The organism is Yersinia sp. 1652 StPb PI, from assembly GCF_041538345.1.
GTDB classification, from domain to species: domain Bacteria; phylum Pseudomonadota; class Gammaproteobacteria; order Enterobacterales; family Enterobacteriaceae; genus Yersinia; species Yersinia enterocolitica_E.
The window spans coordinates 2,935,137-2,992,807 of sequence record NZ_JAULSM010000001.1 but is presented as its reverse complement, the minus strand read 5'-3'; the positions used below and the strand labels follow the sequence as shown (position 1 = coordinate 2,992,807).

Below are 57,671 nucleotides of genomic sequence, written 5' to 3'. Positions count from 1 at the left end.
ATAGCGGTAATCATCGATACGTTGTTGCAGGCCCGCGGCGATAGTCGTTAGCGCGTATTTTTTTTCTGCCAGATAGGCATTGGTATAGTTGTAGCTATACAGGCCCATCGTGACGAGCAGCAGGACGATAAACAGCCAGAAACAGCGAGTGATATTCGCAGAACTGGTAGATAACGAGTTATTTTGCATAACGATAATGCATATTCCTTGATTAGCGCGTGACGGCTCTGGCGCTGGCAGTGACGGTCAGTAATAGTAACGCCACACAGCCAAAAGCCACCGATAAATTGCTTAATTGTGCGACAAACCCAATTGCCGCAGGCCCGGCTAAAATCCCGGCGTATCCGATGGTGGTAATCGATGCTACCGCCAAATTGGCTGGCATCACGGTTTGGTTACCGGCGGCGGTAAATAAGATAGGCACGACATTGGATGCCCCAAGCCCTACGAGCATAAAGCCCAAAAGAGCGGCAATTGAGCTATCAACGCTTATCGCAATGATAATCCCAAGCGCAGCACACAGACTCCCACCTAATAATACCTTGTATCGGCCCAATCCGTTGACAATCCGATCGCCATTCAAACGCCCGAGTGTCATGGCGATGGCAAATACCGCATACCCCATTCCTGCTTGTGAGGGGTCCATACCGCGCAGTGTAGTCAGGAAAACCGCACTCCAGTCAAGCATCGAGCCTTCGGCCAGAAACATAACAAAGCACAGGAAGCCAATAAACATCACCCAACCGCGCGGCAAAACAAACAGTGGCCCGTCATGGGCTTCTCCGCTACCTCGTAGCAAATTCTTATTGGCAGTGAGCAGGAGAACAATCATTAGCACCACGGTAGCGATAATCGCCGCCAATGGGCTTAGCCCCAACCATAATAAAGCACTCACGCCACCGGCACCGGCAATCCCTCCGACACTAAATAGACCGTGGAAACCGGACATCATGGCCCGGCCACTGGCTTTTTCAACAATAACCGCCTGAATATTCATGGCGACATCTATTATGCCCATAGCAGCACCGAATACGAGCAGAGCGAGAGCCATCGTCACCGGGGTATTCATCAGGACTAACAAGGGAAGAGCGAGGCACAGCACTGCCCCTGCCAGTAAAATCACTGGGCGGCAACCCCATTTTGCCGTTAGTACCCCGGTCAGGGGCATTGCCAGCATCGAACCGATACCAATACACAATAGCAGTAAGCCCAACGACGCATCGTTAAGACCGATACGCGCTTTGGCAAAAGGCACCAGAGGGGCCCAAGCGGCCATACCCAATCCGGCAATAAAGAATGCCAGTCGGGTCGAGACTTGCTGTGCAACACCTGGCTGCAATGTTTGTTGGAGTACTTTGGTGGTCATGAGGTATCAGATCTGCGATTGAAACGAACAAGTGATATTGACAGACGTTTCTATCACAAAGAGAAATGCGGGTCGAAGGGATTTGTCTGGATTAGTAGAATAGTTGCTTTTTATATACGGTTGCTGCGGGTACCCCATGACTCTAAGCCCCATATATGCATGGCATAGCTGGCTTCTCTTTAGCTACTCATTAGGCCAAAATGTGGTTTTTATCATCCTAAATACACCTCAGGATAGCCGTATCACTCAATAAGATTGTGGCTTAAAATCAAAAATGATTAGCCGAGGGTTATTTCTAGTAGAGGGTGAACCGTTCAATTATCGATTGTTGATGAATAATTGAACGGTCATCCATAGGGCATTATAATCACTGTTCGGATATTTTTAAGCTATTTGTGCTTAAATAAAATCATGAAACTATATTATTCGGCTACTATTTCATCTTGTTAATACGCGCTCACTATAAATATACTTAACTATATATTATTGGCAATAAAAAAGCCGGTCAAAGACCGGCCGTAACACTAACTAATTATCTGGCCACATAAGCCATAATGTGAATAAAAGTAAAAATAATGATGATAGCGGATGTATTATAGTCCTCGGTTATTGTATTTTACTTATCAATTTGTGCTGCTGATATATTTTTTCAACTTGTTGTTTTATATGTAAATTGTATTTGTTCTTGATTATAAGTGCTATATTTTTGGTGTTTTTAATATTTGTTAAAGTTCGCCAGTATTTACATTCTGAAATACTTTATTGGACATATGAAACATTATCCGTCACTTAGTAGCATTTTCTGTATAGATTAATCCTAATCTTATTCCCACAATAGAGAAACCCCATTGGGATTAATTGCTCGAAAGAGCAGTGGCATAATCAAATCTAATAATAGAGGATAATAACGATGAAACTTCGAGTTCTTTCTCTGCTGGTTCCGGCTTTATTAGTCGCAGGTAGTGCAGGTGCAGCTGAAATTTACAACAAAGACGGCAACAAACTGGACTTGTTCGGTAAAATTGATGGTCTGCATTATTTCTCTGACAATAAAAGCAACGATGGCGATCAGTCCTACATGCGTTTCGGCCTAAAAGGCGAAACACAAATTAATGACCAACTGACCGGTTATGGCGAGTGGGAATATCAGGCAAACCTGAATAAAGCTGAAAGTCAGGATCAAGGCAACTTCACCCGTGTTGGCTTTGCGGGGCTGAAATTTGCGGATTACGGTTCTCTGGATTACGGCCGTAACTACGGTGTGCTGTACGACGTAACTTCATGGACTGACGTGCTGCCAGAGTTTGGTGGCGATACATATGGTGCGGATAACTTCCTGTCTCAACGTGGTAACGGCATGGCGACTTACCGTAACACCAACTTCTTTGGTCTGGTGGACGGCCTGAACTTTGCGCTGCAATATCAGGGCAAAAATGGTAACGGTACTGAAACCAATAATGGCCGTGATGTACAAGGGCAGAATGGTGATGGTTACGGTATGTCCGTATCTTACGATTTGGGCTGGGGGGTGAGCGCTTCTGCGGCGATGGCCAGTTCTCTGCGTACTACTGATCAAAATAACCTGAAATTTGGTCACGGTGACCGTGCAGATGCATACACCGGTGGTTTGAAATACGATGCCAACAATGTCTATCTGGCGGCTAACTATACTCAGACTTATAACCTGACCCGCTTCGGTGATTTCGGCAATAACAATGCCGATGCAGGTTATGCTAACAAAGCGCAAAACATTGAGTTAGTGGCTCAATATCAATTTGATTTCGGCCTGCGTCCATCCGTGGCTTACCTGCAATCCAAAGGTAAAGACCTTGGCAACGGCTATGGTGACCAGGATCTGTTGAAATACGTTGATGTCGGCGCAACTTATGCCTTCAACAAAAACATGTCCACCTACGTTGATTACAAAATCAACCTGTTGGATGAAAATACCTTTACCAAAAACGCCGGTATCAACACTGATGATATCGTAGCTGTTGGTGTGGTTTACCAGTTCTAATTCTGATTACAGGATAAGTTCTGAGGCAGAACGCGGTCACCTGGCCGCGTTTTTTTTTGTGTCGGTCATCAGGCTGGTATTGTTAGGGCAGGATGTTTATCCGCCGAAGGCAGCTCTTACGTGCATTGAAAACAGCCGATGGTTTATCAAAAGTCGCACTATTTTTAGCCGCACAGACTTTTTTTGACCAATTTTGGTGTGAAGTTTAACCAAACGAATCGAATTTCAATTTTTTCTGAATGAAACACTAGACATATCATCGCGCTATAGATGATAATGCTGCCCATTGGAAGGATGGCCGAGTGGTTTAAGGCAACGGTCTTGAAAACCGTCGACTGTAACAGGTCCTAGAGTTCGAATCTCTATCCTTCCGCCAAATTTAAAGCCCAAGCTTATCGCAAGCTTGGGCTTTTTTGTTTGTGTTTTTTTCGGGTATGTCATATCGCCCCTGTTGCCCGGGATCGTTTTTTATCTGTTTTTGTGTATGTAATTCATCCCTGATGACAGCCCCCCATCGGGAGTAACCCCGTTTTTTTCGTGATTTACTTCACCATGTAGTTTTATATGCCACCATTTTCCCATTAAATCCGAGGAAAATATTGGTGCTTTTATTGGGTAAATTCAGATATTTATTGTAGGACATGATTTATTATCGTGTAGGACGAAGGCCTCGCTGTCTGTCGATTTATGCCATATAAAATGGGTGGTTAAAAATAAATACCTTATATAACAAGGTTCTTATGATTATTTAATAATTATCGATTAATCGATATCTGAGGATATTCCTATGTGTGGTTTTCTTTTGTGAACTTTTTAAAGGAAATAGGTAATAACGTTAATGCCTAGCTTTAAATATTGTTAAATTATATTTTGTGATCTATTGGTCTGTCTGACTCATGGTAAGTAGTGTTTTATTTTGTTAATTGCTACATCATATCAACATAATGGTTTTTTATTTTATGCAATGGGATGTGACGATCAATTATTTTGTTATAAATGAGTTTGCTTGTAGTATCTGTTGTATGCGACATGTGTGGTGAGACGATTATCAAGTGAATATTTTCCTCCGTATTAATGACCACTCTTCTTTATTCTGCGAGTGTATAAGCTCTATATTTTAGGGCGATATTTTCCTATGGCGGGGGTTGTTATTCTCTGGATACAGAGTGTATGAGATGGAATTAATTCATTAGATAATTACATTTAACCTGGCATGTTCATTTTCTACCGCCAGGATAATTTTATTCCAGGGGGAGGGGATGTTTAATTGCGTTATTGATGTGAAAGATAATTACTTTCGGCACGGTCTGTTTATTCTGCTCAGCGAAACACTGGCGGAATATCATACTGAGCAAGGAATAAGTAATGAGGTGAACAACGGTCAAATTACCTTCAGCGGTACCCCGAATACCCAGACGCGGCTGGTATTTATTGATGCAGACAACACCTATTTTTGTCAGGCATTCGAACAGACGATCAGGCTTAATCAACGTTGGTCCCCGAGTGTTTTCATCATTCTCAAGTCAAGACATGTTCGCCAGCCTCGCGAGATGGTGTTGGATGAGGTGGTGCGCATTCTCTATAAAAATGACGAGGCCACTGACATTAAACAAAAAATCAGGGAGGCGCTCATCTCATGGGCCTTGACGAAAAAGCCTGCGACTGCCCTGCCGATTTCGGGGGAACTTGGTGATGGGAATGATGTGCGCCTGGTGAGTCTGACGAGATGCGAGCGTGTTGTTATTTACTTGTTTGGCGAGGGTTTTACCGGAAAAAGTATCTCCCAGATTTTGAGTAAAAGTGAAAAGACCATCAGCGGACAGAAGCGGTCAGCGATGAGGAAGCTGGATGTATGCAGTGATGTGGAGTTGTTCTGTAAAGTCCATCAAGGCCAGGGGGGGTTATTGCATTAAGGGTTGCGTGTTATGCCATTGCATTCGCAGCTGATATTAATTTTATTATCCAGGGTTCGACTCAAATATTGATATTAAATTGTTAAAAATGCCAAACATTATTGTAATGGCATAACTAACTATTACATCAATAAAAATAATTAAATATTATAATAAGGGAAGTGCTAGTTATGCCAATTTTATACCATTTAAAAAATAACTCCTTTATGAATATTGTTAATATAATCAGTGGAGTTAAGCTTACTAAAGTCGCTGTAGGCGTCATTATTGCCTGCAGTGGCGCATTGTATTTTTCAAATGCCGCCAACGCCTCGAGTTGCCAAACGGTAGACGGGACTCAAGGTGGAGTCAGTGTCAGTAATAATGGCAGTTGCACCATTACCAACAAATATTCCCCCACGACAAACGACAATGAGTTTGGTGCAGTTTATGTCAATAATGGTGACAGGATCACACTGACAGGCGATGCATCTACGATTATTCAAGGTGAGTCTGGCTATACCGGCAAACTGTTTGGTGACCTTTATCCAGACGCGAATGGTCAAGAGCATTTAATGTTGGGTGATAAAACCCAGGGCGTGACAACATGGGATGATATTACCGGCTCAAATATCGTGGTTGCAACCTATGATAGTAGTAAAATCACTTCGTCAGACTGGGGAGCCTCTAATTATTGGTTTACGGCCATTCCCCATGATGTTAATGGGCAACAATATATTAACACGCGTTTCGGCACCGTCGAAAATGGCACGCTAGCTATTAATCTGGGTAATTCTGCGTTGCCATCAACCGCGGCTGAAAACAAAATAAGAATTGCTGCGAAACAAAGTTTTTTAACGGTAGCTAAAGGGAATAACAGCACTGTTGAATGGACATCAAAAAATATGGTGGTATTCGAAGCCTGGAGCCCAGAACAGGCTGGAGTAGGGACCACTAATTTCGAATATAGTATACCAAACTATCAGGGCACTTTTATCGGCTTTGATAACAACAGTTATACTGTCAATAATGACGTTGAGTTAAAAGCCTATAATGATGTTCTGATCCAGGCATTAAAACAGGGTCAATTAAAATCCCAGCAAGCCTATGATAATGCCTTAGCACAGGGCGTAACTTTTACAAATAAAACAGGTAGCTTCAACTATACAGTCACCCCTGGAGATGAAGTTACCATGTCTATTGGTGATAACGCGGTGATTGTTGCCGATGGTTATGGTGCAAAAGGGGTTATTAAAGATGGTGGGCAGTTAGATGCCCGAATCAATAATTTAGGCGCTATGCTAGCTAAAAATGGTGCCCACATTGAAGTAGAACAGGGGGGGCAACTTTCCGGTCAGTATTATTTGATGAGAATAATGGAAGATAGTACTGGTTCAAATAACGGTATTATTTCGAGTGGCTACCTCGTAGGTGATAATTGGGATACCACATCACCTAACCCCTATCCTCAAGATTTAGCTTATGTTCAGGGCTTTGCTGTCACCGCTGAGGGGGCAAATGCGCGCTTTATTAATAACGGAATTATGAATCTGGCCGGATGGAGCTATGTGGAGAATGCCAGTTCTGTTCTCGACACCAATTATCTGATTAAGACTGCGGCAGGTGCGATAGCAAGTAATACCGGAATAATGAATATTGGCGTTAATAATAATTTTCTTGATGCCGATCTTGCTGGGGCGATTATTGATGGTACGGGTTCTTCGTTTACCAATGAAGCTGGCGGCCATATCTATATTGGCAGAGCTGCGCAATATGATATTGCTAATCCAGAAAATGTGAGTGATACAGCCAACAAACGCTTACAACAGGGCATCCGCCTGATTGAAGGTAATGCAACCAATAATGGCCGCATTACCATTGGTAGCAAAACCGAAAATGCCATTGGAATGATTGCGACCGGAGACAATGCCGGCACCTCTCTGACGAATAATGGTCAAATCATCATTAATGGTGATGCATCAACTCATCCATTACAAAATGTCGCCATGTGGGCTGAAAACACCGGTGATACTGATATTCATCATAATGGTCTTATCGAACTCAATGGTGTTAATGCCGTTGCTTTAAAGGTGTTATCTACCAATAAAAATGCCTCAGCAACTACCAGCTCGAATAGCAGTATTAATATTGAAGGTGGTGCCAATATTTCTAACGGCACGCGAAACTTTGGTATATGGGTTGAAGGTAGTGATGCTTCCGCAGAGATCGAGGGGCAAGTTAATCTGAAAGGTGAAGGTGCCATCGGTGTACATGCCCGTAATGGTGCCAAGATTGATGTCAAAGGTAACGCCCAAGTTAATTTCGTTGATGGCGATAACCAGATTGGCTACTTCGTTCACGGTCTGGGATCCCAGATTCTCAATAGCACATCTCAGGCGCAAACATTAACCACCAAGGGTTCAACACTATACCGTCTGGATGGCGGGGCTAGTTTTATCGGCTCTGATGTTATTGATTTATCTTCGCAACTAACCGCCCAATCAAAAGATACCACTCTATTTTTAGTGACAGGAATGGATAATGCTACCGGCACTGCCAGTAACTTTACTTCGGGTAAACTAAAAATCGACGTTAACGGTGAAGGTTCTACCGGTATTCGCGTGGAAGGTGGCGCAAGCGGCACAATTACTGAAACAGCCGATATTATCCGGGTAGCAGGTAATGGTGCGACAGCAGGCATTGTTGACGGTAAATATTATGGCATTGATGGCCTGGAAGTACCGGAGAGTTTCAGCACTAACTCTATTTTAACCAGTTATGCCCAATTAGGTTCAGCACATTCTGTTGATGGTGCTTTTGGCTATATTGCCCGTAACAGCGGGACTCTGCTTCATAAAGGTAGCCTTGATTTTTCAACTAGTGGAACAGGTAAAACTGGGGTGCTGGTTGATAATGGAATATTGGATAATCAGGGAGCCATAAAAGTTAAAGGCACTGCCGTTCATATTAAAGGTGAGAACGCCCGAGTAAATAACACCAGCACGATTGAAGCGACGGATGAAACCGCAGCTTATTTAATCGATAACGGTGCTTCACTGACACTGGATGGAACGGGCCAAACAAAAGCCGGAGGCACAGCTCATGGTGTGTTATTACAAGCTGGCGCAAAAGGTTTGGCTATCGAACGTGCAATTATTGATATGCTTGGAAGTGGTAATGGTATAGAGAATACGGCTGAAATTAGTAATATCAAATTGAGCGATGCAGTCATTAATGTCGGTACTGGGGCGGGTATACGCACAGCAACAGCTCTGGCACAGACTGATAATGTGACGATTAATGTTGATGGAACTAACGGCACTGGCTTCTTATTTGAGAAAAATATAGCCGGAAATAAAATAACGGATGTTGAGCTCAACCTGGCGGGAACTGAGGGGCTAACGATTAACGTTAATTCAGCCAGTGGGCAAGGTTTGATAACTAATTCATCTGCCAGTGTTACCAGCGGTGCAAATATTAATGTTAATCAGGCAACCGGTGGTTCAGCCTTAGTCGTTGGTGGTATCAGTAATACAGTGAATCAGCACGGGAAACTTGAATCGAAGTCCACAGTGAGTGGTGTTTCGGTTGTTGATATCAATAATGGTCAAGTAAATACCTTTACTAACTATGGCCAAATCTTAGCGGCAAATGTCACGCAATTAGCCCTGCAAACGCTTTCTGGCCCTGCGGTAGCATTTACCAATGCGGCTAATGCCATTATCAGCGGTCAGGTCAATCTACTCAACGACCAGGATAATAGTATTACGCTGGTCAGTGGTAGCGAAGGCACCGACTTTAAAACCAGTGCTGGTGATGACCGCTTTTTCTTAAAAGATATCACCGCTAGTGAGCAAGATACTTTATTCTATACACTAAACGGTGGTGTTGGCCACGACACCCTGCAACTGGATAATTCTGTTTATCGTGTTCTGAATGAAACTACTATTTTGAACATGGAAGATATTGAACTAAAAAATAACTCGACGCTGACATTAGACAACGCCTTACTCACACTAGGTGATGCTAAAGATGATGCCGCTGATACTGGCTATAGCATTGATGCGACCAGTGAACTTGCCATTGTTAATAATAATGCTGTGGCTTTTAATAGCCATTTATCGGGCACTGGGTTACTGAGCGTCAATACTTCTGGTCAGAGTTTTGATTTCACAACGAATAACTATGCTGACAGTTTTGCCGGTACGGTTGCCTTGGGGCACAGTACTTTCCAATTGAAAGAGGGCAATACGCAAGCGCTAACCGATGCCACATTGAAATTAGGCCAAAATAGTGTGACTTACGTTGGTGATAGCCTACAGAGTATCGGCGGGCTAATTTTTGACGGCGGCACAGTTAATTTCAATACCGGAACACCGGGTCAGCCGGAAAAAAGTCAAATCCAGACCAGTAATGTATTAGACCTGACAGGTACCGGCAAAGTCGGTATTAATATTGAAAGCGTTCAAAACTATCTGCCACCATCAACGCCATCGACCGATGTTACCCCGTTAATGGAGCAAGATGATGCCAATCTATTACTCAAACTGGCGGACTCCCTTGGCGTTGTCACCGGAAGCGGTGGCGCATTACAGCTAATTGATAATCGGACTAATACAGTAATAACCAATAAAACAATGGCGGACATCGAGCAAAATGGTGCGCACGTTGCTAATGGTTCTTACGATTATCGATTAACCACGGGCGCCAATAATAATGATGGTTTGTTTGTGAACTATGGCTTAACCCAAGTGGAGTTATTGAGCGATGGTGCAAATGCTTTAACACTGAGTTCTGGTGGGAAAACAGGTGCGGCCGCCGATCTTAGTGCAAAATTAGTGGGTGGCGGAGATTTATCAATCGATACCGGTGCAGGAAATACTGTTTCGTTATCAAATACACTCAACAGCTATACCGGTGTTACTGATATTCGCTCCGGCACCTTATCGATGGGCGCGAATAACGTTCTGGGTAATACCGAAAAATTGCAGTTAAACAATCAAAGCATATTTGAAATGGCCTCTTTTAGTCAGACCATTGGTCAGCTTGAAAGCGCGTTAGGAACATGGGTTAATTTGAGTGGTGGTCATCTGACTATCAATCAAGGTGGTGTTTCTAATGGTCATTTGACCGGGGCAGGAACGTTGACCGTTGCGGATAATACGCTAACGGTAAATGGTGCCAATGATCAACTTTCTGCCAAAACTGAGATTGCTAATACTGCTCAAGTTAGTCTGAACCATATCAGCGGCTTAGGTACGGGTGATATTGATAATGGCGGTAAACTTAATCTGACGGGTGCTACAGGGCATTTCGTTAATAATCTGAGCAACAGTGGTGATGTTAAACTGAACAACAGTCAGGCGGTATTACAAGGAGATAATGCATCATTCTCCGGACGCTATCAGATTGATAATACATCTGTATTGACCGCATCTCAGGCTCAACATCTAGGCAGTGCTGATGTGGAAGATGATGGAGCGTTGGTATTGAATACCAGTTCTAACTGGACGCTGTTAAATAATGTCAGTGGCGTTGGTGACCTGACTAAATTAGGTCAGGCAGTGCTGACCTTAATGGGCAATGTGACTTACACCGGCCTGACCGATATTAATCAGGGTGGGATTACCTTAGGCAATAGCAATACATCTGTGACTTTAGCCAGTCAGCAAGTCAATATTGCCGATAATAGCTTTATGTCAGGCTATGGTGGTGTTGCCGGTAATATCGATAATCTGGGGTCGTTATATGTAGGCGATAGAGCGCTCACCCGTTCATTATCACCTGCCACGACCTTTAGAGTGGGCGGCAATCTCATTAACAGCGGTTCAACCTATATTGGTTCGGCATCAACTTCCGTCGGTAATCAACTGCATGTCAGTGGCGATTATCTGGGAAATAATGGCAATCTGTATCTTAATACTGTTCTGGGTGATGACAACTCACTGACAGATAAACTCATTGTTGACGGTAACACTCAAGGTAATACTTTAGTGACGGTTGCGAATGTGGGTGGTCAGGGTGCTGAAACGCTCAATGGTATTGAGGTTGTGCATGTTGGCGGTGACTCTGCCGGTACATTTACACAAGATGGCCGTATCGTTGCCGGGGCTTATGAATATAGTTTAGGTCGTGGCAATGGGGTGAATACAGGCAACTGGTATTTGACCAGCCAATTGACCAGTGGCCCGACCGATCCGACCACGCCAACAGATCTGTCAAAACCATCGGTTTTACGGCCTGAGATAAGCAGCTATGCAGCGAATATTGCTGGGGCCAATACCTTATTTATGACCCGACTGCATGATCGTTTAGGTGAAACCCAATATATCGATGCCTTAACGGGCGAAGAGAAAGTGACCAGTATGTGGATGCGCCAGGTTGGTAGCCATAACCGCTCCCGTGATACCTCTGGTCAATTGAAAACCCAGAGTAATAGTTACGTGTTGCAGTTAGGCGGGGATATTGCTCAATGGAGTGATGATAATCTCAATCGCTGGCATTTAGGCGCGATGGCGGGTTATGCCAATCAGCAAAGTAACACGAACTCTGGTGTTACCAGCATCGGGTCCAAAGGTAAGGTTGATGGCTATAGCGCCGGCTTATATGGCACTTGGTATGATAATGATGCTGATAAGAACGGCACTTATGTTGATACCTGGGTTCTGTATAACTGGTTTAACAATACTGTCAGCGGTGAAAGCCTTGCCAGTGAAAGCTATAAGTCCAACGGCTTCACGGCCTCAGCCGAGCTGGGCTATACCTTCAAAATGAGCGAATCGCCGGAAAATAACAGAATATTTTACCTGCAACCGAAAGCTCAGATTGTCTGGATGGGCGTCAAAGCTGATAGTTTCAGCGATGCACGTGGCACCCAGATCAGTAGTGAAGGTGAGGGTAATATCCTGACCCGCTTAGGTCTTCGTTCTTATATCAATGGTTATAGTGATATTGATAAAGGTAAACAGCGAGTATTTGAACCCTTCGTTGAGGCTAACTGGATCCATAACAGTAAGAGCTTTGGCGGCAATATGGGTGGCACGTTAGTTGAGCAAGATGGCACTAGAAATATTGGTGAGCTAAAAGTTGGTGTTGAGGCCCAGTGGAATCCTAAGTTAAATCTCTGGATGAACGTTGGTCAGCAAGTGGGGGGTAAAGGCTACAGTGATACCTCTGCCGTAGTAGGCGTTAAATATAACTTCTAGTTTAGTCATTGTTTACGGGCCACCATCAGAGTGGCCCGTTTCTCAAACTCATCGTAAATCAGATTGTTACTGCTATTCATCCCGCCAGCGGCGCGCTATTCTGACAATCAACGCACCATTTATCTGTAAGTAACACCCAGTGCTATCGTGATATTGCTGCCTGGTTTCGCATTCGCATTCTTTTTAGCAGACCATCCTTGCGCCAAATTTAAAGCCCAAGCTTATTGCAAGCTTGGGCTTTTTGCTTTTTCAGCGGGAACAAACAGAGAGCGGCTATTACTTGGCCTGCGCCTCGAGAGTAAATGTCTCTTGAATCACCGCCATCTCTTTAACCATGATAGTTTCCGTGCGCGCTTTTGCCACGCCACGGCAGCCTTCACCATAGTGTTCACCTTCCCAACGCCCAACCAATGCCGCACCAACTGCGTTACTCATCACATTAGTGGCAGAACGGCCCATATCGAGGAAGGGATCAACCCCCATCAGTAGAATCAACCCTGCTTCCGGGATATTGAACTGGCTCAACGTTGCGGCAATAACCACTAATGAAGCACGTGGAACACCCGCCATGCCCTTAGAAGTCAGCATTAGAATCAATAACATGGTGACTTGCTCACCCATGCTCAAATGGATATTACATGCCTGAGCAATAAATATGACCGCGAACGAGCAATATGCCATGGAGCCTACAAGGTTAAAGGAATAACCAATCGGCAACACAAAACTGGCAATTTTGTTGGATACGCCAAACTCTTCTAATTTCTCTAACGTACCAGGGAAGGCCGCTTCAGAACTTGAGGTGGTAAAAGCTAACAGCGCAGGTTCGCTGATGCCTTTAATTAAGCGCAGCGTGCAGCGGCCAATCAGAAGGATTGAACAACCAATCAAAATAAGCCACAGCAGGCCGAGGGTGAGATAGAACTCGCCCATAAAGATACCGGCACTGACTAATACACTTAAGCCACGCTCAGAAATCATGGCTGAAATGGCAGCGAATACGGTCAGAGGGGCAAACAACATGACGTAACCTGTGAGTTTTAGCATCAGGTGTGCCAACGAATCTAATACCGAAACGATAGGGGTAGCTTTTTCACCGATGGCGGACAGGCTAATCCCCATAAATATAGAGAACACAACAATTTGCAGGATTTCATTACGTGCCATCGCATCCACAATACTGGTTGGGATAGCGTGTGAGATAAACACCTTAGCCGAGAATGGTACCGGTGCGATACCGTCAACAGCGCTGGCAGTTTCCGCCACGAAGTTAATCCCATCCCCGGGTCTTAACAGGTTAACAATCACCAACCCGAGCAGAATGGAAATGAATGCGGCGCAAATGAACAAGAACAGCGTTTTTGAGAAAACGCGCCCTAAGGTTTTGGCATCCCCCATTTTGGCAATCCCAACCACTAATGTTGAGATGATTAATGGCGCAATGATCATTTTGATCAATCGCAGGAAAATATCGGTGAAAATAGATATTTCAGATGAGTATGATTTAGCGAACTCAGGGCTGCTAAAGGAATTAATTAAAAATCCGACAATAATACCTATTATCAGACCCAATATGATCATTGTGGTCAAATTTTTTGATTTCATAAGGATTCCATTTATAAGTAGGGTGGTATCGTTGCTCTAAACTTAATTAATAACAGTGCTGATGTTGTATTTGCCTCTATATTAATCACGGTGCAGGGCGAAGCGAATGACGCAGCACAGTGCACCGGATTATTAGAGTGTTTTTTCTATTGCTACAGTTAATGAAATACTAAATGCTAAACTCGAGTTTCAATAATGGTGCATGTTGCTGAGCACCATAGACGTCAGTATCGCCTACTGCACCCGATACCAGGCTGCGCGGCATGACCACCTTGACAGCATTGGCGGGATCGAACCAAACAATGCGGTGTACAAATTTGGCGTCAATTATATAGAGCTGTGCAATCAGTTCTTTTTTAAATTGCCCTGACGCTTTAATGCTTGAATATATCTCCTTATCCTTAAATAAAATATCCAGCACTAATTCATAAGGACCGGCATTTTTCGATCTGACAACGTGTGCCAAATCTAAAATTGATTTTTTCATGCTACCACTCCTTCGGTTGTTACATTTTCCAGGCGGAATTTAAATGCAACTTCTGGTGTGTATTCCATCAAATGATAAATGGAGAATTCATAAACCAGTCCCGCTCGAATATCTGACGGAGAGAATGGGAAGGCCAAATTACCCGCAGTAGCTATTCGCCCGGCATAACCATAATGAAGCAGAGTAGAGCGGGCGAGTGAACATATGCTATCAGCCATGGCTTGAGTCGGGGCGACAACATCCAGCAAAATACCCAATTCATAAGAAGTGGTATCCGGCTCTGGCTCCATTTTGCCCATGACACCGTTCTTGCCGTACAGATGAAAATTGAGCTTCACCGCATCAGGATCGATTTTGAGGTTTTTTTCGACACTGTTGCGCACTTCGACCAAAATATTATCAATACCGGCAATCATAATGGAATCACGGGTGCCGGCAATACTCAGGGTACGATAGCCCACCGGACGTGCGCCTTCCAACTTCACGGTGTATGGCGTGTTTTCATGCACTGATCCGCTGACACGAACCTGGCCGTTGCCGACATTTTCAAAGCGACAGGCTTTCAGGTTCAACACCCCGCCGGGGCCGGGCAAGAAGTATGGGTCAGATTTTTCATACAAGGTATGTGCCGCGGCCGAGGTTTCGGTAAATTGACGTTTCTCGTTGAAGGTTTTTAAGGTAAAGCCAGTTTCGTCCAGAATACCCATTGCGCAGTCGGAGCCTGATCCCGGTGTTGCTGCAATAGCAGCACATTCCAAAATCTTGCCACAATGCAACGCCAGACCTTCATCGAATCCCCTCATAATCGGTAACGCCGCAAAGCAGGCGGGATCATAAGCACGGCCACCTAACACCACTTGTGCACCCGCTTGCAATGCTTCCTGAAAAGGCTCGATCCCCATTTGAGCAACGATATAGGTTGTGGCATCAATGGCTTCATGAGTCAGTTCAGGGACAAAATCCAGCGACTGAATCTTGCCGGCATCAAGGGCGGCGTGCACCACTTCTTTACTGACGTCGGCAGGGATAACAGCCAGCGTAAAGTTGAGCGATTCTTCTTTGGCAATCTCTAAAATTATCTGGCGACACCACTCCAGGTGCGGTGCAGCCCCTGAACCACCCGCAGTACCGATAACCACAGGAATACCATTTTTCACCCCTGCGGTTATCATATAGCGCAGATCGCGTTTTACTCCAGCGCGGTCAGTAAAAGGTTTACCGGCACCCAAATAGTGAGGGCCGGGATCAGAGGAACCCGCATCTACAGCGATTAAATCAGGTGACTCCTCCATCGCTTTCATAAAGCTCTCTTCCGGGAATCCGTACCCCAAGATGGCCGTTGGTGAGAGAATTTTAAAGGTCTTAGACATATCAGTTAGCCTTTGCATTAAGTTGCGCGATGGTGCGAGACATCTCGTTGAACACCATGTTCATCCCTTCATCAAAACCCATCCCCGGTTTGATTAGCATCCGCATCGGACGGGAGGCGATAGCGACATGCACACAGGTGCGGGCGCTGATATCGGTTTCGTTACAAGTCCCCCCCTGGTACGCTTCCATCCCTTTTTTATTGCAGTAAAGAACCGCGTCCACAATGTTGTGAATACTGCCCAAATCAGGGGTTTTGATCTGCACCATGTGGCAACTACCCGCATCAGTAAAATCGATGATGTCTTGATAGGTGTTACACCATTCATCGGCCACAATTTTGACTTTCGAACCGAGTTTTGCCAGATTGCGGGTAATTTCAGTTAACAGGCGGATTTGGTCTGGTTTATTGCCTGCATCAACCGGCCCTTCGATATACAGACTCAGATCGCCGGCTTGTTCTTGCAGACTGGCGATGTACTCGGCGCACCGCATTGGGTCCATGTCAAAAATCAGGCCAATGGTGCCGTAAACATCAATATGCAGATTCGGTTTGTAGTTAGGATCAACGCGCAGTTCAGCCACGCGTTTGGCTAACCAACTCACATAGTCACGCAGTTTTTCGCCATTGCGCCCCAGTTTTTCATCAACGTTGTTGATAAGACCATGTGGCAGAACATCGACGCCTTTAACGATCATTTTATCCACGGCGATATAACGGTCATCGCCACTTTGACCAAACAGCGGAATAGGTTTGGCAACCAGCGGCAGATGCCATTCGTCACACACTACCTCGGCTTTTAAACGCCCAGTGGCTAACGCAGTGGCATCCAACAATGCCTGAGAAAGGCCGTAACGAATGGCAGTATGTAGCTGTTTGCCATTAATGGTCACGTCGTCAAAGAAACGAGCATTCAGGCGAAACTCACTGATATCGCGCCCTTCCAGTAGGGGTTTGATATGTTTTTCTAAGAAAGGAACAAAATTTGCTGCGATAAACAAAGGATCACGACCACCAGCGCCTGAGTATTGCACTGCGGCACAGTCACCCACTGCTACGGCCCCATTTTCTAAAATTAATTGGATGTTGACGCATTCACCTGCCTGCCGAATGGACGTGAATCCCTCAGTCACCGGCTTGCCTTGATAGATAAACCCATCCAATTTCGCGCCATTTTTGATTGCTTGTTGGTCATCGAAGTAGAAAGATGAGTAACCTGCGGTGAACAGAGCGTGTTTGATTTTCATTATGGTCTTCCTATTAATTTACTGTGGGATACAGCGTTAATGTCATCAATAATCATTTGGAATGAAGGTACACGGCCTTCTTCTTTAGCGCGTTCAGCAACAAAATCATGGTGGAGTGCCAGTACATCTTCAGGCAGGGGTACTGAACCCGGATCGAAGACGCGAATTGCGCCGTGGTTATCGCGGATGGGCATCATCTTGCCAGAGTTACAGGTGGCGGGGGCAAATGGCACATCAAGGACTCCCGCTTCAAAGGCACGTACGGTACCTATCGCAATATCGCCCTGACCCAGCTCCAGCACTTTGTTCATAACGGCGCGAACTTCGCGTTTAATCAGATCAACCTCGCGGTCAACCTCCAGACAAGGTGGGAATTTTTGGTCACGAACCATGTTCAGCATTTGGTTCGAGGCTCTTAATCCTTGACCATTTGCCTCGGCAGTTGGGATCCCGTAGGCCTCATGTGGGCTTTTGGTAATTACCTTGGTAGCACCGGCCATCCCCGCTACTGCGGCCCCCCAAGAGATAACCGCGAATGCACGGGACTCATCTTCCGGGAATCCCCCCATCCATTGATGGAACACGGTACTCAACTCGTAATTGTCGTAGCCATTAGCGTGGAAATACTCATGAGCCAGCTCGCGTAATGATTGGATAGCCGCGATATCTTGCACAATATTACCCACCTGGCCGTAGCCCACGGTGATAGACCGGACACCTTGTTCCAGCGCGAGTAAACCTTCAATAATCGCGACCGCATGGGACACAAACGGCGGGATTAAGGTGCCGGTCAATGGGCCAAATGGCTCGCGGTTAATACGAATACCATGCTCTTCATATACCCCAATCAAGCGATCGCAGTACTGCCAGTCACGAATGGATTTCTCCAGCGTTACGCGTTTTGCATAAGGAATGTTGTAGGAGATCCCGCCGCCTTCGTAGCTGGTAAACCCACTGGCCATTGCTATCTCGGCCAGCAGCCGTGCATCAGGTGTTCCGTGACGGATCTGCAACGGTTTAGACAAACTTTCAGTAATGCTGCGACAAGCTGTTACACCGTGGTTGACGACCGGTAAACCATTGAGTTTTGATGTCCCTGCTTCGATAGATTTTTGGATGCCGATGGCCGCATCTTCGTAACGATTAAGGCGGGTATAGGCATCAATCGTGGTAGGCAGGAGGTCGCAATCTTTTTGCAACGCGGTCAGCAGCGCGATATGTTCTTCGATTAATGCGACCCCGGCACGAGGTTGGCTTAAGGTAATACCTTGGCGGTCAGCTTCAAACAGCGCTTTGGCAAAATTTTTCGACTCAGGAATTGTTTGCTGATACTTGACGCCATCCTCAAATTTCTCAACGTCTTTGCCGGTGTGCCACGTTTGTAAGACGTGAAAACGTTCGGACATAAAGTGATCTAAAGAAATCTTTTTGTTGCGAAGTTCCATCATGACTCCAGTTTTTACTTGTTCAGAATTCGAACGCCAGTTTGGGCGGCAGCTTTAGGAAAGCGACGGGCGACATTGGCGAGCAGGGGAAGTAAACCTTGTGTATCTCTGTAATATTCAAACTTGCCGGGGAGCAGAACCTGCTTGCCCTCATCATCTAAATTGCGATATTTCAGCCAGTTATGAATATCGAATGATTCTGCTCGGGATAGCCACCCGCCAGTGCCAATCACCTTTTTAACCAGGCTTAAGTCGCGACCGACCTGTAGGTCAATATTGCCTGCGCAGGTACAAACCTGTGTTTTTTTGCCCGCATGACGTTCAGTGGCATATCCGACACAAATCCCAGCCAACAATTGGTCAAAAACAACTTCTTCGTCGCTACGGGGTAAATAGCCCGGATGTGCAGTGATATGGGTTAAATATCGATAAAAAGCATCAATTTGGCTTTGTTGGTGTGAGAAGTAATGAGCAATCATTGGCATACCGGTTTCGCCGGCATTCATCGCTGAAACGCGCATCCCCAGGTCACCTTCGACGGTTCGTTTAATCAGCGGTTCTGGGATCCCGTGTATCACGGTGTCGGGCAGCATATGACTGTTATAGGAGGAGTAAACATCGGTGGTGGCGCCCCCCATATCTATCAACATGAATGTTTCCCAATCGGGCACGTATTGGCGAATTTGTTGCACCAGTTCGAAGACTGAATAGGGCGTAGGCAGTGGGTCTTCACCCGTTTGATCAACGATGACGTCTAAACCTTTCCCTCTAATAATCTTCTTAAGGAAAATGTTGCAAATAGCTTTACGCGCATCAAACGGATTAGGGCTGTCGAGATTGGGCAGCACGTTATTAACAATGGTTAAATCTTTATCACCGAGGATCTCCAATACGTCATCTTGCAAGTCGCGATTTCCGGCATAAATAATGGAGCACTTCAATTTAGATTGAGCCAATAGTTTTGCGTTCGACAGGCCATGAGCGTAGTCACCGCCGTCAGTACCACCGGTAAATAACAGGATATCCGGCGGTGATGCTTCTAAAGCCCGTACATCTGATTTATTCAGGTTATAGGCGAAGTGTTGTGACACTTTAGCCCCCGCAGAGTGCGCGGTGACCTTGGCGGATTCGAGGGTAATATTGGGCACCAGCCCAATAGCAGCAACCGCTAATCCGCCTTTGGCCGATGAGGAGTAATCAATATTGACCTGCCCTGACGCTAATAAAGGGCGTGCATCGGCAACATTTAGGATCTTATTCAATACCGAAAAAAATCCTTCAGCCAAATGGTGTGGCGTAGTAGGAGATAATGCATAATTCTTCACATTAATATGGTCATCATCTCCCACCTCGAACACTGCCCCTTTTGTCCAGGTGGAGCCGATATCGATAGAAACGGTGATCATTGCACGCCCCCAGCCGCTGCTTCTGGTTGCATGGCATGTTCAATATCGCCCTTCATTAAAGAACAGACTAATTCCAAATCAGTGTCGGGTGCGAAGACGCGGTTGAATCCCATCTCTTTGAATTTTGACTCAATTTCTGAGAACGCATGTTTACCAATAACCAAATTTCCGCCGACATACAGCAAGATTTCGCCAATTCCGCGTTCAATGCAGTTCTCACGCATACCAATACAATCCACTTCACCGTGCCCATAGATAGAGGAGATGACAATGGCGTGAGCACCGGTTTCAATGGCAGCATCAATATATTCATCCTGACTCACCATCACTCCGAGATTGATGACGTTGAAGTTGTGCACTGTAAACACTCGGTCTAGCACCTTATTACCAACAGCATGGCAATCAGCACCAATGACGCCAATAACAATTGTTGGATTTTGCATGTTAAGTCCTCTATGTAGATTACGATCCGTATATTGGTTTTGTGAGTAGAGAGCTAAATTTATGTTTTTAGCTCTCCACGCGTAAATCAAGATTATTTATTTTATTCTTCAGGTATCGATGGCAATTCACTGGGAATTGGCTGGCTTACAATGTGCTTTTCTAACAAATTAAATACAATTGATTTATTGTCAGGACATCTTGAAAAAAATAAAAAAGTAAAATAAATTATTTTAAACAGGCGGTGAAAATTAAATAAACACTTTAAAATCAATTTGTTGTTTGTGTGATTTGTTTTTTGTTAATGCATGGTTATAAATATAATTAAAAATGAATGTGATTATTTAGAGTGAAAGTGTGATCCATATAAAAGTTATGGGTTAATTCTGTTTGTGTGATGTTTGTCATATTTATATTTCTAGGGTTGAGTTTTGTTTTCTGTTAATTGGCTATATTTAATGGATTAATATGAGATATTTTATAGATGTGAGAGTTATAATGTTAAAAATAATGGTGAGTTATTATCACATTAGCTGAATATTAAAAACAAATGATGTTTGCGAAAATAATATGTTCATCAACGCACGCCACCTGCCACCATTTTGACGATATGAATATGCGGATAGTGCTTAATTATCTGTGGTTGATGTAGTGTGCTGATAAGTCGGTCTAGATCGTGTCGTTGATGATTGAACAGCAAACCAATAACGCTGCCACTGTGGGCGACGTTCAAACCATAAATTCCGCTGCGCTCAACGATATTCAGTAACTGATGAAATTCAGGCTTAGGCAGTATTGACTGACTGGCGATGGCACTTAGCGTGGCGGCTTCGCCCAAACGATAGTGGCACTGGGTATCGTTAGCCTGTTGAAACAGTTGCATAGCATTGGCTAAGTTGGCTGCCTGTTTAAGTAACAAGGGTTGGCGATTTCGTTTATGGAACTCTTCGGTTAACAGCGTTTGTGTACTTTCAAGTAGCAGAATGTCGATGTCGGGTCGCCAGGTAAAGGGATGATGACTTTGCGCGGTCTGGTGATCAAAAAGGGTGAGATCTTTAAATATCGTGCTGTCGGTGGGTTCAACTGCTACGCAGAGTTTGGCCAGTGACTCGTCACTCAGTGATTTGCCCAGTAAGCGGCTGGTCGCGATAGCTGTTGCGGCAATATCGGCAGTGCTACTGGCTAATCCTTTAGCCACGGGAATAGTGGATTCAAACGCAATGCATATATTCTCGCTATATTGGGCAGGCTCGCCAAAATGCGCCAACACTTGCCTGACCATGTGACGCATACGTGGTCGTTCACGCCAGCCCGGTTCCCCTTCGGTAACTGAAACGGTGCTAAACCAGTTAATTGGGCAAGAGATAAGTTTTTCTCCGCCCAAAATCCACCCTTGGATCAGTTCACCACAAGAGGCAGGGCAACGGGCTTCAGCCATGAGAAACAGCCTGTGGCCAAATGTGGTCTGGATGCCTGATATAACTGACGGGTTGAATGCCGCTCTTATGCACGACTGACCCCCTGGAACAAATAACTATTGCTGACAACATACTCAGATTGCCTGCAATAGTGGTTCATGACTGATATCAATTTGGTGGGCAGTAAAAGCCAGAACATCACTAAGATTGACGACATGACCAATCACTAACAGTGCGGGGGCATGTAATTTTTTACGTACAATTTCATCTTTTAGCGTGGTCAGTGTCCCTTTTGCTATCTCTTGCCGTTGCTGACTGGCATACATCACGGCGGCGGCGGGGGTGTCGGGTGATTTACCTCCGTCGATTAGGCGTTGGCAGATCTCCTCTTGTCGCGTCATTCCCATTAATACGATTAACGTCCCATCCAGTTGGGCCAAAATATCCCAGTTTTGTGGTTCATTTCCCTGACACATATGCCCGGTGACCACATGAAAGCTGGAAGCGTAGTGCCGATGGGTCACGGGGATACCGGCATAGGCTAAACCGCCAATAGCTGAGCTGATACCTGGAATTATCTCAAAAGGGATCTCTTCATGGGCAAGTGCCTCGGCTTCTTCTCCACCTCGGCCAAATACATAAGGGTCGCCTCCTTTAAGACGAACAACATTTTTACCCGCCAGGGCATGCTCGACCAAGATTTGATTGATCTGTTCTTGTGGGACTGGATGATGATTTGAGGTTTTCCCCACATTAATAATCTGGCAATGGGGTGGTGCTTGAGAAATTAACTCAAGATTAACCAGACGGTCATGCACAATAACTTGAGCTTCACGAATGGCTAGCAATCCTTTTACAGTGATTAGAGATGCATCCCCCGGTCCCGCCCCAACTAACAATACTTTTCCTTTACTCATTCGAGCAACCTTTATGGCCGATAAGATTTATAATTTTATTAAAAATTAATCACCAGAAATGCGTTATATAAAAACGGCATATGATTATTAAACTCCGCATCATTATTCATAAATATGGGATTATATATTTGACCTTGCTCCCAATATTTAATCATTTTATGGAATGATCTCTTTCAAATATTTCTCATTTGATGTTTTATTTCATAACTATATGATTTTTATATTAAATTATGATTTTATTTTATTTATGTTAACGCTAAAACATCAATATTTAAATGTGCAATGTCCTTAGTTATAGTTTTGGTTTATTCGCTTATTTTTTATCTTTAATATGATATTGCTATTGATAATTATGAAGGCTATCACAAAAATGATGGAGACCCATGTCTATCTAAATAGAAATGTGTATTTTAAAAATCAAAAAAAGAAGCGTCGCTATCAATATTTGAATATTAGTTGTGCCCAGGTGCACACAACTATTTAATCGGTGTTTTATGAAATAATGGGTGAGCTATAATGCGGTGTAAAATTCCTAAAACTGATTTATTAGTGACATTTGAAGCTGTTGCTCAATATGAAAGCTACACGCGAGCGGCAGAAAAGTTAGCGTTAACCCAAAGTGCTGTTTTCCGTCAAATTACAGCATTGGAGGAGCTACTTAATGTGTCATTATTCCACCATGTCCGTAAGCGAATTTTCCTCAATGATGCGGGTCGTTATTATCTTGGTTTAGTCAGAGATACATTGGAGCAACTGGAAAGAGATACGCAAAGCATTATGTCTTACCAGTCAACTCAGCAAGTGTTGGAGCTGGCGGTTACACCAACATTTAGCACACATTGGCTCATTCCAAATCTCAGTGACTTTCATGAGAAGCATCCTGAGATTGTCCTCAATTTAGTGGCGCTGACTACGCCTGCTGATTTTCTAAATTTGAAATACGATGCGGCAATTATGCGTGAGGATTTCTGTAGCCCGTGGGCTGAAAATGAGCACTTGTTTGAAGAAGAGCTAGTGCCTGTCTGCAGCCGGATGTTGTGGCAGGATGATAAAAAAGTGATGCTTGCAGAGCAGTTGATGGATGAACTTACGTTGCTTCATCAAACAACTCGTTTAGATTCGTGGCATGACTGGTTTACATTATCAGGCGTTAATAGCCCTAAAGTACGAATGGGGCCGCGTTTTGATCTTTTATCGATGTTGATTTCTGCTGTGCGCTCCAATCTTGGCATGGCGTTATTGCCCCGATTTGCTATTCACAAGGATTTGGAAAATGGTGATATGGTCATTCCATGTGATTTACCCATGAGTACGGGAAACCATTTTGTACTGACCTACAAAGAAGGTAAAAGAGGGTTGAGAAGCTTGCAAAAATTAAGTCGTTGGCTCCATGATAAATCTAAAGAGGAAGAGCTAAAAAGAGCATGGGTTAATTAATTTTTTAAAGCGACAGATAAAGAATTATTTTTTAAAATAAAATATATGTTTTGAGCGTGGCATTAAATTAATATCGTGTTCTAAATTTACGATGATAATTGAGTTGTCGTATTTTTATGGCATATTACCATAGCGCAGCCATTTTTGGTGTGTGCCTATTTCCAATGGTTTATTATCTTGTTTTTTTTCTTTATTTTTTCGGTTGTAAATATTGTGCTGGAGTTATTCACCAATACGCATTATGTGTTGCAGATAGAACAATTGCTTTTTATTTTACTCTATTAATAATAGCACGATGATACCAGCGACTTACTGAGGTTTTTTTATTCTTTGATTTTTTAAATACAAAGAGTCAGCGATATTTTCTTACTATTTCCCATTCAGCTAATCGAGTGAAAATAATGTATAAAAATGATTTTTTCTACCAAGATCTCTTCCCTCTGTCTGAGGACCACACAGAATATTACTTGTTAACGGATAAGTATGTTTCCACTATTGAGGTTGATGGCAACGAAGTATTAAAAGTTGAACCTGAAGCGCTGACATTAGTCTCCCAGCAAGCGTTCCATGATGCCTCATTCTTCCTGCGCCCAGCACATCAGCAGCAAGTTGCCGCCATTTTGCATGATCCGCAAGCGAGCGAAAATGACAAATATGTCGCATTGCAATTATTGAGAAACTCGGAGATTTCAGCCAAAGGTATTTTGCCGAACTGCCAGGATACGGGCACATCCACCATTGTGGCGAAAAAAGGCCAACGGGTTTGGACTGATACTGATGATGCCGAAGCATTATCACGCGGCATCTATAACACCTTCCGCCAAGATAATCTGCGCTATTCACAAAATGCGGCGTTAGATATGTATAACGAAGTGAATACCGGCACCAATCTTCCTGGGCAAATTGATATTTTTGCTACCTCGGGTATGCAATATTCGTTCTTATTTGTGAATAAGGGCGGCGGTTCCGCCAATAAAGCAGCGCTTTATCAGGAAACAAAAGCGGTGTTGGAACCGGCAAAACTCAAAGCCTTTTTAATTGAGAAAATGAAGAGCCTGGGAACGGCTGCTTGTCCTCCTTATCATATTGCTTTTGTTATAGGAGGTACCTCCGCTGAATTAACCTTGAAGACCGCCAAACTCGCCTCGACAAAATATTACGATAACTTACCTGGCGCGGGTAATGCGTTCGGTCAGGCTTTCCGTGATAAGGCGCTGGAAGAGGATCTGTTACAAGCTTCACGTGAATTTGGCTTGGGTGCTCAGTTTGGTGGCAAATATTTTGCACATGATATTCGGGTTATTCGCTTGCCGCGTCATGGTGGCTCTTGCCCGATAGGGATGGCAATTTCATGTTCTTCTGATCGGAACATTAAAGCCAAAATTAATAAAGAGGGCATATGGCTGGAGAAATTAGAACGCCACCCTGAGCGATATATTCCTGAAGATTTGCGGATTAATAACGAAGGGGCGGTAGTTAACATTGATCTTAACCGCCCGATGGATGAAATTCGTCAACAGCTTTCACTCTACCCGGTATCCACCCGCGTATCACTCAATGGCCCGTTAATTGTCGCCCGCGATATTGTGCATGCCAAGCTGCAACAGCGTTTGGAACAGAACCAGCCATTACCTCAATACATGAAAGATCATCCCGTCTATTATGCTGGACCTGCAAAAAAACCGGATGAATTGGTATCCGGCTCGATGGGGCCAACCACCGGAGGGCGCATGGATCCTTATGTCGATCTGTTTCAATCCCAGGGGGGCAGCTTAATCATGTTGGCAAAAGGCAATCGTAGCCAGCAAGTCACCGAATCATGCCATAAACACGGTGGCTTCTATTTGGGCAGTATCGGCGGTTCTGCGGCCATTCTGGCACAGGAGTATATCGAAAGTCTGGAATGTCTTGAGTATCCCGAGTTGGGAATGGAAGCGGTGTGGAAGATGGAAGTCAGGAATTTTCCGGCGTTCATACTCGTTGATGACAAAGGCAATTCATTCTTTGATCAAATTCAAATCAAGGCCTGTGCCGGTTGTCAGAAATAACGTTGTGCTGAGGAAACCACCATGTACGAAGAACGCTATCAGCAGCGGCAGCAACATCTTAAGCAACAGGTTGAGGAGCGGGTTGCTGCCGCGACAAAAAACGGCGGGATCATTATTGTATTTACCGGTAATGGCAAAGGGAAAAGCACCGCCGCATTTGGAACCGCAGCCAGAGCCGTTGGCCATGATATGCGGGTAGGTGTGCTTCAATTTATCAAGGGGGACTGGGAGTGTGGTGAACGTAACCTGCTGGAGCGTAACGGGGTCGAGTTTCATATCATGGCAACCGGTTTTACCTGGGATACCCAAGATAAAGCGGCGGATATCCAAGCGGCTAGGCTAGTGTGGCAGCAGGGCGTGCGGATGTTATCTGACCCTGGTTACCATCTTGTGGTTTTGGATGAGCTCACTTATATGCTCACTTACGGTTATTTGAGCTTGGATGAGGTGTTGGCGGCGTTAAAAAATCGGCCTGTACATCAAAGTGTGGTCATCACCGGGCGAGCCTGCCACCGGGAAATTATCGCACTGGCAGATACCGTTAGTGAGTTACGACCAGTGAAGCATGCATTTGATCATGGAATTAAGGCGCAGAAAGGTATCGATTGGTGATGGAAATCCGATTATGATCACTGCCACGCTTATTTATTCATCAATCTGTTGTTTTATGAAGCGGGATACAAATAATTTGTTGATAACGCTTGATTGTTTGTTCTGAGTTATACTATATTGCGCGCCAAGGAAACGTACTAACGTTCCAAAAAAATTCGCCGGCATAGCTCAGTTGGTAGAGCAACTGACTTGTAATCAGTAGGTCCCGAGTTCGACTCTTGGTGCCGGCACCAATTAAAAACCCGTTATCTGAATAAGATAGCGGGTTTTTGCCTTTGTACTGCTGCCACTGCTGATTTTCTGCTGTCCCCCTCCTGGGTTATTTCTTTTTGTGATCCCATTCTCTTTTTGTCTGTTCTCTGCTTGTTATCTATATTCAATTATTGTTGGCTGATCACACCACGGGCGTTGAACGCCGAGCAGCAACCCAATGACTAAAAGCTATCAAGGGAGTTGGCGGTATGGAGAATCGGCTAAACGTGCTATATCAGGCAGGGGTTATTGATAAGGACATCTGCGATGGCATGAAAAAGGTTGTCGCACAGTTGGAAACGGTATGGGCACTGCCGGTGCGCACGGAGCAGGGGGAAATGGCGCTCACGCATATGGCAAATGCATTAATGCGTAGTCGCCGTGGTGAGGAAGTTGGGCCGCTTGATGATGAATTGTTGGCTGAAATCAGAGCCTCTAACGCGTTTCCACAAATTTTACAGATCCATTTGGCGCTGCTGTCACGGTTTAATTTGGCCCTGCACCCGAATGAAGAGGGGTATTTATTAGCTAATCTGTTCAGCTTGTGGATGGCGCATAAAGGTTAATGCCAGTGAGTTTTGCCTTCATGTTAAATATTCAAAAAAATGATTATTAGGCTTTTAATCTGATGGAGTCTAGCGGCAAGCTATGTCTCCCGGCTTTGCACCTAAGTCATTCGGTGCAGGTAAGTCAGTTTCCGTACTCAGATTGTCGTCACGCGTAGCGATGTGGCACTGGTTTTCGCTATTGTGTCTGGTCACCCAGTACTCGAAGCGCTGTATGACAGACTCGGCAATGTTATTCAGGGGGCAAGGTGAGTAAATTCGTGGTGGTAGTCATAGACAGCTTTGGTGTAGGAAGCATGGCCGATGTGCCTCAGGTCAGGCCGCAGGACCTCGGTGCGAATACCTGTGGGCATATTCTGGAGCGTTTTCCGCAATTGAGTCTACCGACACTTGAACAATTGGGGCTCATCAACGCTCTGGGGTTCGCGCCGAACGTGATGAAACCTTCGCTAACGGCGGTATACGGCAGGGCAGCGCTGCAACACGAAGGCGGTGACACCTTTATGGGGCATCAGGAAATACTGGGTACCCGCCCGCAGTCACCGCTGCGCATGCCGTTTTCCGAGGTGATCGATAAGGTCGAGCAAAAACTGGTCGCGGCGGGTTGGCGTGTCGAACGTCAGGGAAGCCGCTTGCAGTATCTGTTGGTGAATCAGGCAGCGGCGGTCGGCGATAACCTGGAAGCGGATCTCGGACAGGTGTTTAACATCAGCGCTAACCTGAGTGCGATTTCGTTTGCTGATGTCCGTGCCATTGGTGAGATAGTGCGTAGCTGTGTGAAGGTGGGTCGGGTGATTGCTTTTGGTGGCTTGCTAGCGAGCAGTGAGCAGCTACTCGCTGCCGCAGAGGAGAAACAGGGTCGTTATATCGGGATTAATGCACCACGCTCCGGGGTTTATCAACAAGGATTTCAGGTCGTACATCTGGGCTATGGCGTAGATGCCAGCGTTCAAGTTCCACAGCAGCTCTATGATATTGGTATTCCAACGGTGCTGGTGGGCAAAGTGGCCGATATCGCACTTAATCCGCACGGTACCAACTATCAAAATCTGGTCGATACCCAGACCATCATGGATATCACCTTGGCGGAATTGCAAAAACCAGGAGATGGATTTATCTGCACTAACATTCAGGAAACCGATCTGGCGGGTCACGCACAGGATGTGGCGCGCTACGCCGAAAGGTTGCAGGTAGTGGATCAGAATCTGGCGATCTTGATGGGGCGAATGCAGCAGGATGATTGCCTGGTGGTGATGGCAGATCACGGTAATGACCCGACAATTGGGCATAGTAATCACACTCGCGAGAATGTGCCCTTACTGGTGTGGCGACCAGGAATTGCCGGAGGGGAGATTGGTTACCGCACAACGCTGTCTGATGTAGGGGCCACTGTTTGTGATTTCTTTAACGCGGCCCCGCCACAGAACGGCACGTCCTTTATGGCGCAACTGTGCGCCTTATCTTCCTCACGGCCCGAGAGTTAGCATCATTGAGCGGCAGCATATTGATGCGACGGGCTACATCTATGCGCAGGTATGTTTGCCCATCGCCGATCCGGTGCTACCTACCAGCACCGCGGGTTGTGCTGTGTTGGGGCGGTTTGCGGCAAACTGACATCGAATGCCCGCATATGTCACCTAACAATCTGATACCGAAGGAATACTCACCGAGCTGTGATTCGGTCGATATATCGAAAAATGCTGGGAACTAAAACGGGCCTATGTTCACCGCAATTGAGCTGATGCTAACTATTCTTCGCCAATTGAGCGACTAATCGATTAACGCCATCACTCATATTAGTAAATTTAGTCAGTTGGGTACGGGTCACCACGACGAAAACCCCAATGTTCTTTTCTGGAATCATCGCCATATAGGTAATAAACCCACCGCCACCACCGGTTTTTTGCATAATTCCTGGTAGTTCGGCATTAGGCGCCATGTAGACCCAGCCTAACCCCAGTGCGTCTGCCTGACCGGCAACATCCATACCTTTTAATGACACCAAATCACGACGTTGGAAATAGAGCGCCTGTTCACGTTTGGCTGAGCTTTTGCGCGCGCTGTTATCAGAAGCTAAGAATTGCTGCATCCAACGCTGCATATCTTCCGGTGTTGAGTAAATCCCACCACTTCCCGCCGCCGCCAGGGTGTTTTCACAACGACTACTGCCTACTCCGACCATCAGACGGTTACATTGTTCTGCCGTTGGGGTCAGGGTGGTGTTTTTCATCCCCAACGGAGCGGTGATTTTATCACGCAGCAAACTGCTATAAGGCTTGCCTGATGCCCGTGACAGCGCATCGGCCAGCAAGTCGTAGGCCAAATTGGAGTAGGCGGCTTTAACCCCAGGCGGCACGGTGACCGTGGCCTGCTTCATCCATTGCCAGCGGTTATCTTTAGTCGGCCAGGTAAACACCGGTCTTTTTTGTGGGCCACCGGGTTGCTCGCGCGGCAGGCCACTGGTGTGGCTGGCCAGATTCAGCAAGGTAATCGGCTGTTTTGCGTTATAAGCAGGGACTCGCGCGCCCTTAGGTGCGTATTTTCGCAGGGGATCGGTCAATTTTACCGTGCCGTCATCGGCCAGTTTTACCATCACTTCACTGGTCATTAGCTTGGTAATTGATGCAATGCGAATCAGTGAGTCTGGCCGTGGACGCAGGTTGTTACCGGGTTTGGTTTCCCCAAAACTACGGTTTACCACTTGATTGTTATCAATAACCACCAGAGCCATTCCCATGGCACCACTGTTATAGAAAATATGTTCGGCATATTGATCAACAACTTGTGAGGTCAAAAGCTCTGTCTTGGCATCGCTGTGCAATGGAATAGTGAATAGAGCAGCGGCCAGTAGCGGGGCAGTGAAATGTTTCAACAATCTTTTATCCATGTTCAAAAACAAAGTAAGTGGTCGTGTGCTTATAGTAATCGGATATTGGCATAAAACATGCTGAAATTTTCAGACAGACGAATAATTTACATTACCGGGAAGTACTTGCCGGGTGTTACGCCAAAAACGCGCTGAAATTGATCAATAAAAGCGCTGAGGTTTTCGTAGCCGACATCCAACGCGACATGGGTCACGGGTATTTTCTCTGCCAGCATTTCTAGCGCGCGCATGAAACGTGCGCGTTGCCGCCAGTGGCTAAAACTATAGCCCGTCTCTGCGATGAAACGACGGCCTAGTGTTCGGGGTGACATTCCTGCCCAGTGTGCCCATTGATCCATTCTCTGTTTGTTAGCCAGGTCGCTCAGTAACCCATGTGCGACTTTTATCAGCCGTGGATCTTGTGGCATTGGTAATTCAAATGGTTCGGCAGGTAATGATGCAATTTCGTCTAGCATCACCGCCATAATCCGCTGCTGGTTCTCAAGTAATTCCCCTCGGGGCCATTGCGCTGCGCGATTTACGGTTTCTCGTAATAAGCCACTTAATTGCATCGTTCGCGGCTGTAGCGGTAAAGATGCACAGACATCTTCGCGCAAATATACACTCCAGCCGTGAAAAGGGCCGTGCGAGCGGAAACCGTGCTGTTGATGAGGGGGAAGCCAGACCACATGTGTTACCGGTACCACCCATTGACCCTCGGGTATGACGATAGTTAGCAAGCCATTTATTGCTGCTAATAATTGGCCCGCACTGTGGCGATGCGGCGGCGTCATTCGCGCCAGCTTGTCGTGACGCTGTACCACGGTCAATACTGGCATCGTTGTCAGCATCAGTTGTGAAGGATCAATTAAATGAGCTTGCATGGCGTAAAAACCGTATTGAATGACTCAGGTACGTTATCAAGGCCACAAGGATATTGCTAGTCTGGCATTCTCAGCATTGGCGCTGGATAACCGGAGTCACCATGATGAATTCGCAACAGGCAAAACAATTTCTTCAACAGGTATTTACTGCTTTGGCTGACTCGAGCTATAGCACTCAAGATGTTGCTGCATTTTTTTCGACCGATTATCAACAGCAAGCTGATGGTAATCAATTAGATTATGAGGCGTTTATTCGCCATGTGCAGGTGTTGAAAAGCACACTTGCGAGTGGAACCATCACGCTGGAAAAAGTGATTGCGGATGGTGATCAGATTGCCAGTGTGCACTTGGTTGATGTGGTCAAAAAGAGCGGGCAAAGGGTCTTGATGAAAGTTATCGCTTTTTACCGCATCGAACATGGGCTGATTCAATGTGTTGAAGAACTGACACATCTGATCCACGGCGAAACCCAGGATCGTGATTTAGGCTCGCGAGTTGCTCACTAGCGGGATATCGTCAAACGAATGAAATTCTGCAGTTAATTTAGTAGAATCATAAGGTTATTCCACATAATAAAAAACGCACCGGTGTTGGCCGATGCGTTTTGTGGTTAAAACCGAAAATCAATTAGCTTTCAGTCACAGGCTTTGGAGCCACATTGGATGATTCTTTCATGCCAAGGTGGTTGTTGCCCCAGCACTGTTCATATTTCCAGCCGGTCAGTTCTTCAGCAACCGCTCTGGCATGGGCCGGAATATCTGCCATGGCACCGCCACCTTTAATCCGCTCAATCTCTTCTAGCAGGATTTTGTGATTATTACGGTCCAGTTTCATTTGGGTGGTGTAGTAGATAGCCACCAGTGCCAGAGCGATAACGCCGATGGCAAATACCCCTACAATGGCTTGCACGGCAACTTCCGGTTGGCTCGATTGCCCAGAGACAAAACCAAAGCGACTTAATGTCCAGCCCATGGCGAAAACAATAATCGAACGTACCATTTTACCTGCAAAGGTCATGGCTCCGGCGTAGATCCCTTCACGGCGACGGCCGGTCAATACTTCGTCCACATCCGCCAGGAAGGTATAAACCGTCCACGGAATATAATAAATACCCCCGGTGCTTAAACCGAAAACTGCGGTAATACAGAACAGTACAATCACCGTTGTTGTTTGCGACCAGCCAGTGAAATAGAGCGCGGCATAGGCAATCACACTGACAATAACCACTTGCAGAGCGATGCGGAACGGGCGAGCAAAGCCCATTTTGACGCAGATACCGATAAAGACGGCGGTGGAAATCAACTGCATTATTGAACTGAAACTATTGAGCTGAGAAACCAGTGCGGCATCTTGACCTAAACCAAAAATAATAAAGTAGGTAAATGCCGATGCGAATAACCACTCCGCGCCAAAGCCGAACAGATACATACCCAGATGCTTGCGGAAAATGCGCAGATGGAAAGTAGACGCCATATCAACACACAGCTTTTTCAGCGCCTGGCCGAAACTGCTAGTGGTTTCACGGACCACTTCGCTCGCAGGGCGTTCCCATGATGAGCTATAAAGCCAGATCATCGCGCAGCACATAATCAGACCGTAGGCGATACCGGTATAAAGGAAGGGGGTTGCAGAATCTTTACCGTAAATGGCAATAAACTGACCGGGAATGAAAGCGGCCAAAAAGTTTGCTACTTTACCGAAAATGGCTTTAGAACCAGTTAATTTGGAGCGTTTGGCAAAATCGGTGGTCATCTCGGTCGCCAATGTTTCATATGGCACCATGATGGAGGTATAAATCAGTTCAAACAGCGCGTAGGTCAGTAGGTAATACCAAAAGCCAAAACCGCTCATCCATAACATTGGATAGACAAGTACCAGCGGGATCCCCAGTAAGATAAAGAAGCGACGACGACCAAAGATGCGGCCCAGTCTGGTGTTATAGAAGTTATCGGTGATATAACCCATTACTGGATTACTAATCGCATCAAGAATACTGGCGATTGAGAAAATAGTCGCAGCCTCTACGACTGATAGCCCGCAAAAGGTGGTGTAGAAATACATCAGCCAGGCTCCGCTGATTGCCAGTGCCCCACTTCCCAGTAAGTTGGCACTCCCGTACGCCAGCGTATGCCTTGTTGAAATCTGTTTACTCATTTTTACTGCCACCTCAAATTAAAACAATGTTTCATTAATAATGGATAATCGTTTTCTTTATAAAGGTATGGCGTTTATAAAAATGAGTGTTCGATCACGAAAAAGGGTTTTTCGGCCAGAAAAGGCGCCTATTACAGTAAAAATTGATATGAATCAAATTAGTAGCCAGGGTGGTATTCAGCAAAAAACAGAATATCCATGATAATGCGAATAATTGATAATGCCATTTTGTGACAATAATGACCGTGACACGTGTGGCAAGATTTTAACCAGCAAAATGAAAGACTATTACTAGAATTAGCGCTATTGCTTACAGTGTGAAAATATCACTTTTGTGAAAGGGCGAATTATTACGGGCATAGCCCATGAATAAATGTTGGTTGCAATCGCGGCTGACAGTGAAGGACGTAGAATGGCAAAGAAAAACCCCTATTATGATGCCAGTAAGCCACACCACACTGAGTTTGGATTTCAGAACCTGGAGCCGGTTGTTCATCATCCACAAGATTTGAAGCGCTGGCGTGAAGAGCGAAAACGCCAGTCGCTACCAAAACCGCCGCAGCAAGGATATGCGCAGTTTGTCACTGACTGGTGGCAAGCGGCTGATTTTAGCGGGCAGCAGGATGCGTTGTGGTGGCTAGGCCATGCGTCGCTGTTATTGCGGGTCAGTGGGAAAACGGTTTTGTTTGATCCGGTACTCTCCGGGCGTGCCTCGCCGCTCAATTTTTACGGGCCAGCACGGAGAACACCGGTACCTGCCAGTGTAAAAGAGTTACCCCATATAGATGTGGTAGTGATTTCTCACAACCATTACGACCATTTGGATGTGACAACGATTAGCCAATTATTGCGCCGCTTCCCCAAGCTGATTTTTCTGGCACCGTTAGGGTTAAAAAGTTGGTTACTACAGCAGGGTGCTCGCCATGTTCATGAACTGGATTGGTGGGATAAACACCTTGCAGCTGAATTTGAGTTTCATTGTGTACCGGCACGGCATTGGAGCATGCGTACACCCTGGGATCGTAACCAAAGTTTGTGGTCTGGTTGGGTGGTCAAGCGTGATGATATTAACTTTTACTTTACCGGTGATACAGGTTATTGCCAGCAACTGTTAACCATTGGCGAAAGGTTAGGGCCATTCAATTATGCCGCCTTGCCCATTGGTGCTTATGCTCCGCGGTGGTTTATGCAGGCCCAACATATGGATCCACAGCAGTCGGTGCAGTTATTTAAACAATTACAGCAGCCGATGACAGTACCGATTCATTGGGGGGTGTTTGAACTGGCTGACGAACCACTGGATGAACCACCACAACAACTCAAGCAGGCATTAACTGAAGCGGGTATGAAACACGAAAATTTTGCACCGATTAAAATTGGTGCACGAATATTGCTGGGGTAGGGGGTTTCAGTGGGTGATTTTCAACCCACTGAAACCAATCGGTATTTTATCTATGTATACCGATGCTGAACTAGATCCTAAATTGATTCACTGCACTGGTTAAATCAGCAGCCTGAGCTTGTAACGCCGCAGATGCTGCGGTGGATTCCTGCACCAATGCGGCATTTTGTTGCACCATGGTATCCAATTGCGCGACCGCACTATTTATTTCGTGAATGCCGCGCATTTGTTCATCGGCTGCGTTGGTTATTTCAGACATAATGGTGGTGACATCCGACACGCTGCTGACGATTTCGGTCATGGTATTACTGGCTTGACGTACCTGGCCGGAGCCAGATGCCACACTGCTGACGGTCGATTCGATCAGCGTTTTAATCTCTTTCGCAGCCTGTGCACTGCGCTGTGCCAATGTACGAACTTCCCCTGCGACCACAGCAAAACCGCGTCCTTGCTCACCCGCGCGTGCCGCTTCTACCGCCGCGTTAAGTGCCAGAATATTGGTTTGGAAAGCGATACCGTCGATCACACTGGTGATATCGCCGATCTTGCCAGATGCCGCTTCAATCGATTCCATTGTGGTGATGACTTTAGCTATCACCTCGCCACCACGTGAAGCATCGTTAGCCGCCGAAAGTACCGCAGTATTGGCCTGCCGCGCTGCGCTGGCGGAGTGGGCCACGGTTGCCGAGATTTGTTCCAACGCCGCCGAGGTTTGCTGCAAACTGGCGGCGGCAGACTCTGTGCGGCCCGACAGATCCTGATTGCCTGCCGCTATCTCATTGGCTGCAATCCGTACTGATTCGCTGGTATCACGGATTTGCGCCATGACTACACTCAGTTTGTCGGCAAAATTGTTGAACGAAAGGGCTATTTTTGCCACTTCATCACGGCCTTCTACCGGCAATCGCTGAGTTAAGTCTTCTGAGCCGGAGCTGATAGCATCCATGGCTTTATGCACATGGGTCAGCGGTGCCAGAGCACGTTTGGTAATGAGGCTAATAATGACAACAGCGATTAAAATAATAATCACCAGTGTCACCAGTGATGTGGTCAGTAACGACCGCATGCCGGTGGTAGCTTGAGCTTTGTCCAGGGCGACAACAGTAAACCATTGAGTCCCTGGTACTGCTTGGGCCAACAGCAATTTACTGTTATCGCCAATATTGGCAGCGACAGGCTCAGTTGCTGTTAACAGTGTTTTAAGGTCCAGCGTCGGCGCAATATCGCTCAGTGGCTTAAGGGCTAGTTTCGCATCTTGATGAGCGATAATGGTGCCATCGGCATCGATTAACATACCAAAACTGTCTTCAGTCGGGTGTATGGATTTCACGTTTGCAATCACGCTGTCCATGGTGACATCAGCGGCCAATACCCCTTTAACGCTGCCGTCCTGAATAATCGGCAATGCGAACGTTACCACTAACTGATTGGTTCCAGCATCAACATAGGGTGGGGTGACCACGGGTTTGCCCGCTTTTACCGCTTGTAGATACCATGGCCGCCCAGTGGGGTCGTAGCCGGCTGGAATACCATCGGGATTAGAAAAAATCGCGGTTTTGTTCGCGTAACCGATATACACGTTGATGAAGTTACCTGCGGCTGCAACTTGTCGCAGTGCCGCTGTCGGGTCTGCCGTCAGTGCGCTGTCTTTTAGTGACACAATCATTTGTGTTTTGGAGGCAACCCAATCGGCGATCCCGACACCATGACTGGCGGTAACGGCGGTCAGGGTATTATCTATGGCGCTATTGTTATATTTACTGGCAACCGAGTAGTTAAAATAGGTGTTAATGGCCAGAGAGCCTGCCACGATGATGATACAGGCAGCCAAGATACGTGAACGAATGGAATCAAGCATAGAGCGTCCTAAATAAGAGGGAAGGCATGATTCAAGTAACGGCTTGGCAGAGATAAACTTGAGCTGTGTCACAGTAACAAACTGTAATTAATACGCCATTGTTAATACTTCTTTATGTAACGGTGACAAAGTAGGTGGATTTTATTGACATCTATATTCAATAAAAACATAAGCTTGATTATTCCTTTCTGCTTCATTTGAAGGTAAAAATTCAAATAAAGTTGAAAAAAATAGTGACATCAAAAGGGTAAAATTAGCATCAATGCAGCTAAAACAGTGGTTTTCAGGTTGCATTGATGCTGAGGGATGGCAGTAATAAGAGGGGGGTTAGATTAAAATTTATACTGCAAACCTATAGTGATAGTTTGATTTTGTTGAGCAATGCCGGCGCTATTAGCTACATTTGCAGAAACACCTGCACCAGTGTCGATGATTTGTGTATCTCCTTTTCCTTCGGCATGCCTGTTCCAGGACGCTTCAACAAATAATTTAGTGTTATCGGTGACGTAGTAGCCCGCATCAATCACGACTGCGTAATAGCGAGAGCCTTTGCTGCTGTCTTTAAATGAAAGTTGACGTAAATAGTGTTCATCATCACCATAGGCATTTACCCAACTGCTGTATTTCAGCAAGGTATTAAACTCAAATTTTTGATAATGATAGCTCCCGGCTAAGCCAAGATAGGGCATTTCAAACTTTTGCTTATAACCAATGTTGGTAACACTATCGGAACCTGTAAATAGGTTATTACCACTATTGTAATTATAGTTTCCACCATAAGATGTCCAGCTATTATTATTGCGCTGATAACCGGCCATCATACCAATACGGTAATTTTCTTGCTTTAAAAGCCAAAATTTTGCATTAAGATCGATTTCATTCGCATAATTTAAATTGGTTTTTTCGTGATGAGACCAATCAGTCCACTTAGATTGCCCTAATGTTTTCCAATCATAATCATCCATGACCCCCTTAGCGGGTGATAATGTGGACCATCCGCGCGCGGTTAATGTTAACCGTGATAACAGATCCCATGATATATCCATTTTTACAATAGGCGTGTTTTCCGCTTTCCAATCTATCTGGCTTAGCTTGCGACCATTATATTGGGGCTGATAAACAAACTCTTGTGATTCTGCATTCAATAATCCCAATGAGGAGCTAATCGTTAGACCATCGTTTATATCTGAGTGATAGCTGGCTACTGCTGTATGGCAGGTGATAATCAGCGGTAATACAGCAACACCTCTCTTTACCCATCTATTCTTTTCCATCATTAACCTTTAATCCCTTTAAAAATCGAAGGCAAAAGTTAACATTGACGGGAGATTAATTTTTTAAAATAAAGATTAAAAGAAAATTAAAAGTATTAAACTATTAATTAATAATAGAGCAACATAATGCATTAATATGAGCCGGGCCTGATTACCCGGCTAAATGGTTTTCAAAACTCATTAACCAGCCATTCGTCGGCTTCATCAAACATTTCTTCAACCAACCGGTTCAGTACTGATTTTTCTTGTTTATTAGCATCAGTATTGATGCCATTGGCTTGCATTGGTTTAACCTTAACTTCAGCATCAGGAAACACCCGATGCACCCGCTTGGTTAACTCTGCCTTAATCATTTCAGCGGCGTTGGGTAGGCCGGCGACATTCCGTTTGTCATAAATCAATTCAACACGCATGGCTTTTTCCTGAATGAGTAAATACTGTATTAATATACAGCACTGGCGAGTGGCAGACAACGCTGTTTTACACGGATTGAAGCGAGAAAACGACTATTACTGATTTTTTAACGTCAATAAAATAACCGCAGGTGATTAAGGTTGGGAATCACTGGCGGTTATTTTATGTGTGGTGCTTATCTGATTGTTTATACAAGTGATTTATTTTTTCCAACTACAACTGAGCATCGGTGTTTATCGAGATGGGGGCTAGTTTATTTCCAGCCAGCGGGCATCAACCACCACACCCAGTATCTTACAGTTGCCATTGAGTTCGATTAATCGATAGGAGGGGTTCAATGGTTTCAAATACTTAACACCAGCATCAACAATGAGTTTCTTAAATGTTGCTTCGTTATCATCAGTCAGTTTGGCAATAACAAAATTACCGGGTAGCGGCTCTTTTTCCGGGTCAACCAGAATAATCATTCCTTCAGGAAAACTGATCCCCGAAGGCGATGTCATGGAGTCTCCTTTAACGCTGAGCCAAAAAGCGTTGTCATGGGCATTTTTGGTCGATTCAGGCCAGATTTCAATATCACGCAGCGTATAAGGCTCTATTGCCTCATACCAGTTACCTGCACTTATCCAACTGATTAACGGATAGCTGTTAGCAACTGATCCGGCCGGTTTATCATTTAGCCCATTACGCGCCGAGATCGATAAACTTTCGGCCATTTTGGCCAATTCTTTCGCCAGAGAAGGGCTAAAGCTACTGATTGGTTCATTGAGTATTTTGGCAAAAGCGGCGGCGTTGGTCACATTGAGCGGATTTATGCCGTTAAGGAATTGGTTTACGGCACTTTGCCCAACCCCTAATTCGTGCGCGACAGACTCTTGGGATATACCCAGCTCTTTTTTCTTGGCATTAAACAGCTCTTTCAGCCGCTTAGCGTCGTCTAACTGTTCTGGCGTCAATGGCTTCTTTTTCATCAGTCAATTTTATTACCGTTAGCAATAATATCCAATCATCTGCGGTGTTGACTATAAAATCACTTGCGGTAATAATCAATCAAAATATATAAGGGAAACGTATGAAATCGTACTGGCATGCATCACTGCTATCCAGATATGTAGCATGGGTTGTTCCTGTTTATCACAAGAAGACGGCGGCCAGACTTACGGTGGTTTCCGTTGTTGAGCAATCGATAGGCTGAGGTGTCACCACGGTGCCCTGCCTTTTGTGGAGTAATTATTTATGAGTTCAATAAACGGTACACAAACCGGAAGCCACAGTCAGCAGAACCAAAACATGAGAGATATTCAATTAGTCCTGGCGCGCTGGGGAGTATGGGCAAGATACAGTTCCGGGCTGGATTATTCATCTATCGCTGCGGGCTTTAAGGGGTTATTGCCTGATACGTCTAAGAGTAAAGCCTCCTGTTGTGATGATGACGGCCTGGTTGTCGATGGCTGCGTTGCTCGATTAAAACAATACCGGCCAGATGAATATGAATTGATCATCCGTCACTATGTGCTTAATCAATCCAAGCGAGCAATTGCTCGTCAGCAGAAAAGAGATGAAAGACTAGTGCGAATTAATATGCAAATGGCGGAAGGCTTTGTTGATGGCTGCCTGGCAATGTTGAATGTGAAATTAACTATGGATCCTTTAATAGAGAATTTACATATTTATGAAAAAACACTAACGCGGTCCGCAAAAAGTGTATTAGTCTGACATTACTGGTTAGTTTGTTACGCAATTATCATAATTTAAAATCTCGCTTTGGTGAGATTTTTTGTTTTTTAGTTGATATGTATTTAATTAAAAATAAATCTATTTTTTATAAAAAAACACTAACGCGGTCCGCAAAAAGTATATTAGTCTGATATCACTGGTTCGTTACATACTGATTAAGAAAGAGGAAAGCCCCGCATGGTTGGGGCTTTCCTCTTTCTGTTAGTCATACGCGCAAGTGTATCGGCTTGGGAGGTATTAAATGAGTGAACAAAATCCACTGCCGTATTGGTGGGCAGGATCGCTTGCTCTATTTTCAGCGCTTAGTTTACAGGATTACATCTTTATTCTGGGTACTATTATTAGCGTAATATTTACCATCAAAACTTATTACGTCAATTTACGGGAAAAGGACGCAATAATTAAAGAAGAGCAGAGACGAACAGAAATTCTACGAGATTTTTTGCGTAATAAAACAGTGGCCGATATTCCAGCCGCAATTGCGGTATGTAATGACGCGCTACACAAAATGGAGAGCTGACATGACGCCTTCACTGCGTAAGAAAGTTTTGGGTGCCGCAGCCGGTGGAGCAGTTGCCATTGCCGGAACATTGCTGGGTGGGCACGATGGTTTTGAAGGACGTAAATACATCGCCTACAACGACGTAGTGGGCGTCATGACGCTGTGTGATGGTCACACTGGTAACGACATTATCCAGGGAAAACTGTATAGCGATCAACAGTGTGATGCGTTATTACAGCAGGATTTACGGGTGGTGAAAAAGTCAGTCGATGATGCGATACAAGTACCTGTGGGAGATTACACCCGCGCAGCGCTCTATTCATTTACCTATAACGTCGGTAAAACCGCATTTATCCACTCAACCTTATTAAAAAAACTCAATAGCGGAAATATAACCGGTGCATGCGGGGAGTTGCGCCGCTGGATTATGGCGGGTGGCAAGCGCTGGCAAGGTTTGGTTAATCGGCGTGAGATTGAACATGAACTTTGTCTGACACCGAACCTGACGGCAATGAAAGCCAGGGAGGGCAAATGAACAGGCGTGCCATCACCACGGTGTTGCTCGCGATATTACTCATGGGGCTGATGGCCAATACCTATCGCTTGAGTGCCAAACAGGTGCAGGAGCATGCGGAGTTACAGGCTGAACGAGTTGTTAATCAAACATTGGATAACACCATCGCTGCCTATCAGTTAAACGATGCGGCTAATCGGGCTGCCGTCGCACGGCAGTTGGAAAATGAAAGGGTACTGCGACATGAAACTGAGGATCGTCTCAAGCGTTTTGTGGCGGCAACCGCAACTGACAACTGCGCTGTCAGCCGTATGCCTGAGCCTGGCATTAGTATCTTGCGTGAATAAGCCAGCCCTTCAGGTGGTGAAATCCCCCTTGTTACTGCCACCTGAATCGGCGATGACCCAGTGTGAAATCCCGGAGTTTGTTGGTTCCACATGGGGTGACAGTAGTTTATATGCGTTGGCACTCAAGCGAGAGTTACGCCTCTGTAAAGGACGGCTTGATGAGGTCATTCGTTGGCGTAATAACCAAATTGATAATCCACTCTCGCCGTGAGACGACAGGTTTATCCCCGAACGGGGCAACCATTTACCAGGAGAATAACTATGACCGGTAATAAGGTCGGATATCTCATTTTTTATCAGGTGAGCCTATGAATGCTGCACAAATCAGGCAACTGGCCGCTGCCGCATTATTGGGCAAAACAGATGCGGAAGGTCGTATCTATTCAACTGATGCATGGCCGGTAACCACTTATCCGGCCATTTTGTTACAGACACCACTTGAAATAAAAGAGTCTATTGGCCGCAATGTACCGCAGTTTAATACCATGACCACCTTACGCATTAGCGGGCATATCCAACTAAGTGAGGCGGTAAATCGAGTCACGGAAGCGGCAGAGGCACTTGAGCGTTTGTGTGAACAGATTCAACGGGCAGTGATTAACAGTTATGAACTGACTCGCCAGATTCAGCAATTTGCCAAAGTGCGTACCACGATGGGTATCGATACTAGCAGCGAGCAACATTTTGCTGAAGTGAAAGTAGAACTCGATCTCGAGTATTACCAAGGGCCGGAAGACTTCTTCCCAGTAGAGACCACGCCACTGACAGGTATCGACATTGCGATTGATATGCCTGATGGCACCACAGACCCGCTGATCGCCATCACCCTTTCGGAGTAACCCTATGTTTGTAAAACCGATGACTGGCCGCGCAGTGCGTGACCCGGTCAAGGGCACCTTTTTGCCTGAATCTGGCGCAGAGGTTCCTGATAACCCATTTTGGCACCGTCGTATTCAAGACGGTGATGTGGTGCAGGTTACGGTAAAAACAGCGAAACCTGCATTTTAAGTGTTAACAACGGAGAGTAAAAAATTATGACAATTCCTTTCACTAATATCCCGAGTAATCTGCGTACGCCACTGTTCTTTGCTGAGTTTGATAATTCCCAAGCTAACACAGCGAGCACCCCTCAACGGACTTTGATTATCGGGCAAACCCTGACGGAAAGCACTTTGCCCGTCAATGTGCCGCTGCTGGTTTCATCTGTCGCCACCGTTGCCGGTTTGTGTGGTGCAGGTTCAATGCTACATGGGCAAATGGCAGCGTATCTGGCCAATGACAGCGCTGGTGAAATCTATCTTCTACCATTGCGCGACTCTGAAGCTATGGTTGCTGCCATCGGTAAAATTACCGTGACGACTCCGGCATCAGCAACCGGTGTTATCTCACTGTATATCGCCGGTATTCGTGTACAAACCACGGTAGTGCCGACTGATGATGCCAATACCATCGCTCTGGCGCTGGCGGCGGCAATCGAGAGTAAACCTGAATTACCGGTAACTGTTGCCCATACTGGTGATGGTGTATCGGAAGGCGCTGTTGTAGTACTAACGGCCAAAAACAAAGGAGCACATGGTAACAATATCGATCTGCGTTTGAACTATCTGGGGAGTGCCGGTGGAGAGACCACACCGGAGAGTCTGGTGTTGTCGATCACTCCGATGGCTGGAGGTGCAGGCGCGCCTGAACTGGCAAGTGGCCTGGCAAACTTACAGGATCGTACCTTCGATTTCATTATCAACCCTTACACAGATACCGCGTCATTGGATGCCATCAAGGCATTCCTTTCTGATAGCACCGGGCGCTGGAGCTATAGTCAGCAACTGTATGGTCACAGCTTTGCGGCTCACTCCGGCACCTATGGTCAACTGACCGCGGCCGGTGAACTGCGTAATGACCAACATGCCTCATTGCTCGGGATCCATAACTCGCCGACACCGGCTTACCTGTGGTCAGCCGCGTATGTTGGTGCTATTGCGCAAAGCTTGCGTAATGATCCCGGCCGCCCACTGCAAACGTTGGCAGTAAGTGGTGTATTGGCAGCGCCCCTTTCTAGCCGTTTTACCCTGACTGAGCGGAATAACTTGCTGCATAGCGGTATTTCAACCGTGACGGTGGCGGACGACGGGACAGTTCAAATCGAAAATATCATTACGACTTATCAGACCAACAAATACGGTGCTGCGGATGATAGTTATTTGCAAATTGAGACCTTGTTCTTATTGATGTTTGTCACGCGCTACCTACGAACTCAGGTGACCTCGAAGTTTGCTCGCATGAAGTTGGCTGCCGATGGTACCCGTTTTGCACCAGGCTCGGCCATCATCACGCCAAATACCATCCGTGCCGAGCTGATTGCTCAGTATCAGACCCTGGAATTTAATGGCTATGTTCAGGATGCCAAAGGTTTCGCCCGTGGCCTGATAGTTGAGAAAAATGCCAGTAATCCAAATCGTGTTGATGTGTTGTGGACCGGCGTGCTGATTAATCAGTTGCGTATCTTTGCGGTTCTCAATCAATTCCGTCTGCAAGCGGCTGTTTAACCCTTAGCCATTTAATGCACTAACAAAAAAGGAAATAAATTATGAGTGATACTTCAAACCGCCTGGCAGGTACGGCTTATGTCACCGTTGATGGCATTACTATTATGGTGGCCGGTCAGTTCAAATACAGCCCTTCAAAGGTAAAACGTGAAACTGTCATGGGCATGGATGGGGTGCATGGCTATAAAGAAACCGTGGTGGCACCGTCCATTTCCTGCACTATCCGTGACAGTGGCGGGGTCTCTATCAGTGATTTTAACGACCAGACCAATGTCAATATTGTCTGTGAATTGGCGAACGGCAAAACCATTATTGGTAGTGGCATGTGGTCGGTGAGCACGTTGGTGGTTGACAGCACTGAAGGCACGGTTGATGTGAGCTGGGAAGGCGGTTCGGTGACGGAGAATTGATATGACTGTACTGGAGCGCAGTAAAACTATTTCACTGGTGAAAGCCATTCAACACGACGCAACCAAGACCACCTACGAGGTGGTCGAGCTGAGTGAACCGACACTGTTGCAAGTACAGCAATTCTACGATGAGCAAACCAAGTCAGGTTCGCTCAGCGGTATGGGATTGCTGATTGCCTTGGTCTCAGGGGTGCCGCGTGAGGCTATCAAGAAAATGGCTTTTACCGACTATAAGGCCTGTGAGGTTTATATGATGGGTTTTTTAGCCTACTCCCCAACAGGGGGCGATGGCGCGAAATAATCGCTGACGTCACTTACTATTATAGCTGGGGGCCGGGCGATGCCTGGTCCCTGACTTACAGTAGCTTAATGTGGTGGTGCCAGCAGGCCGGGCGGATTAATAAAATTAAGGCTGGCAAAAATGGCTAATAAATACAATATGAATACGGTTTCTCCATTATCTAAAGTACCGCCTCAAATATTCAGTAACTATAAATTAGCTGGTGGTGGAAACACAATTATTGCTGTTGGAACTGCGGGAGTGGAATGGCTTAATAACGGTGCTGATGAGGCCCGTAAAATAAATACAGCAGCGAGGAACGTTAACGCACCTATTGATCAATTTAGTCAAATAAGTGGCGCTATGCGTATTCGAGGTGTTGAACAAATGGCTGCGATAAAATCAACTGAGCAGCTCTACAGCAATTTGAATAATATGCTATGGGGCCATAATGATCAGGGGCTGGCGCAGCTACATGAGTATGGGTTTGACATTATCAGTAATGAAAATGGCACAGTGGATGCTACTGCAACAATAGCTAAAATTGCCGAGGATTTTCCACAAATGGCACCCCAAGTACAAAGTAAACTGACGGATGCTCTGAAAATAGACGGTAATACTATTGAGTTGCTGCGAGAGGGGGCGCAACTAAAAGATTTGCTGGCTAAATCTACTTTATTTGGCCTAACTATTGATCCTGAGCTTAATATACAATTGACAGAGTTAGACCAGAATACTGATGAGTTAAGTGCTGCTTGGGATGTTTTGAAAGATAAGCTATCTAACATCGGATACGAAATTCTTGTCTCTGATGGCTCTGTGGCTGATGGCATTGGTGGTGTAACTGACACGCTAACTTATGGTCCAGATAATTTTGCCATAATGCGTACTTTAGGGATAATCAGTGGTAATGACTCGGCGAAAATGCGATGGGCATATAATAATACAGATTTTAAAAAACAGCTTAATTGGTATGAAATAACCATGCTTAATAGCGGTCTTATGACTGATGGATTTCGTAAGAAATATCAGGATCATATTAAGCCCAATGATGCAGAGAAAATAAATTATCAGACTGAAAATGCGGGTGTTATTTCTGGGCTTCGGCCAATTAAAATTGAGTCTACTCCATTAACTGATCTTTTTAATCTGGGATCTGGGGCTGAAGTTGAAACTCAAACACAAACGCAGAACACCTGGAGCAACAACCGCATAACTGAATTCGGTGCTGAAGATCCCTATTCCCTTAGCCCCTCATCTTCTCTTGCGCCAGATAATAATATAGGCAGCATCCCTACAACTGAATCACCTATTTACACTGACTCAGCGGGGGGCTTTAACGCTAATGCTATTGCTGATGTTATCGCTACCGCGATGCAGAACAATCGGGTGCAGATTGAATTGACGTTAATCGACAGTCGAAGCGGTGAAAGCTTAGTGATCCCAACTCAGGGAGGCAGCAGAATAGCTCACGCCATGCAGATGTAATTCCCTATTAGTATCCGTAAAAATTAACCAATCAACATATCGATATAACCCGCTCCGGCGGGTTTTTTATTTCCTAACGTCTACTACTGGACAGGAGAACGAAATGTCACTTATCAATAACGCACTATCAGCGCTCTTGGGAGGAAGCGACGACAGTTGGCAATGGTCGGAACACCTCCATCAAGCCTCCTTTCGGGGAGTGCCCTTCGTGGTCCTGAATAGCAAGGGCAGTTTTGGTCGTCGTCAGGCAGTGCACACTTACCCTTATCGCGATACCAGCTATATCGAGGATTTGGGGCGCAGTACACGGAACATTGTTTTAACTGGATTTTTGGTACAAAACAGCCAGATCTACGCCGCACCTGATGTAATGACTCAGCGCGATTCATTGATCGCAGCTTGTGAAATGGCCGGGCCAGGGACATTGGTTCACCCAACGTTGGGTGAGATGACTGTCAGCATCGCTGACACGGGGTTGAAAATTGATGAAGGTGTTGGCAGCGAGCGGGTATTCGCGTTCAGCTTAACCGTTATCGAATCCGGCTTACGTGCCTTTGCCATCACCGGTATGGCTGAAATGAGTGCGTCTGTCCACTCCTCTTGGCTGGGATTGAGCGCCAAAGCAGTCGCTGGTTTTATCTCAACGGTAAAAGGAGAGATGCGCTCCGCCACTCAGGTAATAAAAACCTTGCAAAGTACGGCGGAATTTTGGAGCCGCATGGTAACGAATACTGCCAATGAGGCCAGTAATCTGGGTAACGCACTGCGCTCAACCTTTGGCCGAAACCGTTATGGCCGCTTTAACCACGGTACTGTCGGTGGCAGCAGTTCGGGCGTGACGGAAGCGGTGAACCAGCAAAGTGATACCACCAACTTACCCATGTTAGTGGCGCAACGGCTGGCGTTTATCGTCGAAGGGCGAGCGGCAATCAGTGCTGCCGTGAATGAGTTACTTGCGACTAACAGTGTTGAGGGGCATGCCGACAAGTTACTCACTCTGGTTAACACGCTACTAAATGGCGGTTTTAGCACACTGGATGTTATCCGCATGATGGAAAACCTGACAGCGGCTCACGACGACGCCTTCCGAGCCAATAGCAGTGATATCGCAATTGCTGACGCCAGCCATCATTTAATGATGACTTTATGCGCCGGAGGGATGGTCATCGCGGTGGCGCAGTATCAACCGGAAAGTTATGACGATGCTGTCGCTGTACTTGGCAGGGTCAGTGAGGTGATTGATAGCTCAACACTGGCCGCCGCCGATCGCGGTAATGATGAAACCTACCGTGCGCTGATGCAAATGCGCGAATCTATCGTGGCGCTATTGCAACAGTCCGGGGCGAATTTATCTCGCATCAACGAGGTTAGTTTTAACCGCTCACTACCCGCGCTGATGCTGGCGAATCGGTTATATCAGGATGCGCTACGTGGTGATGCACTGGTGAAAATGGCGAATCCGATTCATCCGGCATTTATGCCAATTCGGTTTAGGGCATTGAATCTATGAATAATAAAATGCCAAGTGATGACTTAACACTGGAGATAGACGGCAGAGCGATCACCGGTTGGAGCAAAGTTCAGGTCACGCGGAGTATTGAAAAATTACCCAGTAGCTTTGAGTTATCGCTGATGGATCGTTATCCCGCCAGTGGAGGGCAACAGTGGATTATCCCCGGAGCTCCCTGCGTGGTTAAGTTGGGTAATGATGCTGTGTTAAATGGCTATATTGACAGTTGGGATTGCGCTATTGCGGCCACAACACATCAAGTCAGTGCCTCGGGGCGCAGTAAGTGCCAGGATCTGGTGGATTGCTCCGCTGAGTGGACCAACAGCGTGATTAGCCAATCCACGGTGTTGCAGATTGCGCAAAAACTGGCCGAACCTTACGGCATCAAAGTGACCTCTGATATTACCGATATGACCATTGTGCCGAAATTCACTCTGAATTGGGGAGAAACGGCGCAAGCGGTGATTGATCACGTCACGCGCTCTGCTGCATTGCTCTATTACGACCAGCCGGATGGCAACTTATATCTGACCCGCGCTGGAACGCATAAAGCTGCCAGCGGTGTGGCACAGGGCATCAATATTCTTAGTGCCAATCTTCATACCGATATCAATCAACGCTTTGTTGATTACACCGGCGTGGTGCTCTCTTCCAATGCCGCAGCCAGGCATTCTGCCTCGGGTGGGGATAACACCTCGGTGCGAGCTACCACGCGAGACACACTATTGGCCGAACAATTTCCGGCCCGCCATCGTAACCGGGTCATTATCGTCGAAAGTACAGTGAACTCGCCACATTTGCTGAAAGATTGCATCGAATGGGAAATGAACCGCCGCTCTGGTCGCGCTAACGTCTTGACAGTGCAAGTTGACAGTTGGCGCGATCGCCATGGCCGGCTATGGGAAGTTAATACATTGATTCCCATTACTATTCCAGCATTTGGGCTTAATGATGAGCTGTGGCTACTCTCGGAAGTGGTTTATGCCAAAGATGAGAAAGGGACGACGAGCAAAATGACCCTGATGCCACCTGCTGCCTTCACATTCCAGCCTTACAACATTAAGTGACATAGGGGGGAACTATGAATGACCTAACCGGGCAAATTTCGACCCTGTACCGGCAGATAAAAATGCTGTTGGGACTTGGGCGAGTGAGTGCCGTTGACGACAGTGACGGGATACAAACCGTGCAGTATCAAACTCAACTGGAAGTCCACTCTGATACCCCAAGGCTGGCTGAGTTTGGTTTTTCATCGGGATTGCCAGTTGGCAGTGACGTGGTTATCGGTTTTCTGGGCGGGGACCGATCCAACGGCCTGATCATCGCCTCCAACCATCCGGCTTATCGCCATTCAGGACTAACAGCCGGAGAAACGGTGATTTATTCCCAGTGGGGGCAATTTATCAAACTGACGGAAAGTGGGGTAATCATTGAGGCTAACAATCAGCCGGTGACAATCAATAATGCTACCGCGGTGACGGTAAACGCATCGGTAAAAGTACGGCTGAATACGCCGTTACTCGAGGTTAGCGGCGATATTGTTGATAACGCAGACGGTAATAGCATCACGCTGAAAACCTTACGTGATGCCTATAACAGCCACAACCATCAACTCAAAAATGTACAGTCGGGCAGCTCGACCCTTACCAGTGAGACGCCCGCTAAGGTGGTGCGATGACAACAGATATTAAAACGGTTTGGGATGTCGATGCCTCATTGGGAGATTGGCAGACAGGTCGCGGGGGAGTGCTGGATGGCGATGATTTGCATACCGCTATTTTACTGAGTTTGTTTACTGACCGTCTGGCGCGAATTGATGATGCTATTGATGGCGATGATCGCCGCGGCTGGTGGGGGGACAGCGGGGCGCTATCAGCTATTGGTTCGCGGTTGTGGTTATTGCGACGGGAAAAACTTACCACTCAGGTTGCGATCAAAGCCGAGGACTACGCGGCAGAAGCATTGGCGTGGCTGACCGAGGATCGTGTTGTGGCGGCCATAAACACCCGGGCACAAATAATTTACCCCAATACATTGCTGTTGATTATTGCTTACCAACAACCGGGTAAAGCCCAATCTTCAGTGAAATTTTCATGGGTATGGGAGGAGTAATTCATGCCATTTAATCGACCCACGTTAAGTGAATTGCGACAACGCAATCAGTCTTATATTCAATCGGAACTGAAAACCGGCGGCAACTTACTGCGTTTCTCCAATATTGGCGTTATCAGTGACGCAGATGCGGGGATGGCACACCTGCACTATGGCTATCTGGATTATATCGCCCAGCAAGCCACGCCATACCATGCCACCGACGAGTACCTTGCGGCTTGGGCGGCACTGAAAGACGTGTTTCGTAAAGCAGCAAATCCGGCTACTGCGACTGACGTTCGCTTTAGTGGGATAGCTGGACGAATTATTCCTGCTGGCCGCTTGCTTAATCGGGCCGACGGCTATCAGTATCGGCTTGATAATGAAGTGAAGATTTCTCCCGATGGTCACGTTCTGGCAGCTATTACCGCCATTTTACCCCGTCCATTGGAGGATGCGACTGGCGGCGGTAGCCGGGGTAACAGTGCGGCTGGCACCCTGCTGACGCTAGATATTGCTATTGATGGTGTTCAGGCCACCGCCACAGCACTGAGTAAAATTTCCGGCGGTGCGGATATTGAATCTGAGGATGCATTTCGTTCCCGTATGCTATTGGCTTACCAGAATATCCCGCAAGGTGGTAATGATACCGACTATCAATCTTGGGCATTAAGGGTACCGGGAGTGACCCGTTGTTGGGTAAAACGGCGGCTGATGGGGGCAGGGACTGTCGGGGTTTATATTATGTGCGATGACAACGACCACGGCGGTTTTCCGCAAGGTAGCGACGGTATTTCATCGCTGGAATCATGGGGGGCGGTAAAAGCCACTGGTGATCAACAACGGGTAGCAGATAATATTTATCCACAGCAACCTATCATTGCGTTGGTTTATGTTTGTGCGCCAGTTGCACAACCCATTGATTTTGTTATTAGTGGGATTTCACATGCTGATAGTGCTACCACGACCGCCATCAATGCCGCTATCGACGAGGTGTTTTTCAGCGAAGGTGAACCTGGTGGCAAAATCTTGTGGTCATCACTATTACTGGCAATTGGTGAGGTCACGGGGACCGGGGGCTTTATTATGCAATCTCCGGCGGCCAATATTGAGTTACAAACTGGCAAACTCCCCATTAGGGGTACGGTGAGCTATCTATGAGTCGCTACTCTGTCAGTGAATATACTACCGCTTTGCAAGCATTAATGCCGATGGGTTTAGTCTGGCCACGGCGACCGGATGGCGTGCAGACTGAGGTACTGCGGGCGTTGGCAAATGCGTATCAGCGTAGCGATGAAGATGCGCAAGATTTGTTGTCTGCGGCATTCCCGGCAACGGCGACGGCTATGTTACCTGAGTGGGAAGCCACTGTGGGGCTACCGGATCTATGTGCCATTGGTGAAGTAGACAGCATGATCCAGCGCCAGCGGGCCGTGGTGTCGAAATTGTTTGGCATCGGCGGCCAGTCTGCATCCTATTTTATCCGTGTGGCCAAGGCATTGGGTTACTCCATTGCTATCACCCAATACCGGCAAGCCTGTGCAGGTATGTCGGTATGCCGTGATGCATTGAACGGTGACGAGTGGCCATTCACGTGGTTGATTACCGCACCCGAAACCACGCTTCATTATGCTCAATGTGGCCTAACTTATTGCAGTGATCCGTTGCGTTCATGGGGCAATAAACAACTTGAATGCCGGTTTGCGGTGTTAAATCCGTCTCATAGCATTCTGAAGTTTGGCTACGTTAGCTAACTAATCAATTTCTATTAATTTAAAACGCCTTAATTGGTGAGGTATTACTATGCAAAAAATTGGAGATATTCCTAATTCACGCGCCGACAGTAATGGCGAATTTACCGACGGCAATGTCGCCGGCGGCGTTCCCCCAACGATATTACCGGCGGAATGGTTTAACACCTTACAGCGGGAATTAATGAGTGTTCTTTCTGCCGCTAATATTGATGCTGACAGTGAGAAGTTTGATCAGGTGGCGACTGCTGTCTCTAAATTAATTACTGATGGTGGATTTTTAAAAACAGCCAATAACCTTGTGGAAATTAAAAATGCCGGCCCCGCCGCTGTCGCTGAGACTCTCGTAAACCTTGGTTTGGGCGATGCAGCTAAAAGGAACGTGGGAACGGGCGTTAATCAAATACCTGATATGGCAAGTTTTGCTGCTTCACCAACTCCAAACGGATATCAAAAATTGCCAGGCGGGATCATTATTCAGTTTGGTTCTGCATCAGGGAGTCAAGTCGTTAATTTACCTATTGTTTTTCCTAGCAATGCACTTGTTGCTTTTGCATCATCTGGCACACCATCAGCTTATGCGACGACAGGAATATTCACAAAAACAACATTGCAGGTAGTGTCAGCGACAGGCGGTGCTATTGCCTGGATTGCGATCGGATGTTAATAAATAAGGATACAAAATGAGTTCTTACTTTTATAGCCAAACAGATAATAGTTTTTATCCGGTTGATTTAATTGAAGCCTATCAGCAGGCAAGCTCTTGGCCGGAGGATGGAATAGAGGTGTCTGAGGATGTTTTTATTACCTATTCGGGCATGCCCCCAGAGGGGAAAATGAGGGGGACAGTAGAGGGGATGCCTGCATGGTTAAATATTCCACCGTCGCCAGCCCTTACAGCGGATGAACTGGCAGCAAAGGCTCGCAGTTATCGCGATGCTTTTATTATTGCGACTGACCCGATGATGGTCAGTGATTATTGTATCGACGATACCCCACTAACCCAAGCCCAACGTACCGAGCTAACAGCAATCCGCTCTGATTATCGTGCATGGCCAACAAGGGAAAACTGGCCGTTGATTGATTTACCAGAACTGCCACAATGGCTTTTAATTGAAGCTGTCAATCAAGGTTATCGAGTACCTGATTGGCCGGTCGTAAAATAGTGCCAGTGCTCGAAGCCGGGCTTAATAGCCCGGTCTATTCATATTGACTCTACTGAGTAACAGCTATGAGTTCAGTTCTCAGCCACAACTGGCTCGTTAGCGACCCCATTTCATGTTAAATTCGCTATCTTGGGCCATTGCGTTGCATAAGTGCCTTGATTACAGGCGAATCACGGGAATCTAGGTATCAGTATGTTTACATATAAAGAAATATCAGCGCTGAACGAACTGGAATTGATCGTTTATAATTACATCATAAAAAACACTGATAAAGTGATGTATATGACCATCAGAGAACTGGCTGACGCAGCGGGTGTTTCTACCACTACAGTTTTACGATTTTGTAAAAAAATGAATTGTGATGGTTATTCTGAATTCCGGGTGCGGTTTAAATTATATGTAGAGCATGATGAAAAACCACCAGTTAGCTTTGGTATTAGTGAAATAATTAGCTATTTTAAAAGTATTAATAATAGTGAGTTTGACGAGTTACTGGATACGGCCGCAGCACAAATAGCCGCCACGCGCCGAATTATTTTTGTGGGTATAGGAACCTCTGGGGCGTTAGGGAAATACAGCGCTCGTTTCTTCTCGAATATTGGCAAGTTTAGTACTTATATTGACGATCCCTATTATCCTATCAACAGCGATATGTATCAGGATGCTATTGCTATCATATTTTCCGTTTCGGGTGAAACCGAAGAGATTATCCGTATTGCCAATCAGTTCAGTTTACATAATTGTAAAATAATCAGCCTGACAAATAGTGATAACTCAACGCTGGCCAAAATGGCCGACCTTAATATCTCCTATCATATGCCACCTATTGTATTGGAAGGGCATTATAATATTACCACTCAAATCCCAGTATTATATATAATAGAAACTATTGGTAAAAAACTCCCGCAATTAATTAATAAAAAAGCACCATAAAACACCGTGTTTTTTGAGTGTGACATATTCCAATTCACGATTTTTGTTATATCGTGACTTCGCTTTTCTTTTTGCTAGAATCCAATCTCAATCGGCTACGAATATTAATAATAAGCCAATAACGCTCTGGTTATCTTACGCTCAGTACCCGCGACAGGAGATTAATAATGGCAATAGATTACGCACTGACCGCTCAGGAAATTATCCAATATATTGGCGGTGATAATAATGTGATTAATGTCACACATTGTGCGACCCGTTTACGGTTTATATTGAAAGATAATAAAATTGTCGACAAAGAACGTTTAAATCGTGTTAAAGGGGTTATCACCGTTATTGAAGCGGGTGGGCAAATGCAAGTGGTGATCGGTAATCATGTCGGCGATGCTTATAAACATGTCATCAGCTTGATTAATGTCGATGAAAGTGCCCCGGTTGCTGCACCCAAGGTCGGTATTGTTAGCCGTTTGATGGATATTATCTCCAGCATTTTCGCCCCATTCCTTTATCCGTTAGCCGCCTGCGGTATTTTACAGGGGATTATTTCATTTCTTGCCGCCATTGGCTGGATGGATGCGACGAGCGGCACCTACCGTATTCTGAATTTTGTTTCCTGGACCGGTTTTACCTTCCTGCCCGTGCTGGTTGCCTTTACCGCGGCCAAGAAATTTAATGTTAATCCTTTCACCGCAGTTATTACCGCTTGTGCCCTGATCAGCCCTGATTATATGAATATGCTGACGGCCAATAAAATTACTATGCTGAATTCGGCCGATCCAGCCGTTCAGCAACTGATGCAAGAAGCACTGAATAATCCGCAAGTTGCCCATATTTTAAACACTATTGCGGGTATTCCCTTATCATCGCCAACCTTGGATTTCTTCGGTATTCCCGTGCAATACCTGAGCTATACCGCCTCGGTTATTCCGATTATTTTGATGGTATGGGCCATGTCTTACGTGCAGCGCTTCTTTGAGCGGATCCTGCCAATGGTGGTGCGCAATCTATTCACCCCAATGTTCTGTATTGCCATCATGGTGCCACTAACGCTATTGGTGTTCGGCCCGGTGGGTAATCTGATCGGCGGTGCGATTGGTGGTGTTTATAACTCGCTTTATAACCTTAGCCCGGCAGCGGCTGGGTTTATGGTCGGCGCTTTCTGGCAGCCACTGGTCACACTGGGTGTGCATTGGGGGATCACGCCTGTTACCGTTGGTAACTACGCGACTCTGGGTTATGACACCTTTACTGGCCTGCAAGCTTCCGCTGTCTTTGCCATGGCGGGCACCATGTTTGGTGTTTACTTAAAAACCCGCAATAGTGAGATGAAGGGTATTTCACTGTCGGCCGGTATTACCGCGTTGTTCGGTATTACCGAACCGGCAATTTATGGTGTGGCACTACGCCTAAAAAAACCGTTCTTATGCAGTTGTGCTGCTGGCGGAATTGGTGGTGCTATCGCAGGGGCATTTAATGCGGTGTCATGGAGTTACTGCTTACCGGGTATTGCGGTATTACCGGTCTTTTTCAAAGAGGGCCATATGGCGCAGTTCCTTGGTTTCTTGCTGTCGATCACGGTAGCGTTCGTGTTGGGCGCACTTTTCACTTGGTTGGTTGGATTTACTGATGAGCCTGAAAGTGTGCAACAGCAAAACAGCGCTAAAGCATCTGGCGCGCCGATTACTCAGGCGCAAATGAATCGGGGCTAACTGTTTAAATATTCAGGCGGGCCATCCCGCCATTGATTTTCATTTCAAGGGCGTACAGTTGCCCACAGTATTAAGGGAGAAAATAATGAGCCACAAACAATTACCGAAAGATTTCTTATGGGGCGGCGCAGTTGCAGCACACCAGGTTGAAGGCGGCTGGAATAAAGGCGGCAAGGGTGTGAGTATCGCCGATGTACTGTCTGGTGGTGCGCATGGAGTTGACCGGGTGATGACTGATGGCGTACAGGACGGCTACCGTTATCCTAACCATGAAGCGGTTGATTTTTATGGCCATTACAAACAAGACATTGCGCTGTTTGCTGAGATGGGCTTCAAATGCTTCCGTACTTCTATTGCCTGGACGCGTATCTTCCCGAATGGCGATGAGCAGCAGCCCAATGAGGCCGGGTTACAATTTTACGACGATATGTTTGATGAGTTACTGAAATACGGTATCGAGCCGGTCATTACTTTATCTCACTTCGAAATGCCTTGGCATCTGGTGAAAGAATACGGTGGCTGGAAAAACCGTCAGGTGGTCGATTTCTTCGTGAAATTCAGTGAAGTGGTGATGGCGCGTTATAAAAGTAAAGTTAAATACTGGATGACCTTTAACGAGATCAATAACCAGCGCAACTGGAAGTATCCATTATTTGGTTATTGCTGTTCGGGGGTGGTATTTACTGAGCAAGAAAATCCAGAAGAGACGCTGTACCAAGTGCTGCATCATCAGTTTGTCGCCAGCGCCAAAGTCGTCAAGCTTGGTCATGCCATTAATCCTGAGTTCAAAATTGGTTGTATGGTGGCGATGGTGCCGTTGTATCCATTCTCCTGCCATCCTGATGACATGATGTATTCAGTAGAGGCTATGCGTGAGCGTTATCTGTTTGGTGACGTTCATATGCGCGGTTACTACCCTTCCTATATTCTGAACGAGTGGGAGCGTCGCGGATTCACCATCAAAATGGAAGAGGGTGATCTTGATACTCTGCGTGATGGCTGTGCTGATTATATGGGGTTGAGTTATTACATGAGTAATGCAGTTTCTGCCACTAACCCTGGCAGCGGTAATTCACTTTCTGGCTTTGAAGGCAGCGTGCCAAATCCACATGTTAAAGCGTCAGACTGGGGATGGCAGATTGACCCTGTTGGCTTACGTTATTCACTGAGCGTATTGTACGAACGCTATCAAAAGCCGCTGTTTATTGTTGAAAATGGTTTTGGCGCTATCGACAAAGTGGCTGCCGACGGTATGGTTCACGATGATTACCGCATTGCTTACCTCAAAGCTCACATTGAGCAAATGAAAAAAGCGGTATTTGAAGATGGTGTTGATTTAATGGGTTATACCCCATGGGGCTGTATTGATTGTGTATCATTCACTACAGGTGAATATAGCAAACGTTACGGTTTTATTTATGTGGATAAAAACGACGACGGTACCGGTACCATGGCACGTTCACGCAAATTAAGTTTTGACTGGTATAAGCAGGTTATTACCAGCAATGGTGAAGTGCTCTAAGTCCCCAATAAATAAGTGATTTTGGAAAGGCTGATTATGGTTTCGGCCTTTCCATTAATTTCCCCTCGCCCCATTTTACCCATCACTTCAGGTGAACAAACGCAGTTTGTTACATTTCTGGCTGATTAAAAAATATATTTAAATTCAATTAATTAGAACTTATTCCTCCTGTCTGTAGGATGTGGCTGACATATCCTTAAAAAAAGCTGGGTTATTCTCTTACCCTAAGCGATAACATCATGCTTTGCATGGGATATTCGTCAGGGTTAATTCAGTTTTTTTGTGTAAAAAGGATTAGAAATGAAAGGGCAGTTATTAATTGCAGCGCTGTTGGCCGCCAGTTTTTCAGTCTGTGCGGCGGAACATGCTCATTGGGGATATGAAGGTCAGGAAGATCCTGCCCATTGGGGAAAACTCTCACCGGATTTTTCACTGTGCGAAACAGGTAAAAATCAGTCGCCGGTTAATATTCACGGCGCATTGAAAACCCATCACAGTCAACTCGAGTTGGCTTTCCAACCAGGTAAACAGCAAATCGTGAATAACGGCCATACGATTCAGGTGAATGTCAGCACTGGCAATACCCTGA

The 57,671-nt window shown here is 45.9% G+C and carries 51 protein-coding genes and 2 tRNA genes (2 of these 53 cut by a window edge); 35 read left to right on the top strand and 18 right to left on the bottom strand.

The window, feature by feature from the left end; translation table 11 throughout:
• On the bottom strand, window positions 1-189 hold the 5' portion of the coding sequence (gene rcsD / locus Q2T71_RS13715) for a phosphotransferase RcsD (RefSeq protein ID WP_372559442.1). The gene continues 2,505 nt to the left of window position 1, outside the view; the window shows 189 of its 2,694 coding nt (coding positions 1-189); its start codon is at window positions 187-189; the stop codon falls past the left edge of the window.
• A 22-nt stretch (window positions 190-211) separates the two neighbouring features.
• The gene (locus Q2T71_RS13710) at window positions 212-1,366 is read right to left on the bottom strand and encodes an MFS transporter (protein ID WP_372559441.1); all 1,155 of its coding nucleotides are present in this window, start codon (window positions 1,364-1,366) and stop codon (window positions 212-214) included.
• A gap of 910 nt (window positions 1,367-2,276) precedes the next feature.
• Between Q2T71_RS13710 and ompC the strand changes: the two genes are divergently transcribed.
• The 4 genes from ompC (at window position 2,277) to Q2T71_RS13690 (ending at window position 12,480) form a co-directional block, all read left to right on the top strand.
• Window positions 2,277-3,383 carry a porin OmpC gene (ompC, locus tag Q2T71_RS13705; protein WP_083158305.1) on the top strand — a complete coding sequence of 369 codons (1,107 nt, stop codon included), beginning with the start codon at window positions 2,277-2,279 and terminating at the stop codon, window positions 3,381-3,383.
• Between the two features lie 288 nt (window positions 3,384-3,671).
• Window positions 3,672-3,759, top strand: a tRNA-Ser gene (locus tag Q2T71_RS13700).
• A gap of 883 nt (window positions 3,760-4,642) precedes the next feature.
• Complete coding sequence (locus tag Q2T71_RS13695; protein ID WP_372559440.1) at window positions 4,643-5,296, top strand: LuxR C-terminal-related transcriptional regulator; 654 nt, start codon at window positions 4,643-4,645, stop codon at window positions 5,294-5,296.
• Between the two features lie 170 nt (window positions 5,297-5,466).
• On the top strand, window positions 5,467-12,480 hold the full coding sequence (locus tag Q2T71_RS13690) for an autotransporter outer membrane beta-barrel domain-containing protein (RefSeq protein WP_372559439.1): 7,014 nt from the start codon (window positions 5,467-5,469) through the stop codon (window positions 12,478-12,480).
• Between the two features lie 276 nt (window positions 12,481-12,756).
• Here Q2T71_RS13690 and Q2T71_RS13685 read toward each other — a convergent pair whose 3' ends face one another.
• From Q2T71_RS13685 to cobA, 9 genes are all read right to left on the bottom strand, one after another.
• Window positions 12,757-14,082, bottom strand: coding sequence for a dicarboxylate/amino acid:cation symporter (locus Q2T71_RS13685; protein ID WP_083158306.1), 1,326 nt, complete (start codon window positions 14,080-14,082; stop codon window positions 12,757-12,759).
• Between the two features lie 169 nt (window positions 14,083-14,251).
• A complete protein-coding gene (locus Q2T71_RS13680) occupies window positions 14,252-14,569 on the bottom strand; it encodes a DUF4387 domain-containing protein (protein WP_372559438.1) in 318 nt (105 codons plus the stop codon).
• On the bottom strand, window positions 14,566-15,939 hold the full coding sequence (locus tag Q2T71_RS13675; RefSeq protein WP_083158308.1) for an acyclic terpene utilization AtuA family protein: 1,374 nt from the start codon (window positions 15,937-15,939) through the stop codon (window positions 14,566-14,568). The genes Q2T71_RS13680 and Q2T71_RS13675 overlap by 4 nt, the downstream gene beginning before the upstream one ends.
• 1 nt (window position 15,940) lies before the next feature.
• Entirely contained in the window at window positions 15,941-17,185 is a 1,245-nt protein-coding gene (locus tag Q2T71_RS13670; RefSeq protein ID WP_372559437.1) for a methylaspartate ammonia-lyase, read from the bottom strand.
• On the bottom strand, window positions 17,185-18,630 hold the full coding sequence (locus tag Q2T71_RS13665; protein WP_372559925.1) for a methylaspartate mutase subunit E: 1,446 nt from the start codon (window positions 18,628-18,630) through the stop codon (window positions 17,185-17,187). Before Q2T71_RS13665 ends, Q2T71_RS13670 begins: the two co-directional genes overlap by 1 nt.
• A gap of 14 nt (window positions 18,631-18,644) precedes the next feature.
• On the bottom strand, window positions 18,645-20,036 hold the full coding sequence (gene glmL / locus Q2T71_RS13660) for a methylaspartate mutase accessory protein GlmL (RefSeq protein ID WP_372559436.1): 1,392 nt from the start codon (window positions 20,034-20,036) through the stop codon (window positions 18,645-18,647).
• On the bottom strand, window positions 20,033-20,479 hold the full coding sequence (glmS, locus tag Q2T71_RS13655) for a methylaspartate mutase subunit S (protein ID WP_372559435.1): 447 nt from the start codon (window positions 20,477-20,479) through the stop codon (window positions 20,033-20,035). The genes glmL and glmS overlap by 4 nt, the downstream gene beginning before the upstream one ends.
• A gap of 575 nt (window positions 20,480-21,054) precedes the next feature.
• Window positions 21,055-21,915: a GHMP kinase gene (locus tag Q2T71_RS13650; protein ID WP_372559434.1), complete on the bottom strand. Its 861-nt coding sequence runs from the start codon at window positions 21,913-21,915 to the stop codon at window positions 21,055-21,057.
• 114 nt (window positions 21,916-22,029) lie between these two features.
• Complete coding sequence (cobA, locus tag Q2T71_RS13645) at window positions 22,030-22,812, bottom strand: uroporphyrinogen-III C-methyltransferase (protein ID WP_372559433.1); 783 nt, start codon at window positions 22,810-22,812, stop codon at window positions 22,030-22,032.
• A gap of 516 nt (window positions 22,813-23,328) precedes the next feature.
• On the opposite strand from cobA, the gene Q2T71_RS13640 reads away from it, so the two are divergent.
• The 6 genes from Q2T71_RS13640 to Q2T71_RS13615 all read left to right on the top strand — a co-directional run bounded on the left by Q2T71_RS13640 (window position 23,329) and on the right by Q2T71_RS13615 (window position 29,211).
• Entirely contained in the window at window positions 23,329-24,249 is a 921-nt protein-coding gene (locus Q2T71_RS13640) for a LysR family transcriptional regulator (protein WP_372559432.1), read from the top strand.
• A gap of 401 nt (window positions 24,250-24,650) precedes the next feature.
• Window positions 24,651-26,297, top strand: a complete 1,647-nt coding sequence (locus tag Q2T71_RS13635) for a fumarate hydratase (RefSeq protein WP_372559431.1) — start codon at window positions 24,651-24,653, stop codon at window positions 26,295-26,297.
• A gap of 21 nt (window positions 26,298-26,318) precedes the next feature.
• Window positions 26,319-26,909, top strand: coding sequence for a cob(I)yrinic acid a,c-diamide adenosyltransferase (gene cobO / locus Q2T71_RS13630; RefSeq protein ID WP_372559430.1), 591 nt, complete (start codon window positions 26,319-26,321; stop codon window positions 26,907-26,909).
• Window positions 26,910-27,066: 157 nt separating this feature from the next.
• Window positions 27,067-27,142 (top strand) — tRNA-Thr (locus Q2T71_RS13625).
• A 228-nt stretch (window positions 27,143-27,370) separates the two neighbouring features.
• Window positions 27,371-27,727, top strand: coding sequence for a PRD domain-containing protein (locus tag Q2T71_RS13620; protein WP_372559429.1), 357 nt, complete (start codon window positions 27,371-27,373; stop codon window positions 27,725-27,727).
• 248 nt (window positions 27,728-27,975) lie between these two features.
• Complete coding sequence (locus Q2T71_RS13615; RefSeq protein WP_372559428.1) at window positions 27,976-29,211, top strand: phosphopentomutase; 1,236 nt, start codon at window positions 27,976-27,978, stop codon at window positions 29,209-29,211.
• A gap of 260 nt (window positions 29,212-29,471) precedes the next feature.
• On the opposite strand, the gene ampH is transcribed toward Q2T71_RS13615, so the two are convergent.
• Both ampH and Q2T71_RS13605 read right to left on the bottom strand, forming a co-directional pair.
• Window positions 29,472-30,614 (bottom strand): D-alanyl-D-alanine-carboxypeptidase/endopeptidase AmpH, encoded by a 1,143-nt coding sequence (gene ampH, locus Q2T71_RS13610; RefSeq protein ID WP_372559427.1) that lies wholly within the window; start codon window positions 30,612-30,614, stop codon window positions 29,472-29,474.
• 86 nt (window positions 30,615-30,700) lie between these two features.
• Window positions 30,701-31,477, bottom strand: a complete 777-nt coding sequence (locus tag Q2T71_RS13605) for a helix-turn-helix transcriptional regulator (RefSeq protein ID WP_372559426.1) — start codon at window positions 31,475-31,477, stop codon at window positions 30,701-30,703.
• 101 nt (window positions 31,478-31,578) lie between these two features.
• Here Q2T71_RS13605 and Q2T71_RS13600 point away from each other — a divergent pair, with 101 nt between their 5' ends.
• Window positions 31,579-31,983: a nuclear transport factor 2 family protein gene (locus Q2T71_RS13600; RefSeq protein WP_372559425.1), complete on the top strand. Its 405-nt coding sequence runs from the start codon at window positions 31,579-31,581 to the stop codon at window positions 31,981-31,983.
• 121 nt (window positions 31,984-32,104) lie between these two features.
• Here the strand turns inward: Q2T71_RS13600 and Q2T71_RS13595 are convergent, their stop codons facing one another.
• The gene (locus tag Q2T71_RS13595) at window positions 32,105-33,631 is read right to left on the bottom strand and encodes an MFS transporter (protein WP_083158321.1); all 1,527 of its coding nucleotides are present in this window, start codon (window positions 33,629-33,631) and stop codon (window positions 32,105-32,107) included.
• A 373-nt stretch (window positions 33,632-34,004) separates the two neighbouring features.
• Between Q2T71_RS13595 and Q2T71_RS13590 the strand changes: the two genes are divergently transcribed.
• A complete protein-coding gene (locus Q2T71_RS13590; RefSeq protein WP_372559424.1) occupies window positions 34,005-35,033 on the top strand; it encodes an MBL fold metallo-hydrolase in 1,029 nt (342 codons plus the stop codon).
• A 70-nt stretch (window positions 35,034-35,103) separates the two neighbouring features.
• On the opposite strand, the gene Q2T71_RS13585 is transcribed toward Q2T71_RS13590, so the two are convergent.
• From Q2T71_RS13585 to Q2T71_RS13570, 4 genes are all read right to left on the bottom strand, one after another.
• Window positions 35,104-36,891 (bottom strand): methyl-accepting chemotaxis protein, encoded by a 1,788-nt coding sequence (locus tag Q2T71_RS13585; protein ID WP_372559423.1) that lies wholly within the window; start codon window positions 36,889-36,891, stop codon window positions 35,104-35,106.
• Window positions 36,892-37,223: 332 nt separating this feature from the next.
• Window positions 37,224-38,168: an omptin family outer membrane protease gene (locus tag Q2T71_RS13580; protein WP_372559422.1), complete on the bottom strand. Its 945-nt coding sequence runs from the start codon at window positions 38,166-38,168 to the stop codon at window positions 37,224-37,226.
• Between the two features lie 167 nt (window positions 38,169-38,335).
• Window positions 38,336-38,578, bottom strand: coding sequence for a DinI family protein (locus Q2T71_RS13575; RefSeq protein ID WP_005190119.1), 243 nt, complete (start codon window positions 38,576-38,578; stop codon window positions 38,336-38,338).
• 249 nt (window positions 38,579-38,827) lie between these two features.
• Window positions 38,828-39,550 carry a LexA family protein gene (locus Q2T71_RS13570; RefSeq protein WP_372559421.1) on the bottom strand — a complete coding sequence of 241 codons (723 nt, stop codon included), beginning with the start codon at window positions 39,548-39,550 and terminating at the stop codon, window positions 38,828-38,830.
• 319 nt (window positions 39,551-39,869) lie between these two features.
• Between Q2T71_RS13570 and Q2T71_RS13565 the strand changes: the two genes are divergently transcribed.
• The 23 genes from Q2T71_RS13565 to Q2T71_RS13455 all read left to right on the top strand — a co-directional run.
• Window positions 39,870-40,295 (top strand): antiterminator Q family protein, encoded by a 426-nt coding sequence (locus tag Q2T71_RS13565; protein ID WP_372559924.1) that lies wholly within the window; start codon window positions 39,870-39,872, stop codon window positions 40,293-40,295.
• Between the two features lie 262 nt (window positions 40,296-40,557).
• The gene (locus Q2T71_RS13560) at window positions 40,558-40,836 is read left to right on the top strand and encodes a hypothetical protein (protein ID WP_083158327.1); all 279 of its coding nucleotides are present in this window, start codon (window positions 40,558-40,560) and stop codon (window positions 40,834-40,836) included.
• A 1-nt stretch (window position 40,837) separates the two neighbouring features.
• Complete coding sequence (locus tag Q2T71_RS13555) at window positions 40,838-41,353, top strand: lysozyme (RefSeq protein ID WP_372559420.1); 516 nt, start codon at window positions 40,838-40,840, stop codon at window positions 41,351-41,353.
• On the top strand, window positions 41,350-41,679 hold the full coding sequence (locus tag Q2T71_RS13550; protein WP_083158329.1) for a DUF2570 domain-containing protein: 330 nt from the start codon (window positions 41,350-41,352) through the stop codon (window positions 41,677-41,679). Before Q2T71_RS13555 ends, Q2T71_RS13550 begins: the two co-directional genes overlap by 4 nt.
• Window positions 41,672-41,890 (top strand): hypothetical protein, encoded by a 219-nt coding sequence (locus Q2T71_RS13545; protein ID WP_372559419.1) that lies wholly within the window; start codon window positions 41,672-41,674, stop codon window positions 41,888-41,890. Before Q2T71_RS13550 ends, Q2T71_RS13545 begins: the two co-directional genes overlap by 8 nt.
• Window positions 41,891-41,987: 97 nt before the next feature.
• Entirely contained in the window at window positions 41,988-42,518 is a 531-nt protein-coding gene (locus Q2T71_RS13540; protein WP_372559418.1) for an ATP-binding protein, read from the top strand.
• A 4-nt stretch (window positions 42,519-42,522) separates the two neighbouring features.
• A complete protein-coding gene (locus Q2T71_RS13535) occupies window positions 42,523-42,687 on the top strand; it encodes a DUF2635 domain-containing protein (protein WP_071843434.1) in 165 nt (54 codons plus the stop codon).
• Window positions 42,688-42,713: 26 nt separating this feature from the next.
• Window positions 42,714-44,222 carry a phage tail sheath subtilisin-like domain-containing protein gene (locus Q2T71_RS13530; RefSeq protein ID WP_372559417.1) on the top strand — a complete coding sequence of 503 codons (1,509 nt, stop codon included), beginning with the start codon at window positions 42,714-42,716 and terminating at the stop codon, window positions 44,220-44,222.
• Window positions 44,223-44,263: 41 nt separating this feature from the next.
• Window positions 44,264-44,632 (top strand): phage tail tube protein, encoded by a 369-nt coding sequence (locus Q2T71_RS13525; RefSeq protein ID WP_042568284.1) that lies wholly within the window; start codon window positions 44,264-44,266, stop codon window positions 44,630-44,632.
• A 1-nt stretch (window position 44,633) separates the two neighbouring features.
• Window positions 44,634-44,933 (top strand): phage tail assembly protein, encoded by a 300-nt coding sequence (locus Q2T71_RS13520; RefSeq protein WP_042568283.1) that lies wholly within the window; start codon window positions 44,634-44,636, stop codon window positions 44,931-44,933.
• Window positions 44,934-45,053: 120 nt separating this feature from the next.
• The gene (locus tag Q2T71_RS13515; RefSeq protein ID WP_372559416.1) at window positions 45,054-46,400 is read left to right on the top strand and encodes a chemotaxis protein; all 1,347 of its coding nucleotides are present in this window, start codon (window positions 45,054-45,056) and stop codon (window positions 46,398-46,400) included.
• 103 nt (window positions 46,401-46,503) lie between these two features.
• Window positions 46,504-47,910 (top strand): DNA circularization protein, encoded by a 1,407-nt coding sequence (locus Q2T71_RS13510; protein ID WP_372559415.1) that lies wholly within the window; start codon window positions 46,504-46,506, stop codon window positions 47,908-47,910.
• Entirely contained in the window at window positions 47,907-48,977 is a 1,071-nt protein-coding gene (locus tag Q2T71_RS13505; RefSeq protein ID WP_372559414.1) for a phage baseplate assembly protein, read from the top strand. Before Q2T71_RS13510 ends, Q2T71_RS13505 begins: the two co-directional genes overlap by 4 nt.
• A 14-nt stretch (window positions 48,978-48,991) precedes the next feature.
• On the top strand, window positions 48,992-49,588 hold the full coding sequence (locus tag Q2T71_RS13500) for a phage baseplate assembly protein (RefSeq protein ID WP_372559413.1): 597 nt from the start codon (window positions 48,992-48,994) through the stop codon (window positions 49,586-49,588).
• Window positions 49,585-50,022: a phage GP46 family protein gene (locus Q2T71_RS13495; protein WP_372559412.1), complete on the top strand. Its 438-nt coding sequence runs from the start codon at window positions 49,585-49,587 to the stop codon at window positions 50,020-50,022. The genes Q2T71_RS13500 and Q2T71_RS13495 overlap by 4 nt, the downstream gene beginning before the upstream one ends.
• A 3-nt stretch (window positions 50,023-50,025) precedes the next feature.
• Entirely contained in the window at window positions 50,026-51,162 is a 1,137-nt protein-coding gene (locus tag Q2T71_RS13490; RefSeq protein ID WP_372559411.1) for a baseplate J/gp47 family protein, read from the top strand.
• Window positions 51,159-51,755, top strand: coding sequence for a YmfQ family protein (locus Q2T71_RS13485; RefSeq protein WP_372559410.1), 597 nt, complete (start codon window positions 51,159-51,161; stop codon window positions 51,753-51,755). Before Q2T71_RS13490 ends, Q2T71_RS13485 begins: the two co-directional genes overlap by 4 nt.
• Window positions 51,756-51,804: 49 nt before the next feature.
• On the top strand, window positions 51,805-52,419 hold the full coding sequence (locus tag Q2T71_RS13480; RefSeq protein ID WP_372559409.1) for a phage tail protein: 615 nt from the start codon (window positions 51,805-51,807) through the stop codon (window positions 52,417-52,419).
• Between the two features lie 16 nt (window positions 52,420-52,435).
• On the top strand, window positions 52,436-52,918 hold the full coding sequence (locus Q2T71_RS13475; protein ID WP_372559408.1) for a phage tail protein: 483 nt from the start codon (window positions 52,436-52,438) through the stop codon (window positions 52,916-52,918).
• A 192-nt stretch (window positions 52,919-53,110) separates the two neighbouring features.
• Window positions 53,111-53,851: a MurR/RpiR family transcriptional regulator gene (locus tag Q2T71_RS13470; RefSeq protein WP_372559407.1), complete on the top strand. Its 741-nt coding sequence runs from the start codon at window positions 53,111-53,113 to the stop codon at window positions 53,849-53,851.
• A 167-nt stretch (window positions 53,852-54,018) separates the two neighbouring features.
• On the top strand, window positions 54,019-55,560 hold the full coding sequence (locus tag Q2T71_RS13465) for a PTS transporter subunit EIIC (RefSeq protein WP_372559406.1): 1,542 nt from the start codon (window positions 54,019-54,021) through the stop codon (window positions 55,558-55,560).
• Window positions 55,561-55,645: 85 nt separating this feature from the next.
• Window positions 55,646-57,082, top strand: a complete 1,437-nt coding sequence (locus Q2T71_RS13460) for a 6-phospho-beta-glucosidase (RefSeq protein ID WP_372559405.1) — start codon at window positions 55,646-55,648, stop codon at window positions 57,080-57,082.
• Between the two features lie 300 nt (window positions 57,083-57,382).
• Window positions 57,383-57,671, top strand: the 5' end (the start) of a protein-coding gene (locus Q2T71_RS13455) for a carbonic anhydrase (protein ID WP_372559404.1). It continues 446 nt past the right edge of the window; the window shows 289 of its 735 coding nt (coding positions 1-289); the start codon lies at window positions 57,383-57,385; its stop codon lies off the right edge, out of view.

Bases quoted from the DNA above. Each gene is read 5' to 3' on its own strand.
- Q2T71_RS13635 (WP_372559431.1), top strand. From the start codon at position 24,651: ATGTATAAAAATGATTTTTTCTACCAAGATCTCTTCCCTCTGTCTGAG.
- Q2T71_RS13665 (WP_372559925.1), bottom strand. From the start codon at position 18,630: ATGGAACTTCGCAACAAAAAGATTTCTTTAGATCACTTTATGTCCGAA.
- Q2T71_RS13680 (WP_372559438.1), bottom strand. From the start codon at position 14,569: ATGAAAAAATCAATTTTAGATTTGGCACACGTTGTCAGATCGAAAAAT.
- Q2T71_RS13485 (WP_372559410.1), top strand. From the start codon at position 51,159: ATGAGTCGCTACTCTGTCAGTGAATATACTACCGCTTTGCAAGCATTA.
- Q2T71_RS13590 (WP_372559424.1), top strand. From the start codon at position 34,005: ATGTTGGTTGCAATCGCGGCTGACAGTGAAGGACGTAGAATGGCAAAG.
- Q2T71_RS13650 (WP_372559434.1), bottom strand. From the start codon at position 21,915: ATGGCTGAAGCCCGTTGCCCTGCCTCTTGTGGTGAACTGATCCAAGGG.
- Q2T71_RS13465 (WP_372559406.1), top strand. From the start codon at position 54,019: ATGGCAATAGATTACGCACTGACCGCTCAGGAAATTATCCAATATATT.
- Q2T71_RS13710 (WP_372559441.1), bottom strand. From the start codon at position 1,366: ATGACCACCAAAGTACTCCAACAAACATTGCAGCCAGGTGTTGCACAG.
- Q2T71_RS13500 (WP_372559413.1), top strand. From the start codon at position 48,992: ATGAATGACCTAACCGGGCAAATTTCGACCCTGTACCGGCAGATAAAA.
- Q2T71_RS13510 (WP_372559415.1), top strand. From the start codon at position 46,504: ATGTCACTTATCAATAACGCACTATCAGCGCTCTTGGGAGGAAGCGAC.
- cobA (WP_372559433.1), bottom strand. From the start codon at position 22,812: ATGAGTAAAGGAAAAGTATTGTTAGTTGGGGCGGGACCGGGGGATGCA.
- Q2T71_RS13540 (WP_372559418.1), top strand. From the start codon at position 41,988: ATGAATGCTGCACAAATCAGGCAACTGGCCGCTGCCGCATTATTGGGC.
- Q2T71_RS13495 (WP_372559412.1), top strand. From the start codon at position 49,585: ATGACAACAGATATTAAAACGGTTTGGGATGTCGATGCCTCATTGGGA.
- Q2T71_RS13580 (WP_372559422.1), bottom strand. From the start codon at position 38,168: ATGATGGAAAAGAATAGATGGGTAAAGAGAGGTGTTGCTGTATTACCG.
- Q2T71_RS13675 (WP_083158308.1), bottom strand. From the start codon at position 15,939: ATGTCTAAGACCTTTAAAATTCTCTCACCAACGGCCATCTTGGGGTAC.
- Q2T71_RS13460 (WP_372559405.1), top strand. From the start codon at position 55,646: ATGAGCCACAAACAATTACCGAAAGATTTCTTATGGGGCGGCGCAGTT.
- Q2T71_RS13480 (WP_372559409.1), top strand. From the start codon at position 51,805: ATGCAAAAAATTGGAGATATTCCTAATTCACGCGCCGACAGTAATGGC.
- Q2T71_RS13515 (WP_372559416.1), top strand. From the start codon at position 45,054: ATGGCTAATAAATACAATATGAATACGGTTTCTCCATTATCTAAAGTA.
- Q2T71_RS13695 (WP_372559440.1), top strand. From the start codon at position 4,643: ATGTTTAATTGCGTTATTGATGTGAAAGATAATTACTTTCGGCACGGT.
- Q2T71_RS13475 (WP_372559408.1), top strand. From the start codon at position 52,436: ATGAGTTCTTACTTTTATAGCCAAACAGATAATAGTTTTTATCCGGTT.
- Q2T71_RS13535 (WP_071843434.1), top strand. From the start codon at position 42,523: ATGTTTGTAAAACCGATGACTGGCCGCGCAGTGCGTGACCCGGTCAAG.
- glmL (WP_372559436.1), bottom strand. From the start codon at position 20,036: ATGATCACCGTTTCTATCGATATCGGCTCCACCTGGACAAAAGGGGCA.
- Q2T71_RS13555 (WP_372559420.1), top strand. From the start codon at position 40,838: ATGACGCCTTCACTGCGTAAGAAAGTTTTGGGTGCCGCAGCCGGTGGA.
- Q2T71_RS13670 (WP_372559437.1), bottom strand. From the start codon at position 17,185: ATGAAAATCAAACACGCTCTGTTCACCGCAGGTTACTCATCTTTCTAC.
- Q2T71_RS13620 (WP_372559429.1), top strand. From the start codon at position 27,371: ATGGAGAATCGGCTAAACGTGCTATATCAGGCAGGGGTTATTGATAAG.
- Q2T71_RS13595 (WP_083158321.1), bottom strand. From the start codon at position 33,631: ATGAGTAAACAGATTTCAACAAGGCATACGCTGGCGTACGGGAGTGCC.
- Q2T71_RS13575 (WP_005190119.1), bottom strand. From the start codon at position 38,578: ATGCGTGTTGAATTGATTTATGACAAACGGAATGTCGCCGGCCTACCC.
- Q2T71_RS13505 (WP_372559414.1), top strand. From the start codon at position 47,907: ATGAATAATAAAATGCCAAGTGATGACTTAACACTGGAGATAGACGGC.
- Q2T71_RS13470 (WP_372559407.1), top strand. From the start codon at position 53,111: ATGTTTACATATAAAGAAATATCAGCGCTGAACGAACTGGAATTGATC.
- Q2T71_RS13585 (WP_372559423.1), bottom strand. From the start codon at position 36,891: ATGCTTGATTCCATTCGTTCACGTATCTTGGCTGCCTGTATCATCATC.
- Q2T71_RS13565 (WP_372559924.1), top strand. From the start codon at position 39,870: ATGAGAGATATTCAATTAGTCCTGGCGCGCTGGGGAGTATGGGCAAGA.
- Q2T71_RS13685 (WP_083158306.1), bottom strand. From the start codon at position 14,082: ATGAAATCAAAAAATTTGACCACAATGATCATATTGGGTCTGATAATA.
- Q2T71_RS13570 (WP_372559421.1), bottom strand. From the start codon at position 39,550: ATGAAAAAGAAGCCATTGACGCCAGAACAGTTAGACGACGCTAAGCGG.
- Q2T71_RS13690 (WP_372559439.1), top strand. From the start codon at position 5,467: ATGCCAATTTTATACCATTTAAAAAATAACTCCTTTATGAATATTGTT.
- Q2T71_RS13560 (WP_083158327.1), top strand. From the start codon at position 40,558: ATGAGTGAACAAAATCCACTGCCGTATTGGTGGGCAGGATCGCTTGCT.
- Q2T71_RS13530 (WP_372559417.1), top strand. From the start codon at position 42,714: ATGACAATTCCTTTCACTAATATCCCGAGTAATCTGCGTACGCCACTG.
- Q2T71_RS13600 (WP_372559425.1), top strand. From the start codon at position 31,579: ATGATGAATTCGCAACAGGCAAAACAATTTCTTCAACAGGTATTTACT.
- Q2T71_RS13550 (WP_083158329.1), top strand. From the start codon at position 41,350: ATGAACAGGCGTGCCATCACCACGGTGTTGCTCGCGATATTACTCATG.
- ampH (WP_372559427.1), bottom strand. From the start codon at position 30,614: ATGGATAAAAGATTGTTGAAACATTTCACTGCCCCGCTACTGGCCGCT.
- cobO (WP_372559430.1), top strand. From the start codon at position 26,319: ATGTACGAAGAACGCTATCAGCAGCGGCAGCAACATCTTAAGCAACAG.
- glmS (WP_372559435.1), bottom strand. From the start codon at position 20,479: ATGCAAAATCCAACAATTGTTATTGGCGTCATTGGTGCTGATTGCCAT.
- Q2T71_RS13525 (WP_042568284.1), top strand. From the start codon at position 44,264: ATGAGTGATACTTCAAACCGCCTGGCAGGTACGGCTTATGTCACCGTT.
- ompC (WP_083158305.1), top strand. From the start codon at position 2,277: ATGAAACTTCGAGTTCTTTCTCTGCTGGTTCCGGCTTTATTAGTCGCA.
- Q2T71_RS13640 (WP_372559432.1), top strand. From the start codon at position 23,329: ATGCGGTGTAAAATTCCTAAAACTGATTTATTAGTGACATTTGAAGCT.
- Q2T71_RS13520 (WP_042568283.1), top strand. From the start codon at position 44,634: ATGACTGTACTGGAGCGCAGTAAAACTATTTCACTGGTGAAAGCCATT.
- Q2T71_RS13605 (WP_372559426.1), bottom strand. From the start codon at position 31,477: ATGCAAGCTCATTTAATTGATCCTTCACAACTGATGCTGACAACGATG.
- Q2T71_RS13490 (WP_372559411.1), top strand. From the start codon at position 50,026: ATGCCATTTAATCGACCCACGTTAAGTGAATTGCGACAACGCAATCAG.